Annotated in this window: 46 protein-coding genes and 2 pseudogenes (1 of these 48 only partly in view); 32 read left to right on the forward strand and 16 right to left on the reverse strand. The window is 39.4% G+C overall.

Annotated features, from left to right (window positions below; translation table 11 throughout):
- Positions 1–424 precede the first annotated feature (424 nt).
- Both QT16_RS10860 and QT16_RS10865 read left to right on the forward strand, forming a co-directional pair.
- Positions 425–838 (forward strand): hypothetical protein, encoded by a 414-nt coding sequence (locus QT16_RS10860; RefSeq protein ID WP_002960120.1) that lies wholly within the window; start codon positions 425–427, stop codon positions 836–838.
- Positions 839–1,125: 287 nt separating this feature from the next.
- Positions 1,126–3,642 (forward strand): plasma-membrane proton-efflux P-type ATPase, encoded by a 2,517-nt coding sequence (locus QT16_RS10865; protein WP_052201213.1) that lies wholly within the window; start codon positions 1,126–1,128, stop codon positions 3,640–3,642.
- Positions 3,643–3,741: 99 nt separating this feature from the next.
- Here QT16_RS10865 and QT16_RS10870 read toward each other — a convergent pair whose 3' ends face one another.
- On the reverse strand, positions 3,742–4,167 hold the full coding sequence (locus QT16_RS10870; RefSeq protein WP_039488402.1) for a hemerythrin domain-containing protein: 426 nt from the start codon (positions 4,165–4,167) through the stop codon (positions 3,742–3,744).
- Between the two features lie 329 nt (positions 4,168–4,496).
- Here QT16_RS10870 and QT16_RS10875 point away from each other — a divergent pair, with 329 nt between their 5' ends.
- From QT16_RS10875 to QT16_RS10885, 3 genes are read left to right on the forward strand one after another with little or no spacing between them, the layout of a single operon-like run.
- Positions 4,497–4,751, forward strand: coding sequence for a hypothetical protein (locus QT16_RS10875; protein ID WP_039488403.1), 255 nt, complete (start codon positions 4,497–4,499; stop codon positions 4,749–4,751).
- A 59-nt stretch (positions 4,752–4,810) separates the two neighbouring features.
- Complete coding sequence (locus tag QT16_RS10880; RefSeq protein ID WP_039488404.1) at positions 4,811–5,065, forward strand: hypothetical protein; 255 nt, start codon at positions 4,811–4,813, stop codon at positions 5,063–5,065.
- Between the two features lie 29 nt (positions 5,066–5,094).
- Entirely contained in the window at positions 5,095–5,313 is a 219-nt protein-coding gene (locus tag QT16_RS10885) for a DUF6500 family protein (protein WP_007377212.1), read from the forward strand.
- Between the two features lie 36 nt (positions 5,314–5,349).
- Here QT16_RS10885 and QT16_RS21090 read toward each other — a convergent pair.
- Together QT16_RS21090 and QT16_RS10895 are read right to left on the reverse strand one after the other, a co-directional pair.
- Positions 5,350–7,268 (reverse strand): annotated as a pseudogene (locus tag QT16_RS21090) (tetratricopeptide repeat-containing diguanylate cyclase).
- Positions 7,269–7,445: 177 nt separating this feature from the next.
- The gene (locus tag QT16_RS10895; protein WP_039488405.1) at positions 7,446–9,101 is read right to left on the reverse strand and encodes an RluA family pseudouridine synthase; all 1,656 of its coding nucleotides are present in this window, start codon (positions 9,099–9,101) and stop codon (positions 7,446–7,448) included.
- Between the two features lie 316 nt (positions 9,102–9,417).
- On the opposite strand from QT16_RS10895, the gene poxB reads away from it, so the two are divergent.
- Positions 9,418–11,142, forward strand: coding sequence for a ubiquinone-dependent pyruvate dehydrogenase (poxB, locus tag QT16_RS10900; RefSeq protein WP_039488406.1), 1,725 nt, complete (start codon positions 9,418–9,420; stop codon positions 11,140–11,142).
- A gap of 257 nt (positions 11,143–11,399) precedes the next feature.
- Positions 11,400–11,603 (forward strand): hypothetical protein, encoded by a 204-nt coding sequence (locus QT16_RS10905; RefSeq protein WP_039488407.1) that lies wholly within the window; start codon positions 11,400–11,402, stop codon positions 11,601–11,603.
- Positions 11,604–11,972: 369 nt separating this feature from the next.
- Here QT16_RS10905 and QT16_RS10910 read toward each other — a convergent pair whose 3' ends face one another.
- From QT16_RS10910 to QT16_RS10920, 3 genes are all read right to left on the reverse strand, one after another.
- Positions 11,973–13,199, reverse strand: coding sequence for a threonine/serine exporter family protein (locus tag QT16_RS10910; protein WP_002960134.1), 1,227 nt, complete (start codon positions 13,197–13,199; stop codon positions 11,973–11,975).
- A 116-nt stretch (positions 13,200–13,315) separates the two neighbouring features.
- A complete protein-coding gene (locus tag QT16_RS10915) occupies positions 13,316–14,545 on the reverse strand; it encodes a glycosyltransferase (RefSeq protein WP_039488408.1) in 1,230 nt (409 codons plus the stop codon).
- Positions 14,542–15,537, reverse strand: coding sequence for a LacI family DNA-binding transcriptional regulator (locus QT16_RS10920; protein WP_039488409.1), 996 nt, complete (start codon positions 15,535–15,537; stop codon positions 14,542–14,544). Before QT16_RS10920 ends, QT16_RS10915 begins: the two co-directional genes overlap by 4 nt.
- Positions 15,538–15,703: 166 nt before the next feature.
- On the opposite strand from QT16_RS10920, the gene QT16_RS10925 reads away from it, so the two are divergent.
- The 13 genes and pseudogenes from QT16_RS10925 to QT16_RS10985 all read left to right on the forward strand — a co-directional run bounded on the left by QT16_RS10925 (position 15,704) and on the right by QT16_RS10985 (position 28,356).
- Positions 15,704–18,166, forward strand: coding sequence for a S9 family peptidase (locus tag QT16_RS10925; protein ID WP_039488410.1), 2,463 nt, complete (start codon positions 15,704–15,706; stop codon positions 18,164–18,166).
- 51 nt (positions 18,167–18,217) lie between these two features.
- A pseudogene (locus QT16_RS10930) lies at positions 18,218–18,442 on the forward strand (alpha/beta hydrolase family protein); the annotation flags it as partial.
- Between the two features lie 71 nt (positions 18,443–18,513).
- Positions 18,514–19,131, forward strand: a complete 618-nt coding sequence (locus QT16_RS10935) for a LysE family translocator (RefSeq protein ID WP_039488412.1) — start codon at positions 18,514–18,516, stop codon at positions 19,129–19,131.
- Between the two features lie 305 nt (positions 19,132–19,436).
- Positions 19,437–20,159, forward strand: coding sequence for a hypothetical protein (locus tag QT16_RS10940; RefSeq protein ID WP_002960140.1), 723 nt, complete (start codon positions 19,437–19,439; stop codon positions 20,157–20,159).
- Positions 20,159–21,061 (forward strand): LPP20 family lipoprotein, encoded by a 903-nt coding sequence (locus QT16_RS10945; protein ID WP_039488413.1) that lies wholly within the window; start codon positions 20,159–20,161, stop codon positions 21,059–21,061. Before QT16_RS10940 ends, QT16_RS10945 begins: the two co-directional genes overlap by 1 nt.
- Positions 21,062–21,069: 8 nt before the next feature.
- Positions 21,070–22,200, forward strand: coding sequence for a hypothetical protein (locus QT16_RS10950; protein WP_033021129.1), 1,131 nt, complete (start codon positions 21,070–21,072; stop codon positions 22,198–22,200).
- Complete coding sequence (locus tag QT16_RS10955; protein ID WP_039488414.1) at positions 22,197–23,564, forward strand: hypothetical protein; 1,368 nt, start codon at positions 22,197–22,199, stop codon at positions 23,562–23,564. Before QT16_RS10950 ends, QT16_RS10955 begins: the two co-directional genes overlap by 4 nt.
- A gap of 9 nt (positions 23,565–23,573) precedes the next feature.
- Positions 23,574–24,869: a hypothetical protein gene (locus QT16_RS10960; protein WP_039488415.1), complete on the forward strand. Its 1,296-nt coding sequence runs from the start codon at positions 23,574–23,576 to the stop codon at positions 24,867–24,869.
- On the forward strand, positions 24,869–25,582 hold the full coding sequence (locus QT16_RS10965; protein WP_039488416.1) for a hypothetical protein: 714 nt from the start codon (positions 24,869–24,871) through the stop codon (positions 25,580–25,582). Before QT16_RS10960 ends, QT16_RS10965 begins: the two co-directional genes overlap by 1 nt.
- 18 nt (positions 25,583–25,600) lie before the next feature.
- Positions 25,601–26,818, forward strand: coding sequence for a murein transglycosylase domain-containing protein (locus tag QT16_RS10970; protein WP_002960150.1), 1,218 nt, complete (start codon positions 25,601–25,603; stop codon positions 26,816–26,818).
- A gap of 1 nt (position 26,819) precedes the next feature.
- Positions 26,820–27,389, forward strand: coding sequence for a hypothetical protein (locus tag QT16_RS10975; RefSeq protein ID WP_002960153.1), 570 nt, complete (start codon positions 26,820–26,822; stop codon positions 27,387–27,389).
- Between the two features lie 77 nt (positions 27,390–27,466).
- A complete protein-coding gene (locus QT16_RS10980) occupies positions 27,467–27,715 on the forward strand; it encodes a DUF4282 domain-containing protein (RefSeq protein WP_002960155.1) in 249 nt (82 codons plus the stop codon).
- A 149-nt stretch (positions 27,716–27,864) separates the two neighbouring features.
- Positions 27,865–28,356 carry a DUF2798 domain-containing protein gene (locus QT16_RS10985; RefSeq protein ID WP_039488417.1) on the forward strand — a complete coding sequence of 164 codons (492 nt, stop codon included), beginning with the start codon at positions 27,865–27,867 and terminating at the stop codon, positions 28,354–28,356.
- 52 nt (positions 28,357–28,408) lie between these two features.
- On the opposite strand, the gene uvrA is transcribed toward QT16_RS10985, so the two are convergent.
- The gene (gene uvrA, locus QT16_RS10990; protein ID WP_039488418.1) at positions 28,409–30,967 is read right to left on the reverse strand and encodes an excinuclease ABC subunit UvrA; all 2,559 of its coding nucleotides are present in this window, start codon (positions 30,965–30,967) and stop codon (positions 28,409–28,411) included.
- 256 nt (positions 30,968–31,223) lie between these two features.
- On the opposite strand from uvrA, the gene QT16_RS10995 reads away from it, so the two are divergent.
- From QT16_RS10995 to QT16_RS11025, 7 genes are all read left to right on the forward strand, one after another.
- A complete protein-coding gene (locus tag QT16_RS10995; RefSeq protein ID WP_039488419.1) occupies positions 31,224–31,628 on the forward strand; it encodes a hypothetical protein in 405 nt (134 codons plus the stop codon).
- Positions 31,629–31,683: 55 nt separating this feature from the next.
- Entirely contained in the window at positions 31,684–32,229 is a 546-nt protein-coding gene (locus tag QT16_RS11000; RefSeq protein ID WP_039488420.1) for a DUF7010 family protein, read from the forward strand.
- Positions 32,230–32,621: 392 nt separating this feature from the next.
- Positions 32,622–35,054, forward strand: a complete 2,433-nt coding sequence (locus tag QT16_RS11005) for a tellurite resistance TerB family protein (RefSeq protein WP_039488421.1) — start codon at positions 32,622–32,624, stop codon at positions 35,052–35,054.
- 2 nt (positions 35,055–35,056) lie between these two features.
- Complete coding sequence (locus QT16_RS11010; RefSeq protein ID WP_039488422.1) at positions 35,057–36,364, forward strand: ATP-binding protein; 1,308 nt, start codon at positions 35,057–35,059, stop codon at positions 36,362–36,364.
- Positions 36,361–38,586, forward strand: coding sequence for a DEAD/DEAH box helicase (locus QT16_RS11015; RefSeq protein ID WP_039488423.1), 2,226 nt, complete (start codon positions 36,361–36,363; stop codon positions 38,584–38,586). The genes QT16_RS11010 and QT16_RS11015 overlap by 4 nt, the downstream gene beginning before the upstream one ends.
- A gap of 164 nt (positions 38,587–38,750) precedes the next feature.
- A complete protein-coding gene (locus tag QT16_RS11020) occupies positions 38,751–39,572 on the forward strand; it encodes a hypothetical protein (RefSeq protein ID WP_238719438.1) in 822 nt (273 codons plus the stop codon).
- 322 nt (positions 39,573–39,894) lie between these two features.
- On the forward strand, positions 39,895–40,326 hold the full coding sequence (locus QT16_RS11025) for a universal stress protein (protein ID WP_008165663.1): 432 nt from the start codon (positions 39,895–39,897) through the stop codon (positions 40,324–40,326).
- A gap of 339 nt (positions 40,327–40,665) precedes the next feature.
- Here QT16_RS11025 and QT16_RS11030 read toward each other — a convergent pair whose 3' ends face one another.
- Complete coding sequence (locus QT16_RS11030; protein ID WP_039488425.1) at positions 40,666–42,249, reverse strand: tetratricopeptide repeat-containing sulfotransferase family protein; 1,584 nt, start codon at positions 42,247–42,249, stop codon at positions 40,666–40,668.
- Positions 42,250–42,334: 85 nt separating this feature from the next.
- Complete coding sequence (locus QT16_RS11035) at positions 42,335–44,749, reverse strand: TonB-dependent receptor (protein ID WP_039488426.1); 2,415 nt, start codon at positions 44,747–44,749, stop codon at positions 42,335–42,337.
- Between the two features lie 479 nt (positions 44,750–45,228).
- Between QT16_RS11035 and QT16_RS11040 the strand changes: the two genes are divergently transcribed.
- Entirely contained in the window at positions 45,229–46,323 is a 1,095-nt protein-coding gene (locus tag QT16_RS11040) for an NADH:flavin oxidoreductase/NADH oxidase (RefSeq protein WP_039488427.1), read from the forward strand.
- A 75-nt stretch (positions 46,324–46,398) separates the two neighbouring features.
- Positions 46,399–47,595 carry an MFS transporter gene (locus tag QT16_RS11045; protein ID WP_039488428.1) on the forward strand — a complete coding sequence of 399 codons (1,197 nt, stop codon included), beginning with the start codon at positions 46,399–46,401 and terminating at the stop codon, positions 47,593–47,595.
- 82 nt (positions 47,596–47,677) lie between these two features.
- Here the strand turns inward: QT16_RS11045 and QT16_RS11050 are convergent, their stop codons facing one another.
- The 4 genes from QT16_RS11050 to QT16_RS11065 form a co-directional block, all read right to left on the reverse strand.
- A complete protein-coding gene (locus QT16_RS11050) occupies positions 47,678–48,541 on the reverse strand; it encodes an EamA family transporter (RefSeq protein ID WP_039488429.1) in 864 nt (287 codons plus the stop codon).
- A 232-nt stretch (positions 48,542–48,773) separates the two neighbouring features.
- On the reverse strand, positions 48,774–49,517 hold the full coding sequence (locus QT16_RS11055) for a FadR/GntR family transcriptional regulator (protein WP_002960591.1): 744 nt from the start codon (positions 49,515–49,517) through the stop codon (positions 48,774–48,776).
- A gap of 427 nt (positions 49,518–49,944) precedes the next feature.
- On the reverse strand, positions 49,945–50,931 hold the full coding sequence (locus QT16_RS11060) for a Gfo/Idh/MocA family protein (RefSeq protein ID WP_039488430.1): 987 nt from the start codon (positions 50,929–50,931) through the stop codon (positions 49,945–49,947).
- A 40-nt stretch (positions 50,932–50,971) separates the two neighbouring features.
- Positions 50,972–51,982: an AraC family transcriptional regulator gene (locus QT16_RS11065; protein WP_039488431.1), complete on the reverse strand. Its 1,011-nt coding sequence runs from the start codon at positions 51,980–51,982 to the stop codon at positions 50,972–50,974.
- A gap of 102 nt (positions 51,983–52,084) precedes the next feature.
- On the opposite strand from QT16_RS11065, the gene QT16_RS11070 reads away from it, so the two are divergent.
- Entirely contained in the window at positions 52,085–53,689 is a 1,605-nt protein-coding gene (locus tag QT16_RS11070; RefSeq protein WP_039488432.1) for a GMC family oxidoreductase, read from the forward strand.
- A 27-nt stretch (positions 53,690–53,716) separates the two neighbouring features.
- Here the strand turns inward: QT16_RS11070 and QT16_RS11075 are convergent, their stop codons facing one another.
- The 3 genes from QT16_RS11075 to QT16_RS11085 form a co-directional block, all read right to left on the reverse strand.
- Complete coding sequence (locus tag QT16_RS11075) at positions 53,717–54,532, reverse strand: class I SAM-dependent methyltransferase (RefSeq protein WP_039488433.1); 816 nt, start codon at positions 54,530–54,532, stop codon at positions 53,717–53,719.
- A gap of 3 nt (positions 54,533–54,535) precedes the next feature.
- On the reverse strand, positions 54,536–54,937 hold the full coding sequence (locus QT16_RS11080; protein WP_002960599.1) for a hypothetical protein: 402 nt from the start codon (positions 54,935–54,937) through the stop codon (positions 54,536–54,538).
- A gap of 67 nt (positions 54,938–55,004) precedes the next feature.
- Positions 55,005–55,424, reverse strand: a complete 420-nt coding sequence (locus tag QT16_RS11085) for a DUF3429 domain-containing protein (RefSeq protein WP_039488434.1) — start codon at positions 55,422–55,424, stop codon at positions 55,005–55,007.
- 281 nt (positions 55,425–55,705) lie between these two features.
- On the opposite strand from QT16_RS11085, the gene ahpC reads away from it, so the two are divergent.
- Together ahpC and ahpF are read left to right on the forward strand one after the other, a co-directional pair.
- Positions 55,706–56,275, forward strand: a complete 570-nt coding sequence (gene ahpC, locus QT16_RS11090; RefSeq protein ID WP_002960601.1) for an alkyl hydroperoxide reductase subunit C — start codon at positions 55,706–55,708, stop codon at positions 56,273–56,275.
- Between the two features lie 155 nt (positions 56,276–56,430).
- Positions 56,431–57,671, forward strand: partial view of an alkyl hydroperoxide reductase subunit F gene (gene ahpF, locus QT16_RS11095; RefSeq protein ID WP_039488435.1) — the 5' portion only. Its footprint extends 334 nt past the window's final position; only the first 1,241 of its 1,575 coding nucleotides appear in the window; it begins with the start codon at positions 56,431–56,433; the stop codon falls past the right edge of the window.

Raw genomic sequence — 57,671 nt, forward strand, 5'->3', positions numbered from 1 at the left:
TTCTCTCTACGGTTAAAATGTTGTTGGCGATAAAGACCGAAAGGATTAAAAATAACTTTCAGTAAAATTTTGATTCTTTTTGTTTTTTAGAACATAACAAAACAGATGCATTATAAAGTTGGTAATTAAGTACTATTGTTTTATTAGTCGATAAAATGTTAATAGAGTAACTGTATTTAATTAAGCATAAATAATTGCTTTTAATAAGATTTATTAATTATAGACTACTTTCAACCTACTAACATTTTAAACTTGTTAACTTTTATGCAGCATTTTTTAAATTACTTAAATAAGCTTCTCTTTTAGTACTGCATGGCTTAACTAATGAACTTAATCAAAAATTTTTGAAATTTTTTGAAATAAAAAACAACTTATACGGTCTAGGTTACTTCTACGTTTATTAATATTCATTTAAGGAAATTTTATGACAGGTTCAATGAATTCTGATGTGCAAAACCGTTTGCAGTGGTCACTTTTATCTTTGCGTTTAGGCGTGTTTATTGTAATGGTTATGTGGACATTCGATAAGTTTGTTAATCCTGGGCATAGCGCACGTATTTTTGAACATTTTTACGGTATTAGTGGCTCTACAGACATAGTGGCTTACATTATTGGTGCGGTGCAGTTAGTGCTTGTTTTAGCGTTTTTAGCCGGTATTAAAAAGCGTATAACGTACGGTATCATTTTTGTAATGCATGGTTTATCTACGCTTTCTTCGTACAACCAGTACATAGATGGCTTTAATAACTTATTATTCTTTACTGCATGGCCAATGTGGGCTGCGTGTTTTGCACTTTACTTATTACGCGATCAAGACGTGAAATTTACTGTAAAGTAATAAAACAATAGCCATACCCTTAAGGTTATAGCTAAAAATACATTGGGCTGAGTTATTTACTATTTCAGTCCAATGTATAGCCTTTGAGCACTTATTTTAATAATCCAACCTCTTTGTCATCTTCTAAAAATAATCCTTTTTATATTATTTCATCCTAAATATTGCGTTAGATCAAAGTTAATATATTTGTAAGAACAATATCGACAGCTTTAGTTTATGTTAGCTATACGGTTAGTAGGTTTTAATTACCTCAAGTTATTCAACTCAATGTTGTATAGAAGGCTCGTATGGAAAAGGTTAAAATTTCGTCAGTGCATCAGTCATCAAATCGTTCAGCAAACAAGTTTTCACATGGTCAAAGTTGCGATGAATTGAGCAAGCTCGATTTAGCACAATTACAAGCAAAGCTAAAAACATCATCCGACGGGTTAAGCCAAACTGATGCCACACAAAGATTGGCACAATATGGACCTAACGAACTAGTTGAAGAAAAAACAAACCTACTAATCAAATTTTTATCTTACTTTTGGGGACCAATACCTTGGATGATCGAGGCTGCTATTATTCTATCGGCGCTTGCTAAGCACTGGGCTGATTTTTTTATTATTCTTGTATTATTGCTGTCTAACGTATTGGTTGGCTTTTGGGAAGAGCACCAAGCGGGTAATGCAATTGCTGCATTAAAAGCAAAATTAGCTAACAAAGCACGCGTTCGCCGCGATACTCAGTGGCAAAATTTAAATGCCAGCGAACTTGTCCCAGGTGATGTTATTAGAATGCGGATGGGGGATATAGTGCCTGCAGATGCGCGTTTGCTAAATGGTGATCCCGTAGAAGTCGATCAATCATCTCTTACGGGGGAGTCGTTACCAGTTGTAAAGTCGGCGGGTGAAACTGTTTATTCGGGCTCTATTATTCGCCAAGGGGAAATAGAAGCAATAGTTTACGCAACCGGCGCTAATACCTTTTTTGGTAAAACAGCACAGTTAGTTCAAGGGGAGCGAACTGCAAGTCATTTTCAGCGAGCAGTGCTTAAAATTGGTAATTATTTAATAATGCTTGCTGCGGCTTTAGTACTGCTTATAGTTATTGTTGCTTTGTTTCGCGATGATCCAATGATCACCACATTGCAGTTTGCACTCGTATTAACCGTTGCGGCAATACCAGTCGCCATGCCAACAGTGCTATCAGTTACTATGGCTGTGGGCGCTCGTTTATTGGCTAAAAAGCAAGTGGTTGTAACACGTTTAGCTGCAATTGAAGAGCTAGCGGGTGTTGATATTCTTTGTTCCGATAAAACCGGCACATTGACACAAAACCTATTAACATTAGGTGACCCGTTTTATATCGAAAACTCAATAAATAAAGGCTCTGCTGAGCAAGTTATATTGTACGCGGCATTAGCATCTCGCTCAGAAAATAACGATCCGATTGACTTAGCAGTATTACAAAGTGTAAAAGCTGAGCAGCATCTAGATTCTTATCATATAGAGCATTTTCAGCCATTTGATCCTGTGAGCAAACGTACTGAAGCAATTGTTAAAAATGCTGATGGTAAAACGTTTAAAGTGACCAAAGGTGCACCGCAGGTTATTTTAGCTTTGTCGGTTAATATTGAAGCAGTTAAAACTGCAGTTGAGGCATCGATAGATGAATTTGCAGCGCGTGGGTTTCGCTCTTTAGCGGTTGCTAAAACAGACGAGCAAGGTAAATGGCAATTTATAGGCGTATTGCCGCTTTTTGATCCACCGCGTGAAGAAGCAATACAAACCATTGCCGATGCAAAAGAAATGGGTATGAGCGTTAAAATGGTCACGGGCGATCAAGTGGCCATTGCGCGTGAAACTGCAAGTAAACTGGGTTTAGGGACAAACATTCTTGATGCTAGTGGATTTGGTGCAACTGAGCATCACCAAACAACGCAGTTAGATGACTCTATTGAGAGTGCTGACGGATTCGCACAAGTATTTCCTGAGCATAAATACCATATTATTGATGTGCTTCAGCATAGAGGGCACATTGTTGGTATGACAGGAGATGGCGTAAATGACGCGCCAGCACTTAAAAAAGCTGACTGTGGTATTGCTGTATCGGGCGCTACAGATGCAGCGCGTTCAGCAGCATCAATCGTGTTAATGACCGATGGCTTGTCGGTTATAATTGATGCAGTTAAAGAAAGCCGAAAAATATTTCAACGCATGAACAGTTACGCTATTTACAGGGTTGCTGAAACTCTGCGCGTATTACTTTTTATGACAATGGCGATATTAATTTTTAACTTTTATCCGTTAACAGCAGTCATGATTGTAATGCTTGCTTTACTTAACGATGCCGCCATTTTGTCAATTGCATACGACAATGTACATTATCAAAATAAGCCCGAAACATGGAATATGCGGCTCGTTTTAGGTATTGCATCTGTGCTGGGAATTCTAGGGCCAATTGCAGCCTTTGGTTTATTTTACTTAGGAGATAAAGTATTTGAACTCGACCGTCCTCATCTTCAAACATTAATGTACTTATTACTTTCTGTAGCAGGGCATTTGACTATATTTTTAGCGCGTACCCGAGGTCCATTTTGGTCTATTAAACCGTCTGCTATATTAATGGTCGCCGTATTTGGCACGCAAGTTATAGCAACACTTATTGCTGTTTATGGTGTGTTTATGACCCCACTAGGATGGGGCTGGGCACTTGCTGTGTGGGCATATGCTTTGGTGTGGTTTTTTATTAATGATGGTTTAAAGCTAGTGGCGTATCGAATTTTTGATCCGACAGAAGCACCATTGCTAGAGAAGAGTTAGCATATAGGTTTAAAAATAAAAAAATTGGTTATAAGCCATAAGGCTTATAACCAATAAGTACACAGGGAGTGTGTGGAAGTCGGTTTGCATGTTATGCAACTAATGCATAGCGTCGTTGTATTGCTCAGCAAGGCTCTCTTTTTGCCCTTCGGTAAGTGCTTTACCCGCTAATTGAAACACTTCGTGTTCTTCTTCACTTAAATGATGGTGTACCAAATGGTGTAGCTTCTTAGCTGCAACTAACCATGCAGATGAGCTCATTTCGGTATCTTCAAGTTGTTCAATTAATTCATCAATTTCGTGATGTTCAGCTACGCTGTGGCGCGCTTTTTCATGAGTTAAGTCATCAAACATAAGTGGGTTATAAAAGTAACGTTCTTCAAATTTTGCGTGTTGTTCTAATTCTGTTTTTAGCTCATCCATTAGCGTGTGGCGCTGCTCTGTGTCGCCGTGTGTTTGAATAAGCGCATCTACCAATTTTCGTTGTTTGTCATGGTCATGACGTAGTGCTTCAAAAATATTCATAACTAGTCCTTTTACAATTTATTTGCTTATACCATTAACAAGCAAGCTAAATGCCAAATATTAAGTTGTTGTATTTTAATAAATTTAATTTAATTTTTATTCTTTGGCTGCGATCACTGTAAATTTTACAGTGATATGAATGCAATAATTTCAGGCTTTCGCGCTGTTCAATTTTAAAGGGAGTATAAATTCCTACAGAACCTTACAAATATTTACTGGTTGTTTATTTTATTGCAGTGATAAAGTGTCAGTGTTATTTGGGTACAACCCATATATTACCCTCACACATAAATGCAGGTAGCACGTTAACTTAATAGGATAGTTTAAGGATGAACATAAAAAGCCCCATCGCCGCATTATTACTGTGGGCTTTACTGAGTGCATGTAGTACAGCCCCGCGTTCTGACCCTAACTTATGCATTGAAGAGGCTGAAATGGTTGATCGAAATGGCGCTCAAACAAGCTCACAGGTTTACAATCAATGCATTAGCGCACAAATTAAAAAGGATGAAAAAAATGACACTTTTTTTGATGCCATCGGTACGTTCTTTTTTGAATTTTTTGTAATGTTGGTAGAAAAGTAAATAGGCTAACTTGCAGCTGTACTTTAAAGTAAATAAGTTGCGTAAAAATAGGATTATTTATGAAGCAATTATTGATAGCAATTCCACTTTTTTTATTACTGAGCGCTTGTGCGGCAAAGCCTTACGCAGGCTCGGCAAAATGTATGGAACAAGCAGATATTGCATACGAAACCGATACACGTAAAAATGAGACATTAGATAATGAATGCAAAGCTGCAAAAGTAAATACGCCTAATAAAGAGCTTGAGAATCATGGCTTGGTTGATAGAAGCCTTTTGCAGCTAATTGTTAGCTTTTTAAATGGCGTATTTTAATAGTAAAAATATAATTAAATAAGGTATGTATGAGGGAAGAACTAAGAGCAAAAATAATTACCGTGTGCGATAAAAAAATAGCAGCTAAAGGCGAAAATGTAGGGCTTTCTTTTTATGCATTTTTTGCCAATAAAAACGACGACCCAGAGCTACTTATGGAGGCCGCTACTTGGTGGATACACACTCATAAATTAGATCATTTTGTAAAAGCACATAAAATTAAACAGATGGTTTTAGATGGACTTTAGTCAATTAACTGAGCAAGTACTTTTAGCTGTATTTATCTAATCAACAACGACTTGGTTTCTTCCGTTTTCTTTTGCTTTATAAAGTAATTTATCTGCATGCTTAATAAGAACATCTAGTGTGCTTTTTAAAGGGTTACTTACAGAGGCTCCAACACTAAAAGTGATTTTTGTATCACTAGGAAGGTCTTTTATATTACTACAATGCTCGGTAAACCTAGTGGCGAGCTGGTCAAATATATTTCGAATAGCTAGTTCGTCAACCGAATTTAGTGCAAACAACCATTCTTCGCCGCCGTAGCGGCCAAACTGATGATCACCACTTAGTGTTTCTTTTGCAGCTTTTGCAAAGGCAATAAGAACTAAATCTCCAACATCGTGACCAAATTGGTCGTTAACTTTTTTAAAGTAGTCTAAGTCAACAATTGCTATCGTCATTTTACCTTCATCAAGCTTTGCTTCTGCGGCGCGCATTATTCCTCTGCGATTAGGGCTATTTGTTAGATAATCTGTTAATGAAATATCGTGATATTTTTGACGTTGTCGAGCTTGCCTATAAAATAAAAATAATGAAGCAATCACTAAAATAAACGCTATAGCAGCGCTAAGTCGCCAAATTATTTTTTGTTGGTACTCTTCTTTAGCTTGTAGTTCACTAATGTCTTTTTCGTACTCTAGTTGCTGTATTTTTTCTTCTTTTTCTTTTACTTCAAACTGTACCTGTAGTGTTTTTATATTACTTTCACTGGTAGCTTCGTAGTGTTTTTTTGTATAAAGGAGCTTTTGTTCAATTGCTTCAAAAGCCTCATTAGTGTAGTTAAGGCGTCGCTTTAGCTCATAGCGTTTACTTAAAAATCGGCTTTATAAATACTGCGGCTGAATTTATCTAATTTTAAAAATACCTCATCGTTTGCTTCATTTGCTTGATCAAGTAAATCTAGTTTTATATATATGTCAGCTAACAAAATGAGCGATGCGAGTTGCATGTCGTGTACACCTGCAGAGCGAGCAAGTTCAATGTTTTCTTTAGTTAAAGTTAAAGCTTTATCGTAGTTTGCTTGTAAGTACTCAATGCTAGCAATTGAGTATTGGGCAAAGGTTAAGCCTTTTTGCATATTAGCTTTTTTAAAATAGAGCAATGCTTTGTCTAGGTATATTAAGGCATCTTTAGGTTTTTTTATCTCGAGCAATATATTGCCTAAACTCCAATATGCTTTTGCCGTAAAAAGCCCATCTTGTGTTTGCTCATATGCCGCAACCGCTTTTTTTGCATAATATATGGCTTTATCTTTTTCGTTTAGATAATTATATGCATCGGCTATTTTTCTAAAAAAGTATCCCTGAGATGCTGAGTCGTCATCTTTTAATGCTAATTCTAGCCCCTCCAGTGCAACATTTAGGGTCTTTTTCAATGCATCTGTATCGGTGTAATAGTAAGCAAGTGCTCGTAAAATAATAATTTTTTCTTTAGATGAATGCTGTTGCAAGCTTTCTTCTAATTTTGTGGCTAGCGTGTGTGCTGGAGCTGGGTTTGCATCCCTCGCTAGAGACTTGAGTTGTGATTCGAGAAATAATAAATACACACTTTTTTGGTTTGGTAACTCTTTGTTCTTTAAGTAATAGGATAAGTGAGTGTTTAACGCTGCGTATTTTTCTTGTCTAAAAAGTAACTCCGCATACAAAGCGGCCGCTTCTAAATGAAGTTTTTCCCAATTTTGATCCTTGCTTATTTTAAACGCTTGAGTGAGTTTGTCTCCATTTTGAAGATAGTCTAATTCATTTAGTTTTATGTTATTGATGAGAGTTTGAGTCGTGTCAAAGTCTAGCGCATGTGAAGTTGCATTTAATGAATCGCCGTTAGCTGAGGCAAGTTTACTAAAAAGTAAAAATAAAAGGAGAACAATATACTTTGCCCATAAAGTATTACCTAAAATCTTTATTTGTGTATTGTTAGCCATGTTAATCCTTTGCTGATTTATTTTTATTATTAAAATACTTATTCACAGTGCTTAATAAACTTGGGTTTGAACAGCTTTTTTATACTTCTCATTGAAAAAATAAGACCACAAACGATATCAATTTAATTAATAAAAACAAACACATTGTATAATATAGTCGCTGTAGTTATGTGTTTATTAAAAATCAGCGGCTACTTCAAACTCTAATCGTTTAAGCGTAATAGGGTGAGTAAATGCTAAGTATTCTGCATGTAAATGTAATCTATCGGCCTTTTGCCCGTAATGTGTGTCGCCTATAATTGGCATGTTTAAACCTAAGCTGTGCGCACAATGCACTCTTAATTGATGAGTTCGCCCTGTTTTAGGGTATAACTGTAATCGGGTAATATTGTTGTTACGCTCTAAAACCTGCCAGGTAGTAAGTGATGGCTTACCGTGTGTGTAACACACCATTTGGCGCGGTTTATCATCAAAGTCGAGCACTAGGGGCAAATCAATTACTCCGCTATCCTCAGCTACGTTACCATTAACTAATGCGACATAACGTTTATCTATGGTGCGTTCAATAAACTGCTTTTGCAGTGCTTTGTGCACACGTTTATTAAGCGCAATCATCAATAACCCAGAAGTCGACATATCTAATCTGTGTACAATTAGTGGCCCTGATGCCTCTGGAAACTGCGTTTTTATGCGCATATAAACTGAGTCATCAATATTAACGCCAGGTACCGATAAAAACTCAGCGGGCTTATTTACCACAAGTAAGTCGTCATCTTTATAAACAATACTTAAATCTTTACCCTGAGCAGGGTTGGTAAGTAGTGGGTTATCTTCAACATCTAAACCCTTTAGCATATGCCCAAGTATTGGTTGGCATTTACTGTAACAAGAAGGGTAGTAGTTTTTATGCTGCCTAATTGCTGATTTAGGTGCTGCTCCCCACCAAAACTCTGCCATAGCAAGTGGCTTTAAGTCATGTTTATAGGCGTATTGTAATAATTTAGGCGCTGCACAATCGCCAGCACCCGAAGGAGGAGTGTGCTCAGGTAATGCTGCAAAAATAGCATTTAAATCTGTAGTTTCACCATTTGCATTTAAAAATTGGTACTGTGCAAATAGCTTTTTTTGTAAGCTTTTAGAAAGGGTTTTACGGCGTTTTTTTAAATGAGCAATTTCATCAGAAATATTGATGTGTGTTTGCTGCAGTGACTCGATTATATTTTGCCAATAGGCTTTAAGTGCCAGCAGTTGCTTTTTTTCTATGATGCTTTGCCCTGCAAGCTTATTTTTTAACTGCTCAAAATCACTTTCGCTAAGCTCTAATTCGCCTTCGGTACGTTGTATTTTTCGTTGCCGACGACCGGCTTGCATTACTGCCTGTTGAGCTAATAACGCTTGCTGGTAACTCTGTGTTGCATCATCAAGTTTGCTATTAACTTCAAGCAGTTGTTCGCTATTTTCTAACTGCTCAATTTGAGTATTAATATCGTTAATTATTTTACTTTGAGCCAAATAGGTATCGTCTTGAAGTTGCATGCTAGAAACAGGCGGCACAAAGTTAATATTACCTTTATCACCTTCAATTTGCCCCGAATAAGCACTTAAAAAGCCTAATTGTTGCTTAGCATTTTGCACCACTAAAACCCCAAACATTTTACCTGCATTTTCTGCTTTTAAATGCGTTAACGTTTCAAGTTGTTGCTGTAATTGTTTTGTGGCTGCTACAGCTAATGGTTGCGGCTCGTAATAAAAAGGGAAAGTAAACTTTTCAGGAAGCGCGAGAGCATCAATATTTTGAGAAAATAATGTAAAGCAAGAAGCAGAATTTGACATAGAAGTAAGAGAAAAGCATTCAGTAAAATAATTGAGCGCATAATAACATATTCATAGTTAAGCCACTAAAAATCTCGCATCCGCATATTCATAAACACTTTAAAGCGGACATTCATGTTTTATGTATCAGTATGGGGGCGCAGCAAACCTAGGCGTTTGCTGGTAAAGTCTCAGTAGTAATATATCTATCATTATCAAAATATTTAAGCTTATCGATTCTCAATAATTGAGCGCATTTCGAAACGATGACTTACCTGATAGATCAGAGGCGAAAAATCAATTTACAGAATAACTGAATATTTAGGAGTTCTATATTATGAGTCAAAATATCGCAAGTTTTATCACTAAAACCCTCGAACAAGCGGGCGTAAAACGTATTTGGGGAGTAACTGGCGATTCACTTAACGGCATTAGTGAAAGTCTGCGAAAAATGGGAACAATTGAATGGTTAGGTACGCGACATGAAGAAGCTGCCGCATTTGCGGCTGGTGGCGAAGCCCATTTATCAGGCGAGCTTGCCGTGTGTGCGGGTTCTTGCGGGCCAGGTAATCTTCATTTAATTAATGGCTTATTTGATTGTCAGCGCAATAATGTACCAGTATTAGCAATTGCCGCACATATTCCTTCATCTGAAATTGGCAGTAGTTATTTTCAAGAAACCCATCCGCAAGAATTATTTAAAGAATGCAGTGTGTATTGTGAAATGGTGTCGAGCCCTGAGCAAATGCCGTACCTGCTTGAAACCGCAATGCGACAAGCAATATTAAACAAAGGCGTGAGTGTACTTGTGCTACCTGGCGACATTGCATTAAAAGATATGCCTAAAGCTATCAAACCAAATTGGAACGTGCCAAAGCCAGCAACACATACTCCCGCTTTATCTGATATTGAAGCAATGGCGACTCATCTTAATAAAAGTAAAAAAGTAACCTTATTGTGTGGTGCTGGTTGTAAGGATGCCCACGACGAAATTGTTGCGCTAGCCGAAAAACTACAAGCGCCAATTGTGCATGCCATGCGCGGTAAAGAATTTATTGAATACGATAATCCTTACGATGTTGGTATGACCGGATTTATTGGCTTTGCGTCGGGCTATCATGCAATGCAAGAAGCCGATACGTTATTAATGATTGGTACTAGTTTTCCTTATCGTGCTTTTTACCCCGAAAATACCACCGTATTGCAAATTGATAATCAGGCTGCGTCACTCGGGCGACACGTGCAAATTGACTGTGGCGTGTTAGGGGATACTAAAAATTCAGTGACCACACTGCTTGATTATATTAAAGGTGAACGGAGCAGTTCGCACTTACAAAAATGTGTTAAAAATTACAAAGAGTCTCGACAAGATCTCGATGAACTAGCCAGCGGCAAAACCTCGCAAAATTTAATTCACCCGCAATACCTAACACGGTTACTCAACGAGCAAGCGGCTGACGATGCTGTTTTTACTTGTGACGTAGGTACGCCAACAGTGTGGGCTGCGCGTTATTTATCAATGAATGGTAAGCGGCGCTTAATTGGATCGTTTAATCATGGCTCTATGGCAAATGCGATGTCGCAGGCAATGGGAGTTCAATCTGTTGATAGAGACCGCCAAGTCATTGCAATGTGTGGTGATGGTGGCTTTTCGATGTTAATGGGGGACTTAATCTCGCTTAAGCACCTTAATTTACCAATAAAGATTGTTGTTTATAATAATCGCTCACTTAGTTTTGTGGCTATGGAAATGAAAGCCAGTGGGTTTTTATCAAGCGATACTGATTTAGAAAACCCAAGTTTTGCTAACATTGCACAGGCCTGTGGCTTAAAAGGGATTCATGTGGATGACCCTGAAAAATTACCATCGGCAATGAACGAGATGATGAACCACTCAGGACCTGTTGTTTTAGAAGTCGATACTGCAAAACAAGAGCTTTCAATGCCACCGCAAATCAAATTAGAGCAAGCAAAAGGCTTTAGTGTTTACATGATGAAGGCGTTAATAAACGGCAAAGGAAACGAGATTGTAGAGCTTGCCAAAACTAACTGGTCACGCTAAGTGAGTTACTTCCTTATTGAGTATTTTGGCTCAATAGGGAAGTATAAAGCAATGTCCTCTATTATTTGCTTATTGCAAATGTATACCTTTCACGTAATGTAAAAAACGTCTGACATACTTTCTTAAATATTAATAAACCATAGTGCTACCTTGTAACTTGTTGAACTAAAATTAAAATAACATGAAGTTTGTATAGAGTAGGTAATAGTAATAACCTATAAGGTCAATTACGTGTTTATAAAAGTAGGTATAGAGCGTTGATTAAAATTGAAGACTTTTCTTTAGCATGGCGCTGGATTAGCTCATCCCATGGTGATTTTTCTAAAGCTACATTAAATAAACTCAATCCATTGAGTGAAGATCAAGCAAGAGCATTAGCCCTACCTTGGATAGTTTTTTGTGATCACTGGGATGATTTTTGCTATTCATCAAATGATGACATAAATCTGTATTTAACCTGAACTCTGGTTAAGAGATTTACTAAAATATTGAATCATAGTGATATTTAAATTTATTTTCTCTAGCCAGAGATTTTTAGTGAAAACAAGGCGAATTTACGCGTCAATAGCTGGCCTATTGCAAGTAAATTCAACGCAGTTAGCGCTGAAAATAGCTGCTTGAGATAGATTTATTATCCAGAGTTTAGGTTATTTAGAAAGCGCTGAACTGTTTTTACGTTGGAATCACTATGAGGTTTTTGAGTTTGACTCAAGTGCAATGTAATGAGCTAAAACACTTAGCATTGGCCTCAATTGCTACTTGGTAGTTGTTTTTAGTTTAACGTTTTACTCGCTTTACTCAATTAAAGTAAAGCGAGCGCTCAGTATCACTTACAAACTCTTTTTAGGCGGAAGAGCCACGTTTGCAAATATTAGCCCTGCAACAAGTGACATAAATATTAAAAACGTTTGCTGGCCTATATGCTCTGCGTATATAAAGTCTTGGCCTTCAATGAGTGAGTTTAAGCCAATATAGGTTTTGCTACCTGGTACTAATACAATTAAGCCTTGCATGGCCACAATAGAGGCTGGCGCATTAGCAACGCGGTTAAACAAGTTACTAAATATACCCACCGATAAAGCACCTACAAACGTACCTAACGTGTAATCAAGGTACATAGCCGAGCCAATACTGGTTCCATAGGCTATAAACCCTGATGCAATAGACCAAACAGCGTGCTTAAGTTTGGTTCTAAAAATAACGATTAAGCTGCTACAAAGTAAAAATATAGCCAGCCATGCGGTCCACTTTGGTAATGGCTCAGGTTGTACAAAGTCAGCTTGCCCAAAGAGTGCAAAGCCAATGCCTATGCCAATAAAACCGCCAAAATAGAGTTTAAATAACAGCATAAACGAGTCCATGACTCTTGCTGTACCAGAGACTAAATGCCGTGCTGCCAGCTCAGCTAAGCCAAGCGCAAGTGCTAAACCGGGTATAAATACAATAATGGCCGAAAGTACCACCAAGCGTATGTTTATTTCAGGTGTTATATACACACTTACTGCACATGCAAGTATTGCCGATATTATGGCTACCAATGGCTCAAGCATATGAGCTACGCGTTTTGAGCGTCCAGACCAAAGCACAAACAAATAAACAACTAAAGTAAGAAGCGATGACCAAATAACATCAGTCCAGCTAGTACCCATTAACATTGCAAACGCACCACCAGAAGTTGCAAACGCAACGCCCGTAACAAGTTTATTGTATGGGTTTGGCATGTCGTAGATAGCATCTAGCTGGGCGTCAACTTCTTGTAAAGTTAGCTTGTCGTCAAGCATTTGGTTTACAAGGTCGTCGGTGTCGGCAAGTGAGCCTAAATCGTGATCGCCAGGGTCTACACGAGCAACATGGGTGTACTCGTCTTCGTGGCCATCAGTCCAAATAACAAACGTTACCGAAGTTGGCGACATAACAAACGACGATTTAAGTCCTAAATATGTAGCCACTTCCATTAGGTGAGCTTCTAGGCGGTAAGCAGGCGTACCATACTTGTGAAGCATTTTACCCAATTTAACGATAAATTTGCGTTTTTCTGTAAAGGTTGCAGTTTTCAAATCTTTTTGGACCAAATATTGCGATAACTAAGCTAAAAATATAGACAATACAGCTAAAACTGCCCACGTTTGTTGGGCGCGATTTTAAACACTAATTGGTGTGTGTCTAGTCATTTTTAATCTAATTTTTTATTTTTTTCAGCTATCCATTGCGACATGTATTGAGTGCTGCGCATTGTATGATGTTTGAGCATTTGGCCTGTGAAGTTTTTTTCGCGATGAGCCTCTAAATCGCTACTTATTGAATCGATTTTTTTAATTAACACCGTGCTCAATTGTGCTTTATCGTAAAGCGTATTAAGGAGCGTGTTGCCATCTTGCTGCGCTTGTTCAAAGTCACTTTGATTGGTGTACATTTCAACAGCAGCATTGGCAAAATCGTCGGCGGTGTTGGCTATTTTACCAGGCCATGGTAAATCGTTATGCATGCCCTCTGCGCCAATATTAGTGGTAACGCTGGGTGTTTGCATAATCATGGCTTCAAGCAATTTACCTTTAATGCCTGCACCAAAACGTAGTGGTGCTAAACATACGCGTGCGCTTTGCATTACATCAAACGCGTTATCGGCCCAGCCTTTTATTAAAAACCCTGTTTTAGGGTTATTTAGTGCCGTGGCTTTTGGTGGTGGGTAGGAGCCATAAATATGTAGTTCTGCTTTTGGGAGTTGCTTGCGAATAAGTGGCCATATTTTTTGTAGGTAAAGTACAGCATCCCAGTTTGGCGCGTGTCTAAAGTTACCTATGGTCATAAAGTGCTGGCGCTGCTCAAACGTTTTTGTACTTGTAGGTAATGAGCTTAAATCGACCATAAATGGTAAGTGGTATAATAAGCTTGGCTCTATTTTAAATACGCTGTTTAGTAGGCTCATTTCATAACTTGAAATAATTAAGCTTAGGTCGCAGCGTAAAATAGCGGCGATTTCGCGTTTTGCTATGTCTGAGTGTAAATCGCTGGTTGTAAACTCACGCTCACCTTTGTGCGCTTCGTGGCGAGCGTTACGCAGACATTGTAAATCTTCGGTATCGAGAATTTTAATGGCATTTGGGCAATGCTTATCGACGCGCCAGCCAAATTGTTCTTCCATCATAAAACGGTCAAACATGACTATATCTGGGTTATAAGCTTTAACGTATTCGTCAAAGCTGTCGCAGTTTAGTGCAATGCTTTGGCTGGTTATACCAAAGTCGTCAAGGTTTACCATGTGTTCGGTGCGCTGCGCGGGCGTTGCAAATTCAACGTCCCAGTTTTGCGCTCTAAATGCATTTAATAACGACATCATGTGCGTTCCCGCAGCAGACGAATTTGGCTCTGGCCATACGTAGCCAATTACCAGCACTTTTTTCATTGGCTAGAATCTCTAATTTGTAAGTTTACATTTACCAGTGTTTTTACTGGCGGGGCTGTATTTTGTAGTAGCTCTTGCAGTATTAAAAGGCACCGCTTAGCTATATCAGTTGTATTAATAGCCACGGTGGTTAAGTGATTATTTATAACCGCGCTATTAGGAATGTGGTGGCAACTCACTACTTTAATACAGTGATGTGTTAATGAGTTAATGGCGGCAATAACACCTTGAGCAATAATATCGTTTGCACACACCACTGCGTTTAATGTGGGGCTGTGTTTATATGCTTCTATAAATGCATTTTTAGCGTTAAGGGCTGTATTTACTGCGCAGTCAATGGGTGCTAATGCTGTAATGCTGTGCTGCGCGCATGCGGTATTAAAGCCACTTTGCAGTGCTTGTGAATCACTTAAAGTAAGTTCACTGCCTATAAATACTATGTTTGTCACGCCTTGTGCGAGTAAATGCATACTGGCTACGTGGCTGGCTTTTTTATAGTCGGGTAATACACACGGAGCTGCGCTAAAGGGCACTTCGCTCATTAAGGTAATTACTTTGTGTTGCGCGCTGAGCGTATCAAGCCATTTGGGGCAAGTATTAGCAACGGGGCAAATAATAAATGCAGCCGCGTTGTATTCTTTTAAGTTTTTAACTGCGTTTGCTTGTAGCTCAAGACTATTATTACTGCTTACAATCATGGCTTGTAAGCCATTGTCGTTTAACAAAAGTTGTAAGCTGGTAGCAAGGTGTGCCATAGCTGGGTTAGTTAAATCATTTATTACTATGGCCACTAAGTTAGAGCGTTTTGAGCGCATAGCAGCGGCATCACGATTATAAACGTACCCTAGCTCATCTATCGCTTTGAGTATTTTTTGTTTACTTTTATTGCCCACTTTATCGCTTTGGGTAAGTACCAACGATACGGTTGATTTTGATACACCAGCACGCTCTGCAACATCAAAAATGGTGACTGATTTGGCTTTGTTATGCATTGTATTTTAAGTACCGCAGTGGTGAATAAATAGCGCTGTAGTTTAGCTTAATCAGCACTATTAAGTCATCTTTTAGAGGTGTTTAACTTACCTTAATACTTTATGAACAAAGCAAAACGTGTTTATATACGTCTATAAGAGTAAAAAATAACAAAAGGATAAAAACATGAGCGCTTTTAGGCTGTTAGTTGCCTTTATTTGTTGTGCGGCATTGGTGCCAACAAGTTACGCCGAGCAGGGCTATCAAACCCCATCACCCGAACTTGCAGCATTGGTTGACGCTAAGTTAGCACCCACTAGTTACTTATCGAGCGATGGCCAGTGGCTAGCGCTTTTTGAACGCAAACGTGTAGTAACCCTTGATGAACTTGCAAAAGAAGAGCTTAAGCTTGCTGGTATTAAGCTAAACCCCGCTAATTTTTCGCGCTCTCGTGTGAGTGCCAAATTTAGTGCCGTGGAGCTAAAGCATGTTCAAAGCGGGTCGGTTATTAGCATTAACAACTTACCTAGTGGCATTATCCGCTCACCTAAATGGTCATCTAATAGTAAATATTTAGCCTTTGTTGTTGAGCAACCAACCCAAGCCAACTTATGGCTTTACAGCGTTGAAACCAAACAAGCAAAAGAGTTAACTAGTGCTGCGTTAAATTCGGTACTAACTGCATCGCCATATAAATGGCTGCCAGATAGCAGCGCCATTGTTGCAAATCTTGCCGTTAATTTTGGTAAACCAAGGCTTGAAAATAACAGCCAAAATGTAGTGCCTGTTATTCAACAAAGTACTGGCGAAAAAGCACCAGCACGTACTTACCAAAATTTATTAACCAGCCCGTTTGATGAATCACAATTTAAGTTTTACGGCCAAGGGCAATTGGCTTACATAACGCTTGATGGCAATACTCAAGCAATAGGTAGCCCTTCTTTATTTAAATCGTTTTCGGTATCACCTGATTCTACCAATATTTTAGTTGCCGGTATTAATGAGCCGTTTTCGTACCAAGTGCCTTACAGCCGCTTTGCAAGCACGTGGCAAATATGGGGCATGCGCGGCTATGCATTAGCAGAGCTGGCAAAACAGCCACTTGCCGATAATATTCCACAAGGCTACGACAGTGTACGCACTGGCCGCCGTGATTTTGAATGGCGAGCCGATCAAGGTGCTGAAGTTATTTGGGCCGAGGCGCAAGATGGCGGCGACATGAAAACCGACGTTGAGCATCATGATTATGTTTACAGCTTACGTGCACCATTTAAACGCGAGCCTAAATTATTTGCCAAAGTAGAGCGCCGTTATGCGGGAATGGAGTGGGGCAACGAAAACGTAGCCATGCTGACAGACTGGCGCTTTAGCGATCGCCAAGTACGTACTTACATAGTGCAACCACGAAATGCCGACAGAAACCGCGTGCTATTTTCAGAGCGTAGTTACAACGATGCGTATAAAGACCCAGGGAATGCAATTTACGAGCGCAACGATTTAGGCGCAAACGTAATTAAAATTGTAGGCGGGCGTTATATTTACCTGCGCGGTAATGGTGCTTCAGAGCAAGGTAATGTGCCGTTTTTAGATAGGTACGATGTTAAAACAAATAGCAGCAAGCGTTTATGGCAATCAGAAGCGCCATACTATGAGCGTGTTCGTGCACTACTTGATGACGAAGGTGAGCGCTTTATTACTATTCGCGAATCTAAAACTGAGCAACCTAACTTTTTTATACGTGATTTAGATAACGACACGTTAACGCAATTAACGACATTTGAGCACCCGTACCCTGCATTTAAAGGCGTAACTAAAGAGCAATTACGTTATAAACGCGACGACGGTGTTGAGCTTTCGGGCACGCTTTATTTACCACCAGGGTACGATAAAACACAAGGCCCGTTACCGGTACTTATGTGGGCTTACCCACTTGAATACAAAGATAAAGCCGTAGCATCGCAAGTTCGCGAATCGCCTTATGCGTTTACCTACATTGGTTATTGGGGCCCAATGCCTTACCTTGCTAAAGGGATTGCTGTGTTTGACGACCCTAAAATGCCAATAGTGGGTATTGATGGCAGCGAGCCAAACGATAACTTTAGAAAGCAGTTAGTATCAAGTGCGCAAGCAGCTGTTGATGTATTAGTTAAAAAAGGCATTGCCGATAAAAACAAAATTGCCATAGCAGGGCACTCGTATGGTGCATTTATGGTTGCTAACTTATTGGCGCATAGCGATTTATTTAAAACAGGTATTGCCCGCAGTGGTGCGTATAACCGCACATTAACGCCGTTTGGTTTTCAAGGAGAAGAGCGTGATTTTTGGCAAGCACAAAGTGTGTACGCTAATATGTCGCCGTTTTTTCACGCTGAAAAAATTAACGAGCCAATGCTAATGATCCACGGTCAAGAAGATCCTAATTCTGGCACTTTCCCAATGCAAAGTGAGCGCATGTACGCAGCGCTAAAAGGTTTAGGTAAAGATGCTCGCTTAGTAATGCTCCCTTATGAAGCACATGGTTACCGTGCGCGTAAAAGCTTATTACATGTATTGTGGGAACAAGAACAGTGGTTAGATAAGTATTTGCTAAATGATACAGCAGAGCCAGTAGAGGTAATTACTGAACCCGTGGTAAGTGCTGAGCAATAGATGCTTTTTACATATGCGGTGGGGTGCAAGAAGACCCACCCTCAATCTCACGGAACCTTCCCAATGCAAAGTGAGCGCATGTACGCAGCCCTAAAAGGTTTAGGTAAAGATGCTCGCTTAGTAATGCTCCCTTACGAAGCACATGGTTACCGTGCGCGTAAAAGCTTATTACATGTATTGTGGGAACAAGAGCAGTGGTTAGATAAGTATTTGCTAAATGATACAGCAGAGCCAGTAGAGGTTATTACTGAACCCGTGGTAAGTGCTGGGCAATAGTAATAAACATGAGTAAGCAACAGCGCGGCTACTTATAGCCGCGTTTTTGCTTTTAATATGAGAGTAAATTAATGATTGATGTAGCAGCACTTGCGGTTTTTATTCCTACGTTCTTTTTTGTGTCTATCACCCCAGGTATGTGTATGACCCTTGCCATGACACTCGGAATGAGCATTGGCGTGCGCCGCACATTATGGATGATGATAGGTGAGCTGTTAGGCGTAGCAACCGTTGCCATAGCTGCGGTATTAGGCGTTGCAAGCGTAATGTTAAATTACCCTGATGCGTTCGCTATTTTAAAGTGGGTAGGCGGTGCGTACCTAATTTATATTGGCGTTAACATGTGGCGAGCCAAAGGAAAAATGTCGGTCGATACCTCAAAACCAAGTGACGTAAGTAGGAAGTCGTTATTTACGCAAGGTTTTGTAACCGCAATAGCAAATCCTAAAGGGTGGGCGTTTATGATTTCATTACTGCCACCCTTTATAAGTGTTGAGCATGCTGTAGCCCCTCAGCTTTTAGTATTGCTTGGCGTTATAATGATCACCGAGTTTTTAAGTATGTTAGCTTACGCAACAGGCGGTAAAAGCTTACGTTTATTTTTAAGCCGTGGTGATAATATAAAATGGATGAACCGTATTGCTGGTAGCTTAATGGTTGCTGTAGGTGTGTGGTTAGCGTTGGACTAATTATTCAAAATTAACGATAAACGTGATTGAACAATATCTATACAGCTTGCAAGGGTTTTTTATATAAAACTAAATAAATAGAGCTATCACACAAAAATGAGACAAAAGTATTAACTTAAGCTGCACACCTTGTCGTGGTTACATTTGTTTATTTTTTTGTTGATAGTAATATAAATTTATTAATTTTCTGTGTTGCATTTTTTTACAAATTCGGTAATTCTATTCTCATATTCAAGGAAGAATGAATCAAGTCAACAGCTTAGCTTTGTGCTTTCTTGCCTTTTTAATGTATAGGGAATTACCTCATGAAAAAAGCTATTCTATCCGCACTTATTTTTGTACCTCTTTTTGCTGGTTGTGTTTCAACAACCGATACTAGTACTTCTGCTAATTTAGACCGCAATACTGCAGTTGCAGAGTTAACTACTCGAATGGATACACTCGGTTATTTTCACCCGGTGGCTGTACAGGTAGGTATTGACGAATTTTTAAATATGTCAGCTATTATCCTTGAGCGTCAACGAAAAGTTATGGGTGAATACCGCACTCAAACTGATAACTACCGTGATGTACAAGCCTTTTTATATGCCCATCAAAAGTCGACACCAGAGCAGCTTCAAGCTGCAATCGAAGAGTTTGACGCAGGAGCAAAGAATAAAGATGAAGAAATTGGTCATAAAATAGCAGCTTATAACTTAGCGAACGAAGGTATTTATCAGCAAAATGTTGAACTTGCGACTGATTTAACGGTAGAGATTGCTAAATCTGCTTATATTTTAAGCCAACACAGCACTGTCATAGCGAAAGTAACAGCTTTAAAAATGGGTGGAAATCTTGTCAGTTCATGGCTTTCAAGCGATGAAGAGAATGCTGAGCAAGAAGAAGATCCTAAAGATATAGGCACCGCTCTTATTAAAGCAAAAGATCAACTTGCGTTAGCGCTTGAAGCAAACGAAATTATAGAACTTGAGCAAGCAACAATTACTGCAATAAATGAGTTACAACTTGAGCAAGAAGCGAAAGGCTAATGAAAACAAGCATTTTTGCTTTTTTTATAGCATGTGCTTTTAGCTGCTCAGCTCAAAACTGGCCAGATTGGGTAACTCAACCGCAAAAAAGTGATGAATATATTACTGCGGTTGGGGTTGGTGAGAGTCGCTTAGCTGCAAAGCAAGCGGCTATAGCCGATATTACTACTCAACTAAGCGTTGATGTAAGTACGCAGCAATTACAAAAGCTCATAAAGCAGGACAACCAAGCAAGCAATTATTTTGAACAAGCAACAACCTTAACTAGTTTACCGTTTACATTAACTGGACTAGAGGAGCTAAATACGCTTGAGCAAAATAACTTATTTGCTTTAAAAATGGGAGTTAAAAAATCGACTTTAGTAAAAAACCTAAAATCTGATTTATTAAAACTTTCTCGTATCTCTGCGCCAAAAAATGACAACGAACAGCGTTTCATTTGGGCACTTAAAAATAGTGGAGGTCTTGATGTTGCGGCAAAAAAGCTAGCAGTATTAGAGCTCCTTTCTGGGCCTAAGCTATTAATTCAATCGACTTTAAATAATTTATTGAATGAGCAAGCAAAAGCATTAAATGCTGTTTCTTGTGATGTGATCGGTGCTAATAATATTAGCGAAATTAAATCAGCACTAAATAATGCACTCCCACATAGCGGCGATACACGTTTATGGATGCGTCCCCAAATACGTTGGCAGTACGCCAAATCTAATAATAATTATTCAGCCAAAGTTATTTTAACTCTAGCGCTTACGCGTAGTTCAAGTCCTTTCAAAGTATTACTACAACAGGATCTTTTTGCGCAAGAAAGTGCTACGACACAAGAAAATGCAAAACAAAAAGCGATTAACAATTTAGTACAACAACTTAAAGCGCCTGCTAGTCAGTGGCTGTTCGATATTTAGGAATGGTAATGAAATTAATAAAAAACTTAACTCTATCAGCATTTACACTCGCCTTATTAGCAGGGTGTAACTCTTCACCTAAACAAGGAAGTGCTACACAATCAGGGTTGGTTAGTAACAACGCCTCAAATACCGTAATAGCCAAAAGTGCTTATATATTTAATGACGCGGATATAGCTATGCCTGCATATTTTGACACCCAAGGTCTAGAGCGTTGCACGTTTGATGCAAATACAGAAACAGATAGTTGTCCGCTTAAAAAACCAATCGTACGCATGTACTTTGATTTAGCTGGTGTAAATGGCAGTGGTATTGGTGTTGATGCTATGCGCGAGTTTGACAACCAAAACTTATTGCTAATGCTCGAAAATCAATTTGCAGGAATTAATCGCTTCAGGATAGTAACGCGTGATGATGATGCTATTTCAAAGGAACAACAATTAATTTTACAACAACAAGGAGTGGTTGCCGCTGCCAAGCGTGCAGAAGTTAAAGCGTTAATCCCCGATTTTGTAGTAAAAATAGACTCACTCAGAACATTAAAAACCGAAGGTTCAATTACCGATTGGGCCGACTATACATTAGAGTTGACAACAGGCGTTATAAATCCGCAAACACGTGAAAAACTATCGCACCCTAATTTAGGCAAAATTCGTGTTAAATCTGAAGATGTACGTGATCGCTCGGAGTTAAAATTTACGACTGTAAGCGGGCGCTACGTCGCAGGTTTTCACTTTGATCAAAGTGCTCATGTAAATGCAGTACTCAGTGATATGGGATCGCGTGGTATTGATATCTTGCTTACCCGTATGTTGAGTGAAATGCCTGCCACAGCGCAAGTTTTAGGTATTAAAGGGAACAAAATTAGTTTAGATAGAGGTCAAAATGCAGGCGTACTTCCTAACGAAACAATGATAGTTTTTAGCTATGAAGCAGGATTTGTTGAACCGATTGGCGTTGCGAATGTTAACCCTTCGCGTAGTAGTGCAAATGGTGAAATTATTCGTTGGAAAGACTCCGATGCAGCAGATGATGTTAAAAACAAAGCTGAAAATGGTATTTATCGACCGTCAAATGGTACAAAAATATTTGCTGTATCGGTCGGTACTCCCGCTGACTTTTTGGAGAGCCGTACATGATCAAAAAGCTTGGTTTATTAGCATTATGTTCCTTGAGTGCGCAAGCTCAAGTGAATGTATTGTCTGATGGTACACTGCAAACACAGTCATGTGCATATGGACGAGGTAGCACGGCTATCTCGGGTGCAAAAGCCCAAGCTAGTGCTGAGCTTATAAGTTTTATTAAAGGTAATAAAAGCTTAACAACCCAGAGTGCACAGCAACATTTAGCAACCAGTTTAGATGATGATGCCGCCAGCTTATATGAGCAACAACGCACTATGATGATGGAAGGTTTGAGTGCTGGTGCCGTTCCTTTAAATTACTCAACGCCTACACTCAGTGGTAACGACACATGCATGACTGTAAGCCTTAACCCGCAAGAGTTAGGAGAGCCGCAAGAGCAAAGCTGGCAACAAACCACTCAAAATATTAGTGTGACAGTAATAGGCCAAGGCTGGAAAAAAGAAGGTAAAACAGCACTGACGATTGCAGAGCAAGATGCTTTGCAACGTGCTGTATCGCAAGTTGTAGGTGTGTGGCTTACTCAGCAGCATACGCAATCATCAAGTACAAGTATGAATATTGTTGACGGTAACGAATCAACAAACATGCAAGAGTTAATAGGGCAACAGCTTTCGAGTCATAGTGAAGGGCTTGTGAAAGAGTGGCAAACCCTGCAAACCAGAGAACTGCAAAATGGTGGTGTGGAAGTCACCGTTATGGCTGTTGTAGAAAAAGCACCACTTATTCAAAAAGCATCTAAATTACTAAGCATGATTGGTTCACCTAGAGTGCAAGTTATTGCGCCTGAACCATTAAAAACCGAACTAAAAGTTTGGTTAAACGAGCAAGGAATTGAAGTTGGTAACGCGGCTAGTTTAGTTATTTATGCTAAATCTGAAGTGATTAAGCGCGCTAACAACAGACAACTTTATTTAAGTGCTGACGTTAGAGATTTAGCTGGAAACATTTATGGTCAGTGGAAAAACGATCCTTCATTTATGTCGTTGCCTAATGCTCCTTACGTAGAAAAAGATTTAATGGCAGTACATTTGGCGAGCGAGTCACAATCAAAAGCGCTTCATAACACCCTTAATAATGCATTTACTCAAGTAGTTGCAAGAGGGGGCTTGGTTCGTGAAGTCATGTTGCCAAGCAATAAGCTAACGCAACCAGAAAAATTGCATGATGTGTTAAGTACGTTAGGTGGCGTAAGCGATATATCTATACATAAACAGCAAAAATATACCGTAGCAAGCCTGAGATTTAAAGGTAGCACCGGGGAGCTTGCTCATGCGCTTGATCAGGCGTTAATGACAATAACAGCAAAAAGCCTTTCAAAAATTACAGTCGAAGACGACTTTACACTCAGGTACAAATAAGGATAGATGATGAAATTAAAAATATTAACATTAGCAATGGTTTTAGCTATGCCTGCAATCGCAGAGGAAGAATTTAGCCTAACAGATATGATACCTGCTCGCCCAGGCGCGCAAGTAGTGGGTGCTGAACAAGCCCAAGTTTCTGGCGATGTAGTGGTTGCAAAAGATACAAGCGTTGCAGTTGCTGTTGCTCATCAGGCACTGATGGATGACAACGAAGACGGTATTAAAATGATTCAGGTTGGTAGTGGCACCGGTATTTTATCTATTGGTAGTGCCAGTTATAACACCTACGAAAATATGAATGCGACTTTGCTGTCTAAACGCGGTGCTTATAATCAAGCTTATTTAATTGCGAAAAAACAATTAATTGAAAATATGAAAGGTGTTGAACATCAATGTAGCAATGTAGTGTCTGCAAGAATGGATGTTATTGATACGGGCGTTGAAGGTACGGCAAACGAACAAACTAATATGATGGAGGCGTGTAAAGAGTCTGTATCGGGTTCGTTAGCGGGTTTTGTTACTTATGACGTGTACGACAATATTGGTGAGAAAGGTGTACGCGTAAGTTTAATATCGACTCCTAAAACACGTTCACAAATTAAAGGCAATCGTGGTGCCGTAGCGGTAACTACTGAACCGAATGTAATTTTCCAACAAGTAATCAGTGATGTTAAAAGTGGTGTTTTACCACCTGTTGGCGCCAAAGTACTTACTAACGCTGATACTGGCGAAGTTATCGTTTTAGGTTATGGCTCTGCAATTGCACGTCAAAATAGAAACAGCAATGTTGCTCGTAAGCTTAAAGGCGTTGCTAAATCGCAATCGCAAACACGTGCGCGTTCTGCGTTGCTTGCCACTATTCAAGGTGAAAAAGTGTATTGGCAAGGTAGCTTTAACGAAAAGCAAATGGAAGGTACCAAACAGTTTGAGTACGATGACCCATACTTAAATGATCCGCAACAAGTAGAAATTCTTGAAGAAGATCGCAGTACGTTTTTAAATCAATTAAAAACATCTGACGAGTATTCAACCGTTGCAAAAGGTAAATTACCACCTGGTGTAAGTGTTAAAAGTTTTGCAAGTGATGATGGATTTTGGCAGTACAGCGTAGCTGTTTATGCGCCAAGCTTAGAGGCAACGGCACGCAAAGCAGCTAAAGAGATGGAAGGTAATAATGGCCAAACTGTTAACGGTGTAAGTCACTACGGCCACAAAATAAAAGCACACGGTGGGTTAAACGAAAAAGCGGCTAACCCTCAAGGTGCATCAGGTAAAGTAGCGAGCGAAAAGGAACTTTAATGCTAGCACCTATTTTAGCGCTTTCGTTGGTGGCTTCGGCCACTTTCGACTCAGAGCAAACCATTGAACAACAAACTGCTTTTTTTAAAAGTCAGGCTAATGGTCAATACGCCCGAGTAATGGCGTTAAAATCGAGTGCAAAAAATGCGCTTGAGCAGGCATGTCGAAATGCATTGACCTTGCCTGAGCGTCGTATTATTAGAAATATTTTAGCTAAAAAGCTCAATATTACTTTGCCAGAGTCGGTAAGCTTTATTGACGCTGAAATTACGGACTATGAGCAAGAAAAACAGCAAGAATGGTTAACTTGTACTGGTGTTGTAATACCTGCTGCGCAAGATATTAACGAAGCTGGACTTGCCATTAGAGCGGCTTGGCAAGTTGGTAGCCAAAAAGATAAAGCAAACTTACGCGCTTTATTGCAAGTTGCATTGAATCACCCTACAACGATGTCTGATGCAGTAGCATTAGCAGCTGATCAATCGCCAGAGGAGCAACGTTTAAGCTATCTCGATAAATATTTAAAAGCGAGTGAGTTAAAACTCGATGAAGCGAGAGCCTCAGTTGCACAAACCTGGTTTGTTAATAAGCGCTATAAGCAAGTAATTTCGTTAACCCGGCGATGTGAAAGCATAGACTGTAAGCGTTTAAACTTAGCCGCTCAAACTGAGTTTGATAATCTATCTGCTGATGATTTAAGTAGTTATTTTTAATTTTATAGGGATATAAAAATGCACTCAAAAGTTAAAATATTACTAAAAATTAGCGCTTTAGCTTGTTTAACTATGAGCTTAAATAGCTTAGCTCAAACAAGTGAAGAAGCCGAATTTGAGGCTTTTTTAAAAAAGCGTCAAAGTGAGTTTAGTCAGTACGAACAACAGCAAAGGCAAGAATTTGAAGCGTTTGTAAGTGCTTGGCATAATGCGCAAAATGCATATTTAAAACAAGTAACCCAAAAGTGGCAAGATCCAAATCTGCCAAGCTCAACAGTGTGGGTTAAATACAGTGATGATCTAAATAAACGCACGAGTGTAAATTTCGAAAGTGGTGAAGTCGTTGTTGAGTTATTAAACAGCCAAAACGACGAGCAAGCAGTTGAATATGCAAAGCAGCAATTAAATGAGCTTTCACAAGTAACGGTTAATAAAACACTTTCAAATGATCCCGTTTATATTGCGGCAAATAACACAATAAACAGCAAAAACTTTACCTCAACGGGTAAGCCTTTAAATAAAAAAGTTGAGCAAAGTAAGTCACCAAAAACGACTCAAGCTAAAAAAATAGTCGAACAAACGGTGCTCTCTACAGAGATTGTAAAAGAGGTGCTCACTGCAAAGGCACCTGTAATAACTAAACAAAAAGACAGGGTAAAAATTAGCTATAAATTGCCCGATAATACACTTTCGAATCAAGCAAAACGTTATCTACCAGAAGTCCAACAGCAAGCCAAGCGTTATAACTTAGATCCCGCACTGTTATTGGCAATTATACATACCGAATCGAGTTTTAATCCGCTTGCACGCTCGCCAATTCCTGCTTTTGGTTTAATGCAAATAGTGCCTACTTCAGCGGGTAAAGATGTGAGCAATTTTTTGCAAGGTAAACCGCTATTACTTAGCCCTGAGTACTTATTTCAGGCTGATAATAACGTAGAGGCAGGCAGCACTTATGTGCATATTTTAAGTAATCGTTACTTTAAAAATGTACGTAATGTGCAATCAAGAATTTACATGAGTATTGCAGCTTATAATACTGGCCCAGGTAACGTAGCCAAAACGCTGAGTGGCTCTAAATCACTGAACCAAGCAAGTATTGCAGCTAATGCAATGTCAGCTGAGAAGGTTTACACCCTAATGGTTAACAATTTACCTGCGCAAGAAACCCGTAACTATTTACAAAAAGTGGTAAAACGCACCGCTTATTATCAAAAGCAATTGAAAGGAATTTAAAATGAAAAAGTTATTACCTCTAATAGCCGCTTTAGCATTAGGTGCGTGTTCAAGCACTGAAAAAACACAGTCTGAGCCGTTAGCAAAAAATGATTCAGTACCAAGTTGGGTGTTATTACCTGTGTCTGATAAAGGTTTAGCATCGTCGTCATGCGTACCTTGGTCAGGCAGTATGTCAACCGACAGAGCACAAGCAATTGCAGCTGCTCGCGCCGATTTATCTCAGCAAATACAGGTTAAAGCAAGCGTTATGGACAAGCTATACCAACGTAAAGCACAAAGTAATGATGAGCTAAACGTTGGTGGAACTTTTGAGCAAGTAAGTAAGCAAGTTGCACAGCAAAGCCTTGTGGGTGCTGTGCCACAAGAAGTTGCATTTGCTAAATTAGACGGGGTAAAGCAACTTTGTACATTCGTTGTAATGAGCAATACACAAGAAACATTTAATAACCTAGTAGCTCAATCTGGTAAGCGTCTAGATCCTAGTTCACGCGAAGCGCTTTACGAAGAGTTTAAAGCCCAAAAAGCGATGAAAGATCTTGAAAAAGAGCTAGATAGTTTAAATAAATAATAAAAAATTCTATATTACTAGTTTAGTTTCTAACTCAGCTAAACTAGTATTCTTAAACGGAATTATAAAGGACTAAAATGAAAGATATATTCTTTTTTGATTCAATGTTAACCCCAAAAATAATTACATTCGTTTACTGGTTAATTTTAATAGGTACTTTGATCTCAGGTGTAACAACAATGTTTGCTAAGTATGGTGGTGGTTTCATTAGTGGTTTGGCCATAATTGTTGGTGGGGCAATTGGTGCGCGCATCTGGTGTGAGCTATTAATTGTATTATTTAAAATTCATGAGAATCTTCAAAAAATAGCTAATAAATCAGAATAAATTTAAATACTCATAAAGTAGTGGTTGCATCGAGTGCTACCACTACTTTTAATCTTAAGCGGTCCAACCAACTTAAAGTAGTTGATATTATCAATTAATTTGCTATAGTTGATTTTATCATCTATTTAACGCTTGAGGCATGCCCAAAAATGAGTACACCCGTATCAGCAAATCCAGTAATGGTTGAGCCTAAAAAAACACCTGTAATTTATAAAATACTGGTTATGGTTAGTATTATTACCTTAATTGGCGGTACTCTAACTGGCATTATGACTTATGTGAATGTGGGTGTTACAGAGCATTTTTATGTAGATTGGTTTACCTCATTTATAAGTGCAGTATTGGTTATGGCGCCTGTTGGTTTTGTAATGATGACCTTAATGCATAAGCTAGTTGCCCAGTTATTACCTAATAGCAGTGAGCTAAAACGTAATTTATTGATTAGTGTTTTTATGGCGCTGATCATGGAGTCGGTGATGGCGTTTGTTACCGCTACTAATAATATTGGCTATGCAGATATGCGTGTATTTGTAACTGGATGGGCTGAAGGATTATTAGCCGCATTACCAATAGGTTTAACTATAATGCTGATAATGTCGGTTACGGTAAAACCTAAAATAGAACGCTTTTTAAAAAGCTAATAACAAAAAAGAGCCATTGGCTCTTTTTTGTTATTTAGTGTTTACCTGCTCTTTAAATTGCGCCATTCAAAAAAGGTGCTGTTCGGCTTATTTTAGATTGAGCTACCTCTGTAGGTTTACCTTGGGCTACAATTAAGCCGCCTTCTTCACCAGCACCGGGTCCTACATCAATTACCCAGTCACTATTGCGAGCTACTTGCATATCGTGTTCAACCATAATGACGGTATTGCCAGCATCAACTAATTTATTTAACTGCGACATTAACATTGATACATCGGATGGATGCAGGCCTGTCGTTGGCTCATCAAGAATATAAAGTGTGTTACCGCGCTGCGCACGTTGCAGCTCGGTTGCTAATTTAATACGCTGCGCTTCACCGCCCGAAAGCTCAGTGGCAGGTTGCCCTAAACGCAAATACCCAAGACCTACTTGCATAAGTGCATCGAGTGCTCGCAGTATTGCAGGTTCATTTTCAAAAAAGGTATGCGCCGATTCAACCGTTAAATTGAGGATATCGCTTATGTTTTTATCACGATATGTAACCTCAAGTGTTTGCTCGTTATAACGTTTGCCATGACATACTTGGCAAGGTGAATAAACGCTAGGTAAAAACAGTAGCTCTATACTCACAAAGCCAACGCCTTCACAGTTTTTACAGCGACCTTTTGCAACATTAAACGAAAAGCGACCGGCATCGTAACGGCGCTCTTTTGCTTTTTGTGTAGAAGCAAATAGTTTACGCACATGATCAAATAAGCCTGTGTAGGTAGCTAAGTTTGAACGAGGGGTACGGCCAATCGCTTTTTGATTTACGGTAATTAGGCGGCTTATATTATTTATACCTTCAATGATTTTTCCGCTGGTGTGTGTTTGCAGCTCTTGTTCGAGTAAGTCGGCTTCGCCGGTTGGCGCTTCCGTTATTATTTTTTGCCCAAGTGCTTCGTAAACAAGTTCTACTAACGCTTGGCTTACTAGGCTTGATTTACCCGAGCCCGAAACACCAGTAACGGTTGTCATAACACCCAGTGGAAATTCTGCATTGAGTTTTTTAAGGTTGTTACGCTCAATATTAGCCAATTTTAACCACGCACTAGGCTGCCTTAGCTCCTTTTTTTGCGCGCTGTTTTGAGTAGACTCTTGACTGGCGTTTTTAGCAAAAAGGTGACGTCCGGTGTGCGAATTTTTTATTTTTCTTAACCCTTCAACAGGGCCGCTGTAAATAATGTTGCCACCATGCACACCGGCATCAGGGCCTACATCAACAATCCAATCGGCATGTTTAACAACGCTAACATCGTGTTCAACAACAAATACAGAATTGCCAGCCGCTATTAGCTCATCAAGCGCTTTTAAAAGTGCTTGTGTGTCTGCAGGGTGTAAACCCGCTGATGGTTCATCTAACACGTAAACTACCCCAAATAATTTAGAGCGAATTTGTGTAGCAAGTCGCAATCGTTGTAGCTCTCCGGGTGAGAGCGTTGGCGTTGTACGCTCAAGCGACAAGTACCCTAAACCAAGCATGGTTAGTGTCTCAATACGAGTGAGAATATCGCTAGCAATGCGCTGCGTAACAATGGCTTGCTCTGGATTTTTTGTATTTTTATTTACTTTGGTGTTGGCGGCATTACTTAATTTTTTAGCAAGTTCGTTTAATGTAAGTTGAGATAGCTCGCCAATATCGAGCCCTGCAAATTTAACACTTAGCGACGCTTGTTTTAATTTTTTACCTTGGCAGGTAGGGCACTGCGATATTTGCATAAACTGCGATACGCGCTTTTTTGTACGCGGGCTTTGCGTGGTAGCAAAAGACTGTAAAACAAAGCGTTTAGCGCTTGAAAAAGTCCCCATGTAGCTTGGATCTTCGTTATTTTTTATCGCATTTTGTGTTTGCTCATAGGTGTAATCTGGGTATACCGGCACAGTAGGAGTTTCGTCGGTAAATAAAATCCAATCCCGTGCTTTTTTAGAAAGTTTGTTCCAAGGCGTATCTATGTCATAACCAAGGGAAGTAAGAATACGGCTTAGGTTTTTACCTTGCCATGCTGGTGGCCACGCTTCAATGGCGCGCTGGCGAATAGTTTTTGTATCGTCTGGCACAAGTAGCTTTTCGGTTACTTCAAATACTCGGCCTATCCCTGAGCATTCTGGGCACGCACCTTGTGGCGTATTCGGCGAAAACGCATCGGCGTAAAGTATGCCTTGCCCTTTGGGGTATTCGCCTGCGCGTGAGTAAAGCATACGTAGCGCGTTAGAAATAGTTGTTATGCTGCCAACGGATGAACGAACCGAGGGGGCGCCGCGTTGCTGCTGCAAAGCAACGGCAGGCGGTAGCCCTTCAATAGAATCAACATCGGGTTCATCAACTTGATCTATTAACCTGCGGGCGTAAGGCGATACTGAATCTAGATAACGGTGCTGCGACTCAGCAAACAGCGTTCCAAACGCAAGCGACGATTTTCCAGAGCCCGATATTCCTGTAAAAACAACCAATGCGTTACGAGGTAAATCAACGTCTACATTTTTTAAGTTATGAACGCGCGCCCCTCTTACTTGAATGCTGTTACTGGGGTTTGATAAATCCATTGTTGAGTTTTTATGTGTGCTTGCCATACGTTTATACTCCTGTTTAATCGCGCTTTTTACTTTAAGTTAGCTTTGAATTATTTACTCTTATCACTCGTTATTACCTCAAAGTAGCGCAAGCACACTGAATGAGCGCTTAGTCTGTAGTGGCGCAGCCAAAGCGCTGGATAAAATTACGATGATTGTTTGTTTACATAATAGGTATGGAATGCGAATATAATTTAAACAGTTATTGTTATGTAATTTACTAGGTATGTTACTTGGTAATAAAAAGGAACTAACAGTGAATAAAGCCTTAGTGATCATTTTATTGGTGCTTTCGTGGGCAACCCAAGCCGACTCTATTAACGCGCTAAATGTCGACCGTGCAGTACCAAATAGCATGCACTTATCGTTTGCAAACGATAGCAACATAACCCCTAAAAAAGGGGATTTTAAAATCGTTAATTATGTATTAATGAGTAATGAAGAGGGCGAACGCTGGGCTGTTATAACGCTAACTAACTTATCGTCGGGCAATCGCGAATTAGGCGAGGAGCACTTACTTGCGCTTTTTGCTGATGGCAGCCGATTCATGCCAATGGAATTTAAACTCGGTTTTAAAGGCAACGAAACACAATCGGTTACTGTATCGTTTGCCGATTATAAGTTCCCTATTTTAAGTGTGTATTCGAGTAACGATTTGTAATTAATAACGATGCGATAATATTAAATTAGGGATATTTCTAAAATTAAGGATTTTTATGAAGTTTGAAGATGCGCAACAAAATATGAACCTCGCATACTTCGGTGGTGGAACCGGTGTATTAGTGTCTGGCTTGGTTTGGTGTATAGCTGGCTTTGTCGCATTACTGCATTCAAATCAATCGAGTATGCTTACTTTGTTTTTTGGTGGTATGTTTATACATCCTTTAGCCATGCTACTTTCAAAAGCTCTTAAACGCTCTGGCAATCATGACCCTAAAAACCCATTAGGTAAATTGGCCTTAGAAAGCACTATTATTTTATTTGTTGGTTTGTTTTTAGCGTTTTATGTAGCAAAACTTCAAGCTGAATGGTTTTATTCAATAATGCTGATGATAATTGGTGTTCGCTATTTAGTTTTCAACACTTTATATGGCATGAAAGTGTACTGGATTTTAGGTGTTTCGCTTATGTTTTCTGGCATGTTGTGTATTGTATTAAATGCTAATTTTGTAATCGGCGCCTTTATTGGCGGGATAACCGAAATAGTATTTGCGCTAGTAATATTTGCCCAATCGAAAGGTATGGTTTTAAAAACAGAATAACAAGCTCTTATAATCGCAAAATAGTATGCTGCTGGAGTTACCCTTCAGCTTGGTATATAGCAAAGGCTTTTTAAAGTATTGAGTATCTGCAAATTGCATGTATCCACTAGTCAGCTTAGAGCGAGAAGCAGTCAGTCACTAGCTATGGATTAAGCTCAAGTTTATCTTAAAATTTTGCAAATTTAAGAGCACAATACTGATGGTCAAGTCACATCAGTGGAGAGCCTGATACAAAATTAAGCTTTATTAAAGAGGATTTTATTGTTTGATTAATAATAATTGCAATTAGCTAGCAGCAGTATTATACATTTCTGATTTTTTTAGTAATATGTTAGTAGTTGATGGAGTTTTAAATACCAAAATGGTACCAACCATTTTTAAAGGGATGTTACATGGAATTCATTTTTATAATTGCAGTTGTTATATTGATAATTTGGTTAATTACCAGTTCACGCTCAAATTCAAATAAAGCAAAGCCTCGAGTATTAGATAATCCAAGCTCGGACATAAAAGGCACTCATGATACGTCAGCCTCTAAGTCTTCTATATCTGCTCTATCCAATGATGCAATCAGCCCAATAAAATCTATTAAAATTGATAAAGCATCAGTAAGTATTGAATTACACGAACAAACTAATGAATTAGCAACCTCAAAGGAGACAACTCCAAAGCCACGCATCACTGCTGTTAATACACCTTCCCCAATTATAGAAAGTGCTGATAGTGCGACATATTCTGAAGATGATCTCGCCACATTTAATATTTTTGAGAGCGCAGCCCCTCAAAATATAAGCATTAAAAGCACAAGAAAAGCCCAATGGCTTGATAAGAATAAAGAAACTATTATACAAAAGCGTAAGCTAATGGGGTTGATATACATAGGTGAGCAAATGGAGTCTATGAGAAGTTATGACCCTGACCCTGCGCTAATAAACTCCATTTTACCTGCATCAACACCTTTAGGGCATCAGCTGGGTTATTACACTGATGATTCGCTTGGTTACTGGCCAAGTTATAGCAGGCTTTCTAGGCAATGTAGAGGTGCCTATCTCGACTGGTTAGCAACCGACAGAAGCGCAGCTAATACCCCAATAGGATTCGTATTTTTGTACTTTTATGGATTTGAAAGATTTGTTGTTGTGAACAACAAAGACAATAAAGTTGCAGATGAACAATTCGAGGATATTTTTAATGAAGTACTTCGTTTACACAAGGTGTTTGCTTCAAATCGCTCTTTTGCTGGTTACTCAGCAAACTTTTTAGAATTTATGTATTTACTAAAACCTGAATTTTTTAAAAGTAAAAAACACATATTACCTAAGACACGTCATTCACTACTTTTTAAATTACGTCTTTCAGAGCAAATCGTTGCCACAGAAAAAGTGGATGATGAGTTGGCACTTGAATGGATCAAAAATACAGACCAATACAATTTAAAAACCGCAGCTAGGCGCTGCGATTTAGAGTTTGATTCACTTTTTAAACTTTACTACAAGCAAAAATTCCCTGAGGGAATGCAAGTTAAGCCCAATAAAACTAAATTAAACGCTGAGTACTTCTCTGCCAGCGGTAGTCTTCCTAGCGTTAAAATTTTACTAGATAGTTTACCAGACCCGAGCATATTAAAAGCCCCTATTAAAAAGCTAATACCTATTGCTGATAAAGTCGCTGAGGAACTAGCTAGTTATAGCCGTTACTTAGGTAAAGCAGGCACTAGTAGAGATGACTTAGCTGCACTGATGTTACTGCCTCGCGCTATTGCTAGTAGTCAACCATCACCATTAATTGAAAAGTTTAAGAGGTGGGCTCAGGCTATTATTTTAGAAAATGGTGGGGTAACAAATGTATCTGAATTTTGGTTGCAAACAGACTTACCAGTACCAAAAGCGATAAATAAAAAGGAAAGTGACCTCATTTATAACTTAGCGAGCCTTGCTGATATAGGTATTGCGCCTGACTTACGTTACCACCATGCAAAACCTAGATTAGATGGCAAACTTGTCTTATTTACTCCAGGGCATGGGGAAGAGTTTGTCCCTAGTCATGTATTTAACCAAGTGGGTGTCGCACTTCGCTTAGGTGCTATGGTGGCAAATATAGATGGGGTTGTAGATGAGTCAGAAAGTTCTGAGCTAGAAAAGCTAATTGCTCATGATGAGAAATTAACGGATACAGAAAAGCGATCTTTAAAGGCTTATCTTACATGGCGATTAGTTACCCCATCGGATAATGCGGGTTTAAAAAATAGACTTAATAATTTAGGTGAAACAGAAATAGAATTTGTGAAGCGGTTTATTCTGTCTATTGCGCTCGCTGATGGCAACGTCGATAACAAAGAAGTAAAACAAATCGAGAAGCTCTACACGAATTTAGGGTTGAATAAAGAGTCTGTCACGAGTGATATTCATCAGCTTACTACAAGTAGTCATCAGCTTGCGCCAAAAAGTCAAAATTCATCAGAGTTTAGCTTAGATGAAACAATCTTAGCCCTTCATGAAAGCCAAACAACAGAAGCTAAAAATATGCTGGAAAAGATCTTTACCTCAGATGAAGATGAAAGCGATTATATTGAAGTCTCAGAGCTGACAAACGAAGTTGAAGGATTAGATCAGGCTCATAGCCAGTTGTTTGAAAAGCTATGTGCTAAAGCGCAATGGGGTCGCGAAGAGGTAGCTCAAATGTGTAGTGAGCTAAAATTAATGGTCGATGGTGCTATAGAAACCATTAATGACTGGTCATTTGATTTAGTGGATGCACCAGTAATTGATGATGACGGTGATATATACATTGATGAAGAAATAGTCGAAGAGATAAGGGAGTTATAACAATGGCAGCAAAAAAAATTAGATCAAAAGAGCGCGATGCAATTATACAGTCTCTTAAATCGGGTGTTACCCCAAAAGTCGGCATACAACATATACAAGTAGGTCGTGGTAATGAGCTTAAAGCGCTCATTAAAGATATCGACAGAGTGACAGAGGGCGGCTCTGCTTTTCGGTTAATTATTGGCGAATACGGCTCAGGTAAAACATTCTTTTTAAGTGTAGTAAGAGCGATAGCATTAGAGCGCAAGTTAGTTACTGTTAATGCAGATCTATCTCCTGACCGTCGTATTCATGCATCATCTGGACAAGCCAGAAACTTGTATTCTGAGTTAATGAGAAACATGTCTACTCGTAATAAGCCTGATGGTAATGCATTGACCAGTGTTGTTGAAAAGTTTATTACCGAGGCACGAAAAGAAGCAGATAATACAAGCAAGGAAATAACCACAGTGATCCACGAAAGGCTCGCGTCTCTCTCTGAGCTTGTAGGTGGTTACGACTTTGCAAAAGTTATAGAAGCATACTGGACTGGCCATGAAACAGATAACGAGCAACTTAAGAACAACGCTGTAAAATGGTTAAGAGCAGAGTATGCAACAAAAACAGATGCTCGCAAAGATCTTGGTATAAGAAGTATTATCTCAGATGCGTCGTTTTATGACTCTCTAAAGCTTATGAGTTTATTTGTAAGGCAAGCTGGCTATGAAGGGTTATTAGTTAACCTCGATGAAATGGTAAATTTATACAAACTCAATAGCACCCAAGCACGATTATCAAATTACGAGCAAATTCTAAGAATACTCAACGACTGCTTACAAGGATCGGCTGAGTACTTAGGGTTTTTACTCGGTGGTACACCCGAGTTTTTACTTGATCCAAGAAAAGGGTTATATAGCTATGAGGCGCTGCAATCTCGTTTAGCTGGCAATACGTTTGCAAAGCAAGCTGGTGTTATTGATTACTCATCTCCAGCATTGCATTTGGCAAGTTTAACTCCAGAAGAATTATTCATATTACTTAAAAACCTTAGGCATGTTTTCGCATCAGGTGATGAATCGCTATATTTAGTTCCTGACGAGTCCCTTAAAGCATTTTTAGTCCATTGCAGTAAAACAATTGGAGACGCTTACTTCAGAACGCCAAGAAATACGATTAAGGCGTTTTTGGATATGCTTGCCGTGATTGATCAAAACCCAAGTATTTCTTGGGACAGCTTAATTAAAAATGTTGATATTGCAGAGGAGAAGCCTTCCGATGTAGAGTTAGAAATTGAATCTGAGGACGATGAGCTAGCTGATTTTAAATTATGATTGATGCACACGAAAGGCTTGATTTTCGCATTCAGCAGTGGATTTTTAAACAAGGCTGGGATCGACTCAGAGAGATACAATGTTTAGCAATTGACCCTATCCTCTCAGGAAAGACTGATGTGCTTATTAGTGCCTCTACTGCCGCAGGAAAAACCGAAGCATTTTTTTTACCTGCAATAAGTAGTATCGCAGATCAAGTAAGCGGTGTAGGCATTTTATATATCAGCCCGCTAAAGGCGTTAATAAACGATCAAGATCGAAGGCTAGAAAGCTTGTCAGACTTGTTAGACATACAAGTTACACCTTGGCATGGTGATAGCCCTCAAGGTCGAAAAAATAAGCTGAAACGAAATCCATCTGGCATCATTTTAATAACACCAGAGTCCCTAGAGTCATTATTAATAAGAGACAGTGGCTGGGTAAAGTCTGCTTTTCAGAATTTAAAGCATATAGTTATAGATGAATTTCACGCATTTATTGGTACTGAACGTGGCCATCACTTATTGAGCTTACTGCACCGCTTAGAGCATCTGCTTGGCCGTGTAAACGCACCAATACCCAGAACCGCTTTAAGTGCCACTTTAGGTGACTTAGAAAGTGTCCCGGCGTCTTTAAGACCCAATAAATCGCTGTCTTGTAAAATAATAAAGCAAACGCAGTCTTCATCAACGTTAAAAATGCAAGTGAAAGGATACATTGAAAGCGCTGTAGTAATAGATGAGGCGGTTACTGCGGAGCAAAGCGTATGTAACGATTTATATGGCCTTTGTCGTGGTGGAAACCACTTAGTGTTTGCAAACAGCAGAAGTCGCACCGAAAGCATTGCGACCACTCTTGCTGAGATGTGTGAGAGTAACACTGTGCCTAACGAGTTTTTTCCACATCACGGCTCGTTAGCCAAAGAAATGCGAGAAACACTTGAAGCTCGGCTTCAGCAAGATCAAATGCCCACTACAGCAGTGTGTACTATGACTTTGGAGTTAGGCATTGATATAGGCAAGGTTAACTCTGTCGTGCAAGTTACTGCGCCGCATTCTATTGCAAGTTTACGTCAGCGCATGGGTCGTTCAGGTAGGCGTGGTGGCGCTAGTATTTTGCGAATGCTGATAACTGAGGCTGACCTTACAGAAAAATCGAGTATTGTAGATAAACTGAGGCTTGAATTGGTTCAATCGCTAGCGATGATACGTTTATTGGTTGCAAGTAAATGGTACGAACCAGCAGACACTTCGCTCTATCACTTTTCAACATTACTTCATCAAGTTTTAGCTCTCATCGCGCAATGGGGGGGTATAAGAGCAGATCAAATCTACGTATTACTTTGTAAAGACGGTCCATTCCAACAAGTTACTGTTACACATTTTAAAGATTTGCTATCTCACATGGGTAAGGTAGATCTTATTACCCAGTTAGGAAGTGGTGAACTGGTTTTAGGTTTTATGGGTGAAAAAATAACAAATCATTATACGTTTTATGCCGTTTTTAAAACCCCTGAAGAATTTAGAATTGTAACGGGTAGTAAAACACTAGGGACATTACCCGTAGATAGCCTTATTTTAGAGGGCCAACATATTGTATTTGCGGGTAAACGTTGGGTGGTTGAGCTAGTCGATACAGACAAAAAAGTGATTTCAGTACAGCATGCAAAAGGAGGGAAACCACCTAAATTTGGTGGTTCAGGGATGGCTGTACATGATGTAGTGAGACAAGAAATGCTTAAAATTCTGAAAGAAGGTGACTACAGAGTTCAAGTTGGTGAACAAAGAATTGAATTTGGTGATGCAGTTGCACAAGCACTTTTCAAAGAAGGTGCTGACTTTTTTAAAACTGCAAAACTTGAAAGTACTCATTTCTTACAGTATGGCAATACAGCCGTTGTTTTGCCCTGGGCCGGCGATAAAGTTGTAAATACACTCGTTGCAGTACTTATACACAAAGGGTTTGGAGCAGGTGCATTTGCAGGAATTATAGAAGTTGAGAATACCTTAATTGATGATGTTATCGGGGCTCTTAAAAGCTTTCGAGATGATCAAACCATATCAGCAATTGATTTAGCTGATGCTATTGCAGAAAAAGCCATAGATAAGTTTGATGAGTATTTACCTCAAGAAATTCTTGTAAAAGGGTATGCAGCTAGAGCATTTGATGTAGAGAAGGCCCGAGCATTAGTCAAAGAATTGCTCATGGCAAGATTTAAACAAGCCAAAGAGGTTAAATTATGACTTCATACATTATATTCATCAAGGATCATCAATGTCCGCAAATGGCACTCAACCGCACTTCGGCTAAGAGCGAACTACTGACATTGAGCTAATCTTCATTGTTAGAAAGCATTATGCTGTAGCATTATAATGACTTTTTATTTTATAGGGATCTGAAATAACAAATGATTAGAACTTTTTTGTTGTGTTGCACTTTTATAATTGCGACGTCTGCTTATGGAAATATGCCATCCTATTTCAACGAAGATATTGATAGCGAGTATAGAGAGCTGCTTAAACATGCAGACAAGATGCTTCCTGAAACAAATAAACAGCTAGCATATCTTCCTTCATTCTTTCCATTTAGCCTGTTGGATGTTCGCCCAACAAATTTCGTCAATAATAATGACAAGCAAGCCTTTGCAAATTTTAATTTTGGGGTATTAGGAAGTAGGTTCCTGAATATTAATAAGAAGCAACTTTCTAATTTGCCAAGTATCTCAATATGCAAGGAGCAAAAATGTAAAAAAGAACGAATTAAGCTGATAAAGCAGTTTTTAGTGGATTCAAAGAGTGAAGTTGAAATGTTGAGACAAAATACAAATATTTATATTGTCCAGCAAACGGCACCACATGTTTTTCGCATAAATAACACGTTTTATAGTCCAACGCAGCTTATTACCTACTACCCATCCAAACAAGCAGGATTCATCCCGTCAGGTGACTATAAGCTATCCAAGCCTGAAGAAGCTTCCAAAATGTTGGCATTATCTGAAGTTACTAAGGCTCTGAGAGAGGTAATGACTAAGTATAATGTTGCTGCAATCACGAGAGTAAACGAAGAGAGTCTCAACATAATCTTTGGAGGTATAAGCGATAACCACTGGGGAATCGTTATTAACCATAAATCAACTATTCCAACTTCTGGTGATTATAGCCATATAGGTTTGGAATTCGATATTGTTCAAAAAGTTTCAGATAGCAGTTTTTACTATCAGACTAACTAATGGCTGTTATTGGCACTTTTGTGAAGTTCAACTGTGAGTAAAAACTGACTGTCAACCCTAATTATTCCAAATATTGATTACCTTATAAAAGAAACAACAACGACAACCAGAGTAATAAACCCCGCAATCACAGCCTAATCAATAAGCATAAATTGATGAGGTATTGTTACTTTTAGTGCCTTATTGTTATTTATTGATCGTAATCAATAGATAACCTTTTAATACTCACTACACTTAACTTGCTGAGATGGAGCCGAGTCTATTCTTATGGAGTTGGTAATATGATTGAAAAATATGATTTTAGATTGTGAAGGAGAATAATATGCGAACAGGTAATATTTTATGGCCTACGGATTTTTCTGATACTGCATCACATGCTTTGCAATATGCCATTGAAATGGCGAATTTATATCAAGTAGGCATTCGTATTTTACACATTGTTGATCAGCCTTCAGATAATGAAAATTATATGATCCTTGCGATAACTCCCCAAGAGTTAGCTAAAAATATGGAAGACGCTGCGGCGAGTAAAATGCATGAGTTATTAGGTCAGTTAAATACTGATTTAAAGATTGAAACGGTTATTCGACATGGTGATGCCATTAATGAGATTTTAGATGAGACTAATAGCGGTGATATAGGCATGGTGGTAATTGCCAGTCATGGGAGAACCGGACTTTCTCATTTTTTGAATGTTAACGTTGCAGAAACGATCGCCAATAAAGCTGATTGCCCAGTGTTAATAGTCAAATAAAATTGGCGCGTATCTCTTGTCCCGCTGCGTTTTAGACGGGACAAAGTGGCCAGCAGGTTGGGTAAAAATGTGAGTTGTGTAAACATCAATACACGGTTTAATTGCCCGAAAGTGAACGTTTCATACTGGGGCAGTACCTGCATGTATAACCTGGTCTTTTCCTCATGAATTGACTGAATAATTAAGGTCCGCTTATGGCCACCCTCCAACCACTCCACAACATAAAATGTTGATAATAATTGGCAAGGTATTTTACTGTGTCGGATGGCGCTTCGCTTATCCGACCTACATTGGCACAAAGCCGCCTATTTGGATTTTCCCACCGGTAAAATAAAGCGTTTACTCAATACTAATACCTTGTTTTAAAAGGTACTCCACTACTTTATCAGTATGTGGCTTAAATGCTTTCCAACGGCCGATTGCTTTATTGTTAAGTGGTTGGCGTACTTGTACTTTACTGGCAGTAGAGACCGGTGCGGTGTTTAAGTGAAAATCTATACATTGCTCCTGCCACTCTAGGTTACAAAAGCTGACTAACTCTTTAATTTGTTGCTCGGGCTGTGCGACTAATTCTTCGTATTTTACTAATTTTATATTGCTGTGCAGGGTACTAAAGTGCTGCATTAGTTTGTAAAAACGGCTGTAAAATTTTGCAGTGTCGAGTAAATCGAGCGAGTACGCGTAGTAGGGGTTATTAATGGTAAATAATTGGCGATAGTTGCCAATACAGGTGTCCATTGGATCGCGCAGCATACAAATTATTTTGGCGTTTGGCAGTGCTTTGGTTATTAAATCGATATAAAAAAAGTTAAACGGGAGCTTATCAATAAAGTGTTTATGGCTGCCTGTTATTACGCGTGTTGCGTTTAAATAGGTTGACCCAAGCTGATTAAAATCAAGCTCGTAGGCTTTACTGAGCGTTTGAGTGTCGAGCACGTGAGGTGTTTGTGTTTGGCTTAGCTTTTTAACGCTTAGGCCAAAGTCTTGTAATTCACCGGCTGATTGCACGTCGCTGTGGCTCGATAAAATACGCTCAACTAATGTGGTGCCAGAGCGGGGCATGCCTAATACAAAAATAGGTTCGGCCGTTGGGTTACCTTGCGTTAGCGCTTGTGTGTGCTGCTCACTTAAGAGTTTAATATGTTCAAATAATTCAGTTGAGCTTTTATGATCAAACGGTTGTACAGCACGTTTTGCTAATTTACCTTGCTCTAACGCGTTAAAAGCCTCTGAAAATTCACCAAGATCTTGATACTCTTTTGCTAAAGCATGGCCAATATGCAGTTTTGCATCGGGGTGTGTTACTTGCTCAAACACGTTTTTTAAGCGTTCAATATGATTGTTTTGTGTACTTACTTTAGTTAAATCACTTAATGCAAAATGACTTTGGTGGTGCAGCGGGTTAAGCGCTATGGCATTTTCAAAAGCGTGTTGGGCTTTTGAAAATAGCCCTAAAAACTTAGCGCTTACACCGTAGTTATAATAAAACTGAGGTTGAGCTTTGTTAGCTGCTGTAGACAGTGTAATAGCGCGCTCAAAGTAGTTAAGTGCTTGCTCGTGAATACCTGCTTGAGTAAGTGCAACGCCAAGTGTGTCGGCATCAAGGGCTTTAGTTATTTGCTTTAATGGCACCGATAGTGCGGTGTTTTTTGTTTTTTGTAATTCGCCAGTAAGTGCGTAACATTTAGCAAGTTGCGCGGTGTATTCAATACTTTGGCCAAGGGTGAGGGCTTTTTCGATGAGCTTTATTGCTTTGTGTATTTTCCCAACAGTTAAATTAACCATTGCCAGCAAAAAATACCCATCAGCAAAGTCTGGTTTGAGTGTAACTAACTCCACTAGGGCTTTGTGTGCTTGCTCTATTTTACCTTGGTTTAGGGAGTGTATTGCGCTTTGATGAAGTTGCTTTAAATTTGGCTGCATGGTTTTTGGTAATTATTTTGTGAAAGAGAATAAAAAGGCTCAAATAAATTTGAGCCTTAAAACATTGTTTAAAAATTACTATAAATTATATTTCAAATTTGTAGTTAAATTTAACACCTACCGTAAGCGGGCGATTAATGTAATGGCCGTAGTTACGTTGTATGTCGGCACCATTTGCTGATGTTATATCGGCATCTGAACGACGAACTGAGGTAACTGCGTATTTGTTGAATAGGTTATCAACATATAGGGTAGTTGACCATGCATCAGCTGTTAATTTAGCAGATATATTACTTAAGCTGTAACCTGGTAGTGTTTCGCCATTGTCATGCAAGCCAACTCTTGTAATTACATCGCTTTGCGCGGTTAGACCGTAGTTAATATCAAGCGTTTTGTCGTTAAATACATCTGTTTGATAGTTTACACCCATTGAGAACTGATGCTCTGGAGAGCCTGGTAAACGGTCGCCGTCTTCTGCGCCATCGGTACCATCAGCATTAAACAAAAATGGTGCATCTGATGTTAGCTCTGCTTTTGTATAAGCATAGGTTGCATAAACTGAAAATGAGTCAGATAAAATGGCACGGGTAGATATTTCAATCCCTTTTGCGTTAGCGCTACCTGCGTTAGATAAGTACGGTAGTTGGCCTACATCAGTAGCGCCCGCAATTTGTGCATCATCCCAATCTACGTTAAATAGAGCGGCGTTAAAGTGAAGTTGGCTTCTAAACCAGGTGCTTTTAAAGCCTAACTCGTAGTTTGTTGTTGTATCGGCATCGTAAAGCATTTCTTCTGGACTACCACAACCTGCTTGGTTAGCTGGTAATGGATCAGGACACGGTGCTAAACCATTTGAACCGCCGATTCTAAATCCTTCACTTACCGTTACATAGCCCATGACTGAATTTGTGAATTGGTATTTAGCATTAAACTTAAAGAGGCTGCCGTTATCGTCAGCTTCATTTTTTTCAAAGTTTAATGAAATAGCATCAGGTGCTGCGTCATCAAATAAGGTATTAAATAATGGAAAATCTACAGCTGACTCAGATTCAACGTCGTATTGGTATAAACGCATACCTAAAGTTACGTCTAGTTTTTCTGTTACTTGGTAGCCTATTTCGCCAAACAAAGCTGATTCTGTTATTTCGGTACGATCTACCGAGAAGTACTCAAGTTGATCTGGGCGAGACTGCGAAGCGCCAAAGTTTTCTACTGCAAAGTCACCAAAGCCAGGCGTAAACTCTTTACTAGAAGCATCCGTTTCTATTTTGTTGTAAAACGCACCAACAATCCAGTTTAAGTCGCTATCGCCTTGCGATACTAAACGCAGCTCTTGGGTGAAGGTGTCTTCTTCTTCAATCTCACGCGTGAAAGATGAAAACGCTGGGAATTCTTCATAGCCATAATCAAGGCGAATAAGTAAATCGGTTTGATCGCGTTGGCCGTCGGCATCAAAGCTCGAAATACCAGTAGCCGATACTAGTTCTGCAAAACCTAAATCGGCTTTTAGCTCAAGGCTTAGTAATTGATCTTTTTTCTCGCGCGGCTCTTCAAAGCGATAAGCCGATTCGTATTTACCTATTACGTCGCTTAAACCGTTGTTTGAATTAAGGCTGTTGTAATGAACAATCGAGCGGCCTTCGCTGTCTTGGTTTTGGTAAAAGTAGTTAAGCGTACCTTCAAACGATTCATTTGGTTTAAAGCGAACAGAAATACGACCTGTAGTGGTGGTTTCGCCGTTGGAGTCTTTTACATTTTTAAGGTTGTTACTAACTGCTGAGCTATCGCTCCAATCTGGATCTGGCAACGATACGCCAGGCTCACGTACTACGTAGCCGTAATCGATAAAACCCGGATCTTCATATACGTTTAAGCTGGCGCGTACTGCTAATTTATCTTCGATAATAGGAAGGTTAAATATAAAACCGCCTTCGCCACCTAAAGAGTCACTTTCTTTTGTTTGAAACAGGTCGCCGTAAACTTCAAGCGATGTAAAATCAAGCTCAGGCTGTTTAAGCATGTAACGAATTGCACCGCCTAATGTGCCTGCACCATAAAGGGTGCCTTGTGGCCCAATTAATACTTCAACACGCTCAATATCTACTAGGCGCATATCTACCGAAACTGGAATTTCGTTAATGTAAGTAGATACTGTGCCGCCATCTGATGATGGACCAGACGAGTTTGTATTTAAACCACGAACAATAATAGGCGAGCCTGAGCGGCCACCTTGATCGGTAATTGTTAAACCAGGTACCCAGCGCGCTACATCCGCAAGCTCACTGATATTTTGATCTTTCATTATATCAGCATCAAGGGCTGTAATATTTAGCGGTGCATTTTGCACAGAGCCGCTGCGCCTTGTTGCTGTAACTTCGATTACTTCGAGTGATTTGTTTTTAGCTGCAACTTCTTCTTGAGCAAGTGCGGCATTAGGCAATAAAAATACGCTAGAAACAGCGCTCGAAATAGCCAAGGTTAACAAGCTTGGTTTAAACATAAAAAGTGATCCCCAGTTCAAATGTTTTACATTAGTAAATTAAGTTAAGCAGTTTATCAGGGAGTGAAGTCGCTTGGAATATTTAAATTGAATTTTAATTCACTTTTATAGAATAAATATGGTTGATATGTAGGGTTTTTATTTGGTTAATCGGTAATACAGGCAATGGCTTAGTGTAATTAGGTACAGTTAGATTAAAAATTAAACCCTTGTTTAAAGGTAAATAGTCATTCATATTTTTAAAGATGGTGTTATGACGTGCTCGTTAAACAAATTATTACATTAAAATTAATATTTCATAATGTCATTACTTATACTTTTATTAGCACTATTAAAGTGTATTTTGATCCCCATTAAGAATGTTAAGTCGCCATTATTAGTGACAGTTTAAGTTATTGAGTGAGCGTGTTTGATTGTCGCTTCGTATTCTCTTTTTTATTTTGTCCGCACTTTTTTGTGCGTGTTTTTAAGGATTAACAATGAGCCAACTATTTTCGCCTTTATCACTTGGGCAAGTAACGTTAGATAACCGTATTATTATTGCACCCATGTGCCAGTATTCAGCCAATAATGGCGCTGCTAGCGATTGGCATACTATTCATTTAGGCCAATTGAGTTTAAGTGGTGCAGGGTTACTTATTTTAGAAGCAACAGCAGTAAACCCAGAAGGGCGTATTAGTTACGGCGATTTAGGGCTTTGGAATAACGAAACCCAACAAGCACTAGGCAAAAGCCTAAAAGCAGTAAGGCAATACAGCCCTATGCCTATTGGTATTCAGTTAGCGCATGCTGGGCGCAAAGCATCAACTGAAAAACCATGGGACGGTGGCGATGCCATTGCACCTGATGATGTAAATGGCTGGCAAACGCTCGCACCTTCGGCAATTGCGTACGACGCTAACAGCCCAGTGCCAAAAGCAATGAGCCAATCTGACATAGATTCACTAATTAAAGATTTTGTAAGTGCAGCTAAACGCGCTGATGAACTCGGCCTTGATTTAATCGAGCTTCATGGTGCGCACGGTTACCTGTTACATCAATTTTTGTCGCCACTTTCAAACAAGCGCGATGACAACTACGGTGGCAGCCTAGAAAACAGAATGCGCTTATTACTTGATGTGTTTAAAGCGGTAAGAGCGGTATTCCCCAGTAATAAAGCAGTGGGTGTGCGTATTTCGGCAACCGATTGGGTTGAAGGTGGCTGGGATTTAGAGCAATCGATAGTGCTTAGTAAAGCGCTTGATGAACTAGGTTGTGATTTTATTCATGTAAGTACGGCGGGTTTAAGCCCTGAGCAACAAATACCAGTAAAACCTAATTTTCAGGTACCGTTTGCAACAGCCATCAAAGAAGCGGTTAAAATGCCTGTTATAGCGGTGGGTTTAATTACACAGTCGCAACAAGCCGAAGATATTATTAGTGAGCAGCAAGCCGATGGCGTAGCACTAGCGCGTGGTATTTTATATAACCCGCACTGGCCGTGGCATGCAGCTGCAGAGCTTGGCGCTACAGTAACTGCACCTAAACAGTATTTACGCTCAAGCCCACATGGGCAGCCATCACCAATAAAATAAAGTTTAGTTTTTTTGTAGAAACCCAACCCGCGTTTGCGGGTTGGGTTTTATTATTTTTATAAAGTAGAGACACACATGACCCAAACAGGCGTTTCAGCGCAACCTCTTAGCAATACACTCGTTACTATTATTGCTTTGTGTTGCGGTCTTATTGTTGCCAATATTTATTACGCTCAACCTATTATTGAGTTACTTGCCCCAGAAGTTGGATTAAGTTCACGCAGTGCTAGCCTTATCGTATCGCTTACACAAATAGGCTACGCTTCGGGGTTGTTTTTTTTAGTACCATTAGCTGATTTAGTTGAAAATAAAAAGCTTATGTTGGTCACTCTTGGTGTGTCGTTTTTGAGTTTAGTGGGTACGGCACTTGCTGATTCACCTAATGTAATGCTTATTTTATGTTTAATGATAGGTATAAGTTCGGTTTCTGTTCAGGTGCTTATTCCACTTGCTGCGCATTTATCGTCTGACGAAAAACGCGGACAAGTTCTTGGTAATATTATGGCGGGTTTGTTGTTAGGTATTTTGCTAGCAAGACCTATATCGAGCTTAATAGCCGATCACTTTGGTTGGCGTGCTGTATTTTACTTTGCAGCAGGGTGTATGGTGTTTATTGCAGGCGTAATTTATTTTGCTATTCCAAGTAGGCAACCAACCCATAAAACAACGTATTTTAAGTTATTAAAATCGCTTAAACAATTAATGATAAGCCAGCCAGTGCTGCGCCAACGTTCACTTTTTCAAGCGTTAATGTTTGCATCGTTCAGCTTATTTTGGACAAGCGTACCGGTTGTGCTTGCCCGTGAGTATGGTTTATCCCAATCGGAAATAGCATTGTTTGCACTAGTGGGCGCCGCAGGTGCTGTAGCAGCTCCCATTGTTGGGCGTTTGGCTGATAAGGGCTATACACATCAGGTATCGTTACTGGCCAAACTTATTGCAGCATTGTGCTTTTTACCTAGCTTATTTGAGTTACCTTACGGCATTATAGTATTGGCATTAACCGGTGTGTTTATTGATTTTGCTGTGCAGGCCAATATGGTATTGGGTCAACGTGCAGTGTATGCACTAGAGCCACAAAGCCGTGCGCGTTTAAACGCTATTTACATGACTAGTATATTTGTAGGTGGCGCAGTAGGCTCGCTTATTGCCAGCCCACTATATGAAGCGGGTGGGTGGACAGCTATTGCACTGGTGGCTGCCGGCATGCCGCTTATTTCGTTGATTGGCTATTTGCTTACAACTAAAAAGCAAAGTAAGGCTGTGAGTTAAAAAATTACCGGATACAACACAATAAAGTCACCATGTTACGTGGTGACTTTATTTAGCTTGTTTAGGTTAGTTTGGTAGTTAACTAAGTAGCCTGTTTTTTTGCGTTTGAAAAAGAGCTACCAACAGATGCAATAATTACAAGTAAAATAGCGAGCCACTGCCATAAAGTAAGTAACTCACCCAGTATAATAAACCCTGCGAGCGAAGCTATTGCAGGCTCTAAACTCATCATTACGCTAAACCCTTGTGAAGGCATGTTACGCAGTGCAACCATTTCAAGTGTGTAAGGCAGTGCGCTTGATAAAATAGCAATACCAATACCCAGTGGGATAATTTCCCATGTAAACGCGGGGCTTTGCATAATGCCGCCGTAAGGCACTAGCACTATAGCAGCAACAGTCATGCCCAATGCGACAGTGGCTCCACCAGAGCTTTGTGTGCCCGTTTTTTTACCAAATAATATATAACCTGCCCAACACGCGCCAGCACCAAGCGCAAGCGCTACACCCAATGGATCAAGGCTGTCTTGGCCGCTCATATCTGGAAGCAAAAGCAAAATACCGGTAATAGCACAGGCAACCCAAAATAAGTCACGTTTGCGGCGTGATGAAAATAAGGCAACAGCAAGCGGGCCTGTAAATTCAAGTGCTACACCAATGCCTAGTGGAATGCGTTCAATAGCGTAATAAAACAAAATGTTCATGCCGCCTAAGCTTAAACCATACACAATTATAGGAATACGATTACCCGTAGTAGGTAAGTGTTTCCAAGGTTTAAACACTAAGCAAAGTATAAAGGCAGAAAAACCAAGCCTAAGGGCTGTCGTGCCTTCAGGGCCAACAATAGGAAAAAGCTGTTTTGCAAACGACGCGCCGGTTTGAATGGTCATCATGGCAAGCAATACACACACGATAGCCAGTAAATAACTTTTTGAAGATGCTTGCATTTTAATCCTTGAGTTGAGTAACTCTATCAATTAGTTATGTAATGCAGGGAGTATAAAAGCTAAACCCGCCCGATATTAATGGCGGCATAGTATCTTTTTTTAAATTTATAGGTAAGTGTTTGCGACCAAAAATAACGCAATTAAAAGTATATTAAATAGGGCAGGTAAATAAAGTAAGAGGTAAAGTTAGCAAACAGGCGTTTGCTAACTTTAATAAGTTGGTTAAAAGGCCTTAGTGGGCACTTTTATTAACTAAGCCATCAAGCGAGTAGAGGCCTCGTTTTTCATCATTTTTGCGTTTAATTTCTTCAAGTGCACGCGATTCTACGGCATCAAATAAAGCATTAATTAAGCGGTTAAAATGTTTGTGCATTGCACTGCGCGCTGCATTTGCATCATGCGACTTTAGAGCTGTATAAATAGCGGTGTGTTCGTCCATAACGCATTCGTTATTGTTTTTACACACACTGCCATAGTCAGCAACAATTTGTGGATTTGTTAAACGTAAATCCCACAAGTTAGACACTGCAAATTCAAGTGCTTTATTACGCGTTGCTCTAGCTATAATCTCATGAAACTCACGGTCGGCTTGCTCAACATACAGGCCTTTTTCCATGGCAATTAATGTTTTATTTAGTTGCTCTAGTTCTTCTTCTGTAATACTTTGCGCAGCTAAAGCGGCAATTTCGCCTTCAATTAATGCGCGAGCTTGAGTAAGTTCAAATGCACTGATTTCTTTTGATTTTATAGATGCATTTTTTTGTTCTACTACGTAAACACCAGAGCCGGTTTTAACTTCAACTCGGCCACGTACTTCTAATGCGATAATAGCTTCTCTAATGGTAGGGCGACTTACATCAAACATTTCTGCAAGTTCACGTTCAGGTGGTAAACGACTCCCAGCAGAAAATTCGCCTTGATTTATTAAAGACTCAATTTTATCAACTATGCGCCAAAATAAGCGACGATTACCCATACTTTACCTTCATTACCTTAAGGAATAATGGCCTCTGGGGCCTATAAGTCAAAACCAACTGTTAATATCAGAGGTTACCTTAAAATTCACTATTATGTCAAAATTCTAACGCGATGTTAGGGTTAAAAACCACTATACACCAATGGTTGCATTCTTGTATTACCAATTTAGTTTAAAATAATGCAATTGGCCAGCTTGATTGGTAATGTTTTTATGTGTTAGGTTAGATTTAAGGTTATTGAGTAATAAATATTGGTAATAAACCGAGTTGGGTTGTCAGTGTTAAGTTTGTTGTAGAAGTATTTGATTGCCCATGGATGGGGATCGCTATTTTAAAGTGTTTTGTAAAGTGTGTCGTTGTACGAGAGCTATTTAAGCTTTCTTCTGGGCGTTAACTGTCGTTGGTTAACGCCCATATTTTATTTAATTAGTCGTTAGGGTACACAACCCCAAGCTGTTTGCGCGCTTCATCAAGAACGCTCATTACGTTACTGGCTAAAATGTGCGTATTAACTGGTGACTCAAGGATATTTTGCTTCACTAATGCCATAAAATGTTCAACTTCGTATTTCATAAAGTGCTCATCAAACGGCTGGGATATAACCTCTACCTCACCATTATTAGCAATAAACTCCACCTTTTTAAGTTGCGATACCGCTTCTATACGTATGCGCCCAAGCTCGCCTTGTATTTCGGTTATGTTGTCGCCTTGCGATATTTTGGAGTAACTAATAACGGCTTGTTTATCAGCGTAGTTTAGTAATACATCGCCCGCACCATCTACACCAGTATCAAGCAATACGCCACTGGCACTCACGCTTTTTGGTGCCCCCCAAAGTGCAATTAATAAATACAGTGGGTAAATCCCTAAATCAACTAAAGCGCCGTTAGCAAACTCGGGAAAAAATGTGTTTGGGCGTTCGCCATTTTTATACTTATCGTAACGCGATGAGTATTGACTGTACTGGCCAATATATTTACGTGGTGTGCCAATTTTTACCATTGCCTGTTGCAGCCGTTCAAAGTTAGGCAAGTGAGTGGTCATCATGGCTTCCATGTAAAGGCGCTGATGCTTTTTTGCTGTAGCTATAATGCTTGCAAGCTCTTTAGAATTGGCAGCTGATGGTTTTTCGCCAAGGACATGTTTACCCGCTTCTAGACACATAATGGCATATTGTTTGTGTAAGCTGTTAGGGGCGGCTATGTAGACAGCATCGACATGTTTATCTTGGCAAACTTGTTCGATTGAGGTGAAAATTTTTGCTTGTGCATTTTGTGGGTGTTTGGCTAAAAACGCTTCGCCGCTAGATACTGCGCGCGAGCACACCCCATATAAATTAAAATCGTTTAACGTATTTGCAGCGGCTAACAATGTGTCGCTAATAAAATTGGTGCCAACAATAACAAAGTTCATGCTCACTCCTTAGCTTAAATAAAAATAATAATAAGAGTGTTTAGTTTAACATTTTTTTAGTCCTATATGCGCTAGGGGAGCACCCAAACCAGCGTTTAACATTAACACTTAGTGTTGCTTGTTCCTGATACCCTAAAAGCTCAGATATGGTTGATATTGTAAATTGGTTTTGCGCTAAATAGTGTGCAGCTAAAGCGCGACGAGTGGCATCTTTTAGTTTTACAAAACTCGTATTATGTTTGATAAGTTCTCGATGCAGAGTACGCGGGTGCATACCCAGCGCAGCTGAAATAGTTTGGTTACTACATTGATAAATAGGAAGCATAGGCCTAATTAGCGCACTAACTTGGTTGGGCAACGGTTGTGTGTGTTCTTTGTTTTTTGCCAAGAAGCTTAGCGCTGCTTGTACTTTATTTAGTTTAGGGTGATCAAGCTCAAGAGTTAAATCACTTTTTGAGATTATAATGCCAGCGCTGTTGCGATGCTCTATAACGTTACAACCAAAGTAAGTGTTATAGGCACGAGTATTAGTACTTAACTTTTTTGGCAAAAATATATTAATTGGTTTGCAGCGGTTATTACTCAGCTTTTTAATAACAGCTAATGCTAAACCAATGGTTAGCTCAATGACTTGGTTTATGTGCGGTAATGGTTTTAAATTAATTTCGAATGATAAAAACAAGCTTTTATCATTCTCTAAAGGATGCGAGTTTAAGCTAAGTGCAGGGCTGTGTAAGTAAAGGTATTTAATAACCCAATTAAGTGCATCACCTAAATTAGTACTACTTTTGGCAGCTATTGCAATATGTCCTAAAATATCAAAATTTTGTCTACTTGCGAGCTTAAGGCCAAAACTAGAGCAATTGAACTTACAAGCACAGTATTCTAAAAGCTCAGCGTAATCTCGATAAGGTAAATATTGGTTGTCGAGATTTTTAAAGTCAACGTTACTAATATTACAGCTTTGCATTATTTCATGCGGATCGCCGCCAAATTCGCTAATTAGCGTGTCTATACCTTGTAATGACGTGGCTCTGATTAGGCTGCTCATGGTTAACCCCAAATAAGTGATGTCTAAAAATATCAAGTTTTATTGGGTTTTTCTATGCACTATTACTGTTAAGGCCGTTTAAAACTTTTATTAAGGTACACCATGAACAATACAACATTTGATTACATTGTGATTGGCGCAGGCAGTGGCGGCTGCGTTATGGCATCGCGCTTGTCTGAGGATAAAAATGTCAGTGTGTGTTTAATTGAAGCTGGCGGCAGCGATAAAAGTGCATTTGTGCAAATGCCAGCTGGCATAGCAGCGAGTGTGCCTTATGGCATAAATAGCTGGCATTACAATACGGTGCCACAAAAAGCGCTTAATAACCGCTGTGGTTTTGTGCCGCGTGGCAAAGTATTGGGTGGGTCAAGCTCTACCAATGCAATGGTTTACATAAGAGGTAATAAGTACGATTACGACCAATGGGCGGCTAATGGCAATACGGGATGGGATTTTGAGAGTTTACTCCCGTACTTTATTAAAGCTGAGAACAATAAAGCGTTTATAAATAATGAGCTGCACGGAACAAAAGGCCCGCTACATGTACAAGAGCTAAGTAACCCAAGCAATGTAAACCAATATTTTCTAAATGCCTGTGCTGAGCAGAGCGTTAATTTAAGCGACGATATAAATGGCAAAGAGCAAAGCGGTGCGCGTTTATCGCAGGTAACTCAGCACAATGGCGAGCGTTGTAGTGCAGCAAAAGCATATTTAACACCGTATTTAAACCGCCCCAATTTAACGGTATTAACCCATAGCCACGTTAATAAAATAAATGTAACCAATAAGATAGCGCAAGGTGTGCAAATAGAGCGTAATAAAGAGGCTATTAATTTACGTGCTAAAAAAGAGGTAATACTTAGTGCTGGCGCTATTAATTCGCCGCAAATATTAATGCTTTCGGGTATTGGCCCAAAAGAGCAGTTAAGTGCACATAATATTAAGGTTCAGCACGTACTTGAAGGTGTTGGCGCTAATTTACAGGATCACTTAACGGTAGTGCCACTTTATAAATCAAAAACAAGTAAAGGCACATTTGGTATAAGCCCGCTAGGCATTGCCAGTATTTTTAAAGGGTGCGTTAATTGGTTTAGTAAACGAGAAGGGCGATTAACCAGTAACTTTGCAGAGTCGCATGCGTTTATTAAATTATTTGAAGGCTCGCCAGCGCCCGATGTGCAGCTAGAGTTTGTTATTGGGCTGGTGGACGATCATAGTCGTAAATTACACACTGGGCATGGTTACAGTATACACAGCAGTATTATGCGCCCCAAAAGCCGAGGTACTATTACATTAGCCGATAATAACCCGCAGAGTGCTCCACTTATTGACCCTAATTATTTAAGCCATTCAGATGATTTAACTGTAATGCTTGCAGGCCTTAAAAAAACACTCGCTATTATGCAAAGCAACGCTTTTGATAACATACGCGGTAAAATGCTCTACCCGCTTGATATAAATAATGATGATCAGCTAATTGAGTTTATACGCCAAACTGCAGATACCGAGTATCACCCAGTAGGGACATGTAAAATGGGGCAAGACTCAATGGCAGTGGTAGATACTAATTTACGAGTACACGGGGTGAGTAACTTACGCGTAGTTGATGCGTCGATTATGCCTACTATTATTACCGGCAACACAAATGCGCCGGTAATTGCGATTGCTGAAAAAGCGGCTGATTTAATTAAACACGCAAGGGAGTAATTAAATAAACAGTAGTAGGGCTATTAATTAGCTATAAAACTCATTTAGCCATTGTTGCCAATCGCTTTCAAGATGCAGCATTTGCTGATGCTTTTTAGCGTTTATATGCTTGGCTTCGTCCTCGTTTGCCACATAAGGCCCAACGCGGCATAGGGGGCAATGGTTAGATGTTAAGTATGCAGGCATTGCAAGACGCGAGCTTAATTCGCTAGTATGTTTATCGAGACTTTTTGGGCTGAAAACGTAAGTTATACCGCTGGTGTCTTTAACGTGTTTATCGCGGTCAACATTACGAATTTTATAACCTTCAAAATGGCTAATATCAAATGGGATTTGGCCTAAATAATCTGCGGTTAAACCGTTATTTAAACTCCCTTCTATATTCCACTCACGATAAGGTTTTACATCCTTTGAGGTGATGTAACAAAGCATTGGCCCATTTTTATCAAGCGCGTATTCGTTAGCGTATTTAATAAATTGGTGCAGTAAAGCGCGGTTTAATACGTTCATGCTGGTTTGGCGCGTGTTGTTTTCAAACGCTTCACGGCCAACAAATGCAGGTATAAGCGGAAACTGAAAAATAACCACATCAAAGCTGTGCTGGTTTTCACTTAGAGCTTGCCAACATGCAGGGTTTGTTACATCAAAACTATTAAGTACCTCAACGTTATGCGCTTTTAAGTTGCTAAGTGCATTGTGCTGGTATTTTTGCTCAATAGTAGTTTGGTCATCGTAAGTGGATGCAACCAAAGCTTTTGGCGATAGATGAGTGTAAATAGCGTTCGAAAACGATAAATCGCCATCGCCTACGGTGAGTATTCGCCATTGAGGATTTAAATACATATTTTATTTAGCGTTTATGTTTGTAGCAGTATTATTTATATCGCTATTTGTTTGTGAGTCTTTTGCTAGTAAACGATGAAACGCAAGTCTGGTTTTTAATCCTTCGATTGCGATTTGTTTAATAATAAGATTAAAGGTAATTAAAATGGCAAAGGCAATATGAATAGGGCCGTGAGTAAATCCTGCATCTGTATCGTACAGTGTTAAACCGAATAGCAAAAATAAGACGACTAAAAATATTTCGAGTAATTGACTTGAATAAAAGCTTAAACGACCTTCGCTTTTATGATCTTTTTTAATGCGAATAGCACAAAAAAATGGGATCACTTTGATTTTAAATGCAGCGTTTTTTTCTACGTAGTTTTCGCCAAGTTCGTCGAGTTGTTGGCGTAGTTGGTCAATCATGGTGTGTCCTCAAATAGCAGTGCGCGGATATTACCCTATTACCACGCAATATTTAAGTTTACAGCTGCTATTTAGGGTAAATACTCATACCAATAGTAAGGATATGACAAACAAACACAACAGAGGTAAGCACAAAACGCATTTTTTGATAATCTTTATGATAGGTTTGCCATTGTGGCGTGGCTTTTTCAAATATAAGTACTAACCAAAAACTAGCGCCTAGCCAAGCCAGTGCCCACTCAGCAGGCATAAATGATAAAAATGGTACGGGTATAACAGGCAATACCGCTTTAATTGCATTGCTATAGCTTTGCTCTCCGGCGCGCCATAAGTTACCAGCCATAAATGCTAAAATGGCGATACTGTAAAAAGTAAAAAACTCCAAGTTAAGACTATTACTGCCAAACATGAGTGGCCAACCTACACACCCTAAAAACGGGATTAAGCCTAGGTAACCTAGCTGTATATGGTTAACAAATTTTTCCATTACGGTGTGCCTTATATTTAATGACTTATTTGAAGCGAGGCTATTGTAGCAGTATTGCGATTAGCGGTCTTAATAATTCGCCAGCGTTCACAATTCAAATAATGCTTACGATAACAATGATTATATAGTTCAACCCAAAAAATCGATTGTTTTAATCTAAACAATCAATTTTATTTAATTTCTCATTGGCCTTATTGTATTAATCAAGCCAACGCAGAAGGTCGTTTAAAACGAAAGCGTTGATTACTTTTAAAATACATAAACACAGATGAGGAAATACCATGAGCACTTCATTAATCAATACAAAATTACAACCATTCAATGCAACCGCTTACCACAACGGTGACTTTGTAGAATTGTCTGAAAAAGATGTTCTAGGTAAATGGTCTATCTTCTTCTTTTACCCAGCAGACTTTACATTTGTATGTCCTACCGAATTAGGTGACCTTGCAGATTACTATGCACAACTTCAAGAAATGGGCGTAGAAGTTTACTCAGTATCTACTGATACTCATTTTACTCATAAAGCATGGCATGACACGTCAGACACTATCGGTAAAATTACTTACCCAATGATTGGCGACCCAACAGGGCGTATTACACGTAGCTTTGGTGTAATGATTGAAGAAGAAGGTTTAGCACTTCGCGGTACATTTGTAATGAACCCAGAAGGCGAAATTAAAGTAATCGAAACTCACGATTTAGGAATTGGCCGAAGCGCTAAAGAACTAGTTCGTAAAGTACAAGCTGCACAATACATTGCAACTCACGATGGTGAAGTTTGCCCTGCATCTTGGCAGCCAGGTGAAGACACACTTGCACCTTCACTAGATTTAGTTGGTAAAATCTAAATATAGGTTTACCCACTTTTATGAGGGCAGGTAACTGCCCTTAAATCAACGAACATTCGTTTGTTGATGCCTCCTATATCAATATACTTGTTTAAGCACATGCATTATTTGGCATGGGAGGCTTGCTGTTTAAATTTTCCTAAAAGGGTTAAGCCATGTTAGATAACAACATAAAAAATCAATTAAAAAGCCATTTCGAATCGCTTACTCAACCTGTTGAGCTGCTTATTGCCTTGGATGACAGCAAAAAATCAGCAGAAGTAGAAAGCCTAGCAAACGATTTAGCCTCACTGAGCGATAAATTTACTGTAATAAGCAATCCTGATACAAGCGCACGTCGCCCGTCAATGGTTGTACATTCGCCTATTAAAAACACTCATGTTACGTTTGCAGGCGTACCTATGGGTCATGAATTCACAAGTTTAGTGTTAGCACTTTTGCATACTGGCGGACACGCAAGTAAAGCTAAAAGCGAAGACATTGAGCAAATACAATCGCTTACTCAAGAGCTGAACTTTGAAGTATACATAAGTTTAAGTTGCCAAACGTGCCCGCAAGTAGTGCAAGCACTTAACACTATGGCAGCGACAAACAGTAATATTAAAGCCACCATGATTGACGGTGCATTATTTCAAGGTGAAGTAGAAGAGAGAAATATTTTAGCTGTACCGGCTGTATATTTAAATGGCGAACCATTTAGCCAAGGTGCACTAAGCCTTACTGACATACTTAATAAAGTAGATAGCAAAGGGGCTGCTAAACAAGCAGCAGCACTAAGCGAAAAAGACGAGTTTGATGTACTTGTAGTTGGTGGCGGCCCAGCGGGTGCGTCGGCTGCAATTTACTCAGCACGAAAAGGGTTAAATACAGGCATTGTTGCCGACAGATTTGGTGGACAAGTTGCCGATACACTAGCAATAGAAAACTTTATTTCGATTAAAGCGACTGAAGGGCCTAAATTGGTTTCTCAGCTCGAAGAGCACGTTAAAGAATACGATGTTGATGTAATGCATAATCAGCGTGCAGCGGCACTTGGTTATAACAATGGTTACGAAATTACACTAGAAAATGGCGCAGTACTTAAAGCTAAGTCGCTCGTACTTGCAACTGGTGCACGCTGGCGCGAAATGAACGTACCAGGCGAGCAAGAATATCGTGGCCACGGTGTGGCATATTGCCCACATTGCGACGGCCCTTTATTTAAAGGCAAACCTGTTGCTGTAATTGGTGGTGGTAATTCAGGTATAGAAGCGGCAATCGATTTAGCTAATATTGTGCAAAGCGTTACGGTACTTGAATTTGCAGACACACTACGAGCCGATGAAGTGCTTATTCGTAAAGCTAAAAGCATGGCTAATATTACTATTATCAAAAGTGCACAAACTACCGAAGTACT

It is taken from the genome of Pseudoalteromonas distincta, assembly GCF_000814675.1.
Taxonomy (GTDB): domain Bacteria; phylum Pseudomonadota; class Gammaproteobacteria; order Enterobacterales; family Alteromonadaceae; genus Pseudoalteromonas; species Pseudoalteromonas distincta.

Bases quoted from the DNA above. Each gene is read 5' to 3' on its own strand.
- QT16_RS10860 (WP_002960120.1), top strand. From the start codon at position 425: ATGACAGGTTCAATGAATTCTGATGTGCAAAACCGTTTGCAGTGGTCA.
- QT16_RS10865 (WP_052201213.1), top strand. From the start codon at position 1,126: ATGGAAAAGGTTAAAATTTCGTCAGTGCATCAGTCATCAAATCGTTCA.
- QT16_RS10870 (WP_039488402.1), bottom strand. From the start codon at position 4,167: ATGAATATTTTTGAAGCACTACGTCATGACCATGACAAACAACGAAAA.
- QT16_RS10875 (WP_039488403.1), top strand. From the start codon at position 4,497: ATGAACATAAAAAGCCCCATCGCCGCATTATTACTGTGGGCTTTACTG.
- QT16_RS10880 (WP_039488404.1), top strand. From the start codon at position 4,811: ATGAAGCAATTATTGATAGCAATTCCACTTTTTTTATTACTGAGCGCT.
- QT16_RS10885 (WP_007377212.1), top strand. From the start codon at position 5,095: ATGAGGGAAGAACTAAGAGCAAAAATAATTACCGTGTGCGATAAAAAA.
- QT16_RS10895 (WP_039488405.1), bottom strand. From the start codon at position 9,101: ATGTCAAATTCTGCTTCTTGCTTTACATTATTTTCTCAAAATATTGAT.
- poxB (WP_039488406.1), top strand. From the start codon at position 9,418: ATGAGTCAAAATATCGCAAGTTTTATCACTAAAACCCTCGAACAAGCG.
- QT16_RS10915 (WP_039488408.1), bottom strand. From the start codon at position 14,545: ATGAAAAAAGTGCTGGTAATTGGCTACGTATGGCCAGAGCCAAATTCG.
- QT16_RS10920 (WP_039488409.1), bottom strand. From the start codon at position 15,537: ATGCATAACAAAGCCAAATCAGTCACCATTTTTGATGTTGCAGAGCGT.
- QT16_RS10925 (WP_039488410.1), top strand. From the start codon at position 15,704: ATGAGCGCTTTTAGGCTGTTAGTTGCCTTTATTTGTTGTGCGGCATTG.
- QT16_RS10935 (WP_039488412.1), top strand. From the start codon at position 18,514: ATGATTGATGTAGCAGCACTTGCGGTTTTTATTCCTACGTTCTTTTTT.
- QT16_RS10940 (WP_002960140.1), top strand. From the start codon at position 19,437: ATGAAAAAAGCTATTCTATCCGCACTTATTTTTGTACCTCTTTTTGCT.
- QT16_RS10945 (WP_039488413.1), top strand. From the start codon at position 20,159: ATGAAAACAAGCATTTTTGCTTTTTTTATAGCATGTGCTTTTAGCTGC.
- QT16_RS10950 (WP_033021129.1), top strand. From the start codon at position 21,070: ATGAAATTAATAAAAAACTTAACTCTATCAGCATTTACACTCGCCTTA.
- QT16_RS10955 (WP_039488414.1), top strand. From the start codon at position 22,197: ATGATCAAAAAGCTTGGTTTATTAGCATTATGTTCCTTGAGTGCGCAA.
- QT16_RS10960 (WP_039488415.1), top strand. From the start codon at position 23,574: ATGAAATTAAAAATATTAACATTAGCAATGGTTTTAGCTATGCCTGCA.
- QT16_RS10965 (WP_039488416.1), top strand. From the start codon at position 24,869: ATGCTAGCACCTATTTTAGCGCTTTCGTTGGTGGCTTCGGCCACTTTC.
- QT16_RS10970 (WP_002960150.1), top strand. From the start codon at position 25,601: ATGCACTCAAAAGTTAAAATATTACTAAAAATTAGCGCTTTAGCTTGT.
- QT16_RS10975 (WP_002960153.1), top strand. From the start codon at position 26,820: ATGAAAAAGTTATTACCTCTAATAGCCGCTTTAGCATTAGGTGCGTGT.
- QT16_RS10980 (WP_002960155.1), top strand. From the start codon at position 27,467: ATGAAAGATATATTCTTTTTTGATTCAATGTTAACCCCAAAAATAATT.
- QT16_RS10985 (WP_039488417.1), top strand. From the start codon at position 27,865: ATGAGTACACCCGTATCAGCAAATCCAGTAATGGTTGAGCCTAAAAAA.
- uvrA (WP_039488418.1), bottom strand. From the start codon at position 30,967: ATGGCAAGCACACATAAAAACTCAACAATGGATTTATCAAACCCCAGT.
- QT16_RS11000 (WP_039488420.1), top strand. From the start codon at position 31,684: ATGAAGTTTGAAGATGCGCAACAAAATATGAACCTCGCATACTTCGGT.
- QT16_RS11005 (WP_039488421.1), top strand. From the start codon at position 32,622: ATGGAATTCATTTTTATAATTGCAGTTGTTATATTGATAATTTGGTTA.
- QT16_RS11010 (WP_039488422.1), top strand. From the start codon at position 35,057: ATGGCAGCAAAAAAAATTAGATCAAAAGAGCGCGATGCAATTATACAG.
- QT16_RS11015 (WP_039488423.1), top strand. From the start codon at position 36,361: ATGATTGATGCACACGAAAGGCTTGATTTTCGCATTCAGCAGTGGATT.
- QT16_RS11020 (WP_238719438.1), top strand. From the start codon at position 38,751: ATGATTAGAACTTTTTTGTTGTGTTGCACTTTTATAATTGCGACGTCT.
- QT16_RS11025 (WP_008165663.1), top strand. From the start codon at position 39,895: ATGCGAACAGGTAATATTTTATGGCCTACGGATTTTTCTGATACTGCA.
- QT16_RS11030 (WP_039488425.1), bottom strand. From the start codon at position 42,249: ATGCAGCCAAATTTAAAGCAACTTCATCAAAGCGCAATACACTCCCTA.
- QT16_RS11035 (WP_039488426.1), bottom strand. From the start codon at position 44,749: ATGTTTAAACCAAGCTTGTTAACCTTGGCTATTTCGAGCGCTGTTTCT.
- QT16_RS11040 (WP_039488427.1), top strand. From the start codon at position 45,229: ATGAGCCAACTATTTTCGCCTTTATCACTTGGGCAAGTAACGTTAGAT.
- QT16_RS11045 (WP_039488428.1), top strand. From the start codon at position 46,399: ATGACCCAAACAGGCGTTTCAGCGCAACCTCTTAGCAATACACTCGTT.
- QT16_RS11050 (WP_039488429.1), bottom strand. From the start codon at position 48,541: ATGCAAGCATCTTCAAAAAGTTATTTACTGGCTATCGTGTGTGTATTG.
- QT16_RS11055 (WP_002960591.1), bottom strand. From the start codon at position 49,517: ATGGGTAATCGTCGCTTATTTTGGCGCATAGTTGATAAAATTGAGTCT.
- QT16_RS11060 (WP_039488430.1), bottom strand. From the start codon at position 50,931: ATGAACTTTGTTATTGTTGGCACCAATTTTATTAGCGACACATTGTTA.
- QT16_RS11065 (WP_039488431.1), bottom strand. From the start codon at position 51,982: ATGAGCAGCCTAATCAGAGCCACGTCATTACAAGGTATAGACACGCTA.
- QT16_RS11070 (WP_039488432.1), top strand. From the start codon at position 52,085: ATGAACAATACAACATTTGATTACATTGTGATTGGCGCAGGCAGTGGC.
- QT16_RS11075 (WP_039488433.1), bottom strand. From the start codon at position 54,532: ATGTATTTAAATCCTCAATGGCGAATACTCACCGTAGGCGATGGCGAT.
- QT16_RS11080 (WP_002960599.1), bottom strand. From the start codon at position 54,937: ATGATTGACCAACTACGCCAACAACTCGACGAACTTGGCGAAAACTAC.
- QT16_RS11085 (WP_039488434.1), bottom strand. From the start codon at position 55,424: ATGGAAAAATTTGTTAACCATATACAGCTAGGTTACCTAGGCTTAATC.
- ahpC (WP_002960601.1), top strand. From the start codon at position 55,706: ATGAGCACTTCATTAATCAATACAAAATTACAACCATTCAATGCAACC.